Genomic DNA, 51952 nt, shown 5'->3' with positions numbered 1-51952 from the left:
CCCGACTGGATGCTCCAGTGGCGGCTTGAGGCCTATCGGCGCTGGCTGACCATGACCGAGCCGACCTGGGCCCGTGTCGACTATCCCAAGATCGACTTCCAGGATCTCTATTATTACGCGGCGCCGAAGCCGAAGAAGGCGGTCTCCTCGCTCGACGAGATCGATCCGGAGATCCTGAAGACCTACGAGAAGCTCGGCATTCCCTTGCGGGAAGTCGCCATGCTCGAAGGCGTCGAGCCGAAGGTGGGCGAGGAAGATCCGGCGCGCCGCAAGATCGCGGTCGATGCTGTCTTCGATTCGGTCTCGGTTGCGACCACGTTCAAGGCGGAGCTGAAGAAGGCCGGCGTGATCTTCATGCCGATCTCGGAGGCGATCCGCGAGCACCCTGAGCTGGTGCAGAAGTATCTCGGCTCGGTGGTTCCGACTTCGGACAATTTCTACGCGACGCTGAACTCGGCGGTGTTCTCGGACGGCTCGTTCGTCTACGTGCCGCCGGGCGTGCGCTGCCCGATGGAGCTGTCGACCTATTTCCGCATCAACGAGCGCAACACCGGCCAGTTCGAGCGCACGCTGATCATCGCCGACAAGGGCTCCTACGTCTCCTATCTCGAGGGCTGCACAGCGCCGCAGCGCGACGAGAATCAGCTGCACGCGGCCGTGGTCGAGCTCGTCGCGCATGACGATGCCGAGATCAAATATTCGACGGTGCAGAACTGGTATCCCGGCAATTCGGAAGGCAAGGGCGGCATCTACAATTTCGTCACCAAGCGTGGCGACTGCCGCGGCGCCAACTCCAAGATCTCCTGGACCCAGGTCGAGACGGGTTCGGCAATCACCTGGAAATATCCGAGCTGCATCCTGCGTGGCGACAACTCCCGCGGCGAGTTCTACTCGATCGCGATCTCGAACGGCTTCCAGCAGGTCGATAGCGGCACCAAGATGATCCATCTCGGCAAGAACACGTCGAGCCGCATCATCTCCAAGGGCATCGCCGCCGGCAAGTCGCAGAACACCTATCGCGGTCTCGTCACGGCGCACCGGAAAGCCACCGGGGCACGCAACTTCACCGCCTGCGATTCCTTGCTGATCGGCGACAAATGCGGCGCGCACACCGTGCCGTACATCGAGGCGAAGAACTCGTCCGCGACGTTCGAGCATGAGGCGACGACCTCGAAGATCTCCGAGGACGTCCTGTTCTACTGCATCCAGCGTGGCCTCAGCCAGGAAGAGGCTGTCGGCCTCGTCGTCAACGGCTTCGTCAAGGACGTGCTGCAGCAGCTGCCGATGGAATTCGCGGTGGAAGCGCAGAAGCTGATCTCGATCTCGCTCGAAGGAAGCGTCGGATGACCATCTTCGAACCTAACAGGCAGGGAGAAATGTGATGACGGCGCTTCTCGACATCCGCGGGCTCAAGGCCGAGATCGACGGCCGCCAGATTCTCAACGGGCTCGACCTCACCGTGAACAAGGGCGAGATCCACGCCATCATGGGTCCGAACGGTGCTGGCAAGTCGACATTGTCCTATGTGCTATCGGGCAAGCCCGGCTACGAAATCACTGGCGGCGAGGTGTCCTTCAATGGCGAGGATCTCCTCGCCATGGACCCCGACGAGCGGGCCGCCCAAGGGCTCTTCCTGGCGTTTCAATATCCTCTCGAGATCCCCGGCGTTGCCACGCTGACCTTCCTGCGCACCGCATTGAACGCCCAGCGCAAGAAGCGCGGCGAGGACGAGCTGTCCTCTCCCGACGTGCTGAAGCGGGTGAGAGATCTTGCCAAGCAGCTTAGCATCGAGCCGGAGATGCTGAAGCGGCCGCTCAATGTCGGCTTCTCCGGCGGCGAGAAGAAGCGCAACGAGACGCTTCAGATGGCACTTTTGGAGCCAAAGTTGTGCGTGCTGGATGAGACTGATTCCGGCCTGGACATCGATGCGCTACGCGTCGTCGCCGATGGCGTCAATCGCCTGCGCGCGGCCGACCGCAGCATGATCGTGATCACCCACTACCAGAGACTGCTCGACTACATCGTGCCAGACGTCGTTCACGTGCTCTCCGCGGGACGCATTGTCAAAACCGGTGGCAAGGAGCTCGCGCTCGAACTGGAGGCGACGGGCTACGCGCAGTATCAGAGCGAAGCGGCGTGATCCCATGAATGCAGAGCTCCGTCCCGTGAAGACTGCCGCCGAAATCGGCCTTGCCGATCTGTTCGCGGCTGTGCGCAAGGACCTGCCCGGGGGGAGTAGCATCGAGGCGATACGGTCTGATGCCTTCGATCGCTTCGCGGCCCAGGGGTTGCCCAATTCCCGCGTTGAGGCGTGGAGGTGCACTGACCTGCGGCGCCTGGTGCAAGATGCCAAGCCTCTGGCGCGGCGGCCTGATGCGGCCGCCAAAACCGCGGCCGGCGGGGCCGGGGCGGTGTTCGCCGGTCTCCACATTCGGCGGCTCTTGATTGTTGACGGCGCCTTCGTGCCCGAACTCTCCGATCTCGCTGCTCTCGAAGCCGGTGTCGCCATTCGTGCGACGGTCGAGGCTCTGCGGAGGGAGGAAATGGTTCTCCCATTTGGCATGGCTGGGGCCGATCCGGTAGCGGCGCTCAATACCGCGCTCGCCGGCGACGGCGTCGTGATCACGGTTGCCGCCGACGTTGTCGTGGAGCGGCCGATTCATCTCGTCTTCGTGACGACGGGTGCTGCGCCGGCGGCGATGTTTACACGGTCGCGGCTGGAACTCGGTCATGGTGCCTCGCTTACGCTGATCGAGACGCATGAAGGACCGGATCATTCCGACTACCAGGTCAATGCGGCCCTGCAGATGGACGTCGGCGACAAGGCCAGCCTGGATCACATCAAGATCACGAGCGAAGGCGCCGCCGCACTGCATATCGCGACGCTGGAGGCGTCGATCGGTGTGGGCGCGAACTACCGTGAATTCGGGTTCACGACAGGCGGCGCCGTGGTGCGCAACCAGCTCTTCCTGAGACTCGCCGGCGAGGGGACCATCGCCAGTGTGCACCAGGCGAGCCTTCTGTCCGGCCGCCAGCATGCTGACACCACGCTCACCGTCGATCATGCCGCCGCAGGCTCGCAGAGCCGCGAGGTGTTCAAAGCGGTGGTCGACGACGAGGCACGTGCGGTGTTCCAGGGCAGGATCACGGTGCAGCCCGGCGCACAGCAGACCGATGCCAGGATGATGGCGCGGGCGCTGCTCCTGTCCGACGAGGCGGTCGCCAGCTGCAAGCCGGAGCTCGAGATCTTCGCCGATGACGTGCAGTGCGGGCACGGCACTACGACGGGCGCGCTGGACGATCAGCTGAAATTCTACCTGATGGCCCGTGGCATACCGGAGAAGGAAGCCGAAGCGCTGCTGATCCAGGCCTTCGTCGGCGAGGTGATCGACGCCGTCGCGCGCGAGGATCTGCGCGATGCGTTGTCGCGGACGATGCACGATTGGCTCAAGGGACGGGAATAAGGTCATGCATCCGGCGGTGAGCAATGGAAGCTATGACGTCACCCGCATTCGTCGGGATTTCCCAATCCTGTCGATGCAGGTGCACGGCAAGAAGCTGGTCTATCTGGACAATGCGGCCTCGGCCCAGAAGCCGAGGGTGGTGCTCGACCGGCTGACGCAGGCCTATACCAGCGAATACGCCAACGTCCATCGCGGCCTTCATTACCTCGCCAACGCTGCTACCGAGGCCTACGAGGGGGCGCGCGACAAGGTCGCGGCGTTCCTCAACGCGGAGCGGCGTGAGGAGATCGTGTTCACCCGCGGTGCCACGGAGGCGATCAATCTCGTGGCCCAGACGTTCGGCCGCGAGCGCATCGGCGAGGGCGACGAGATCGTGCTTTCGATCATGGAGCACCACGCCAACATAGTGCCATGGCACTTTCTGCGGGAACGACAGGGCGCCGTGATCAGATGGGCGCCGGTCGACGACGAGGGCAGTTTCCTGATCGAAGAATTCGAGAAGCTGCTGAACGCGCGGACCAGGCTTGTCGCAATCACCCAGATGTCTAATGTGCTGGGCAGCGTGGTCCCGGTCAAAGAGGTCGTTCGCCTGGCGCATGCGCGCGGGATTCCCGTCCTGATCGACGGCTCGCAAGCGGCGGTCCACATGGATGTCGATGTCCGCGATATCGACTGCGACTTCTACGTTATCACCGGGCACAAGCTGTATGGGCCGACGGGCATTGGTGCGCTCTACGCCAAATACGAGCATTTGGCGGCCATGCCGCCCTTCAACGGCGGCGGAGAGATGATCCGCGAGGTCTCCTGCGACACCATCACCTATGGTGAGCCACCGCACCGCTTTGAAGCCGGTACGCCGTCGATCGTGCAGGCGATCGGCCTCGGCGCCGCGATCGACTATTTGGAATCGATCGGAAAGGAGCGGATCCGCAGGCACGAAGGCAGCCTGCTCGCCTATGCCCAGGAGCGGCTGCGTGGGATCAATTCGCTGCGGATCATCGGGACGGCCGCTGGCAAAGGACCGGTCGTGTCGTTCGAGATGAAGAACGCTCACCCTCACGACTTTGCAACCGTCATCGACCGCTCCGGCGTTGCGGTGCGGGCAGGAACCCATTGTGCGATGCCGCTGCTTGAGCGCTTCGGCGTGACCGCGACTTGCCGCGCTTCGTTCGCGCTCTACAACACCATGGAAGAGGTCGACGCTCTGGCCGAGGCCTTGGTCAAGGCCCAGGAGCTTTTCTCATGAGCGACCAGATCGCTGCCAAATCACGGCCCGTGGCCCGTATCGTCTGCGATGCCCATCGACGCCGTGCGGTGCGGAACATGGAGCGGCGGTTCACCGGCGAGTTTTCGCCCGGCGAGCCGGTCCGCGCCTCGGCCCTGATCAGGAACGACGGGATGTATCCGCACAAGGACATCGGCGAGCCGCTGGTACATCCCGGCGACGCCGGCGTCGTCCGCGAGAGCTGGCGGTTTCTCGGCGAGGTCTACTACACGGTCGAGTTCGTGGCCCGAGCAGTGTTCGTCATCATGCGTGGCCGCGAGATGGTGCGGATGGGAACGGCGTTCGACGTCGGCTGACGATCCCCGGCCTTCAAACGGCCTCCGCCAGTGCGGCTGTCGCATCTGCCCGTACCCGGGCCACCATCGACCGGAAGCCGTTCGAGCGTTGCGGCGTCAGGTGCTCGCCGAGGCCGAGCCGATCGAACAGGGCGAGGGGATTTTCGACGGTGATCTCCGTCGCGGATCGTCCCGACAGGAGCGCAATCAGGATCGCGACCAGGCCGCGGACGATATGAGCATCGCTGTCCCCGGCAAAGGTCAGGAGCGGCCGTCCGTTCCGATACTCGATGGTGGTCGCCAGCCAGACCTGGCTGACGCAGCCCTGCACCTTGTTCGCGTCCGTGCGCTGCGCCTCGGGAAACGCGGGCAGCTTGCGTCCGAGCTCTATGACATAGCGATAACGGTCGTCCCATTCCTCGAGCAGCGAAAAGTTCTCGATGATGTCGTCGATCGGTGTCGGCTGGGAACTCGGTCCAAGCTGCATAATCGCCTCGATGCGTTGGTGAGATGCATCAAGCAAGCTCCATACCGCGGCGCGATCGATGTTTCCGCGCAGGAAGATTCATATTCGATGCCGTCTGGCGACGGCGCATTGTTTTGTTTCGAACAGCCATCCGTGCTTGCGCATGTCGACATGATGCGATGTCGGGTTTGCAACAATCGAGAGCTTCGAAGCTATCTGTCTCCAATCGCTTCGGTTTTCGTCTTGGGCCGGCGCTGGCACACTCGTTGCAAAAGTCCTTGTGCAAGGCGACCTCGCGGAAAGAGATCGCGAGAGCGGCGCGCCGGTTAAGGCGTCCGATCGTTCACACAGGGATAACCGAGGGATATTCGTATGAGCCTAGCAACCACAGAGAGCGTCGCCGAGATCAAGGCCCGCAACAAGCAACTGATCGACGAAGTCTTGAAGGTCTATCCCGAGAAGACCGCCAAGCGTCGCGCCAAGCATCTCAACGTGCACGAGGCGGGCAAGTCTGATTGCGGCGTCAAGTCGAACCTGAAATCCATTCCCGGTGTGATGACCATTCGCGGCTGCGCCTACGCCGGCTCCAAGGGCGTGGTGTGGGGGCCGATCAAGGACATGATCCACATCAGCCACGGCCCGGTCGGCTGCGGCCAGTATTCCTGGGCCGCGCGGCGCAACTACTACATCGGTACCACCGGCATCGACACCTTCGTCACGATGCAGTTCACCTCCGATTTCCAGGAGAAAGACATCGTGTTTGGCGGCGACAAGAAGCTCGCCAAGATCATCGACGAGATCCAGGAGCTGTTCCCGCTCAATCACGGCATCACCATCCAGTCGGAATGCCCGATCGGCCTGATCGGCGACGACATCGAGGCCGTCTCGAAGGTGAAATCCAAGGAGTATGACGGCAAGACCATCGTCCCGGTGCGCTGCGAAGGTTTCCGCGGCGTCTCGCAGTCGCTCGGCCACCACATCGCCAACGACGCCGTGCGGGACTGGATCTTCGACAAGGTCAACCCGGAGGCCAAGCCGGCGTTCGAGCCGACGCCTTATGACGTCGCGATCATCGGCGACTACAACATCGGCGGCGACGCCTGGTCCTCGCGCATCCTGCTCGAGGAGATGGGCCTGCGGGTGATCGCGCAGTGGTCCGGCGACGGCAGCCTCGCCGAGTTGGAAGCGACGCCCAAGGCGAAGCTCAACGTGCTGCACTGCTACCGCTCGATGAACTACATCTCGCGTCACATGGAAGAGAAGTTCGGTATCCCCTGGTGCGAATACAACTTCTTCGGTCCCTCCAAGATTGCGGAGTCGCTGCGCAAGATTGCGAGCTTCTTCGACGACAAGATCAAGGAAGGCGCCGAGCGCGTCATCGCGAAATATCAGCCGCTGATGGATGCGGTGATCGCCAAGTATCGTCCGCGCCTCGAGGGCAAGACCGTGATGCTGTTCGTCGGCGGCCTGCGTCCCCGCCACGTGATCGGCGCCTACGAGGACCTCGGCATGGAAGTGGTGGGCACCGGCTATGAGTTCGGCCACAACGACGACTATCAGCGGACCGCCCAGCATTACGTCAAGGACGGCACGCTGATCTATGACGACGTCACCGGCTACGAATTCGAGCGTTTCGTCGAGAAGATCCAGCCGGATCTCGTCGGCTCCGGCATCAAGGAAAAGTACGTCTTCCAGAAGATGGGCGTGCCGTTCCGTCAGATGCACTCCTGGGACTACTCCGGTCCCTATCATGGCTACGACGGGTTCGCGATCTTCGCCCGCGACATGGACATGGCGATCAACTCCCCGATCTGGAAGAAGACCAAGGCACCCTGGAAGGATGCCCCGCGGCCGAGCCTGATGGCGGCGGAATAAACAGCAAGGCACGGCTCTTCCCGTTCAGGGAGGAGCCGCGGCAGGCGATCGAACACGATATCCAACGAAGGTGCCACGATGACACAGAATGCCGAACACGTGCTCGATCACTTCGAGCTGTTCCGAGGTCCGGAATACCAGCAGATGCTGGCCAACAAGAAGACGCTGTTCGAAAATCCGCACGACCCGGCGGAAGTCGAACGCATCCGGGAATGGGCCAAGACGCCCGAATATCGCGAGAAGAATTTTGCCCGCGAAGCGCTGACCGTCAACCCGGCCAAGGCCTGCCAACCGCTGGGTGCCGTGTTCGTCGCCGTCGGGTTCGAAGGTACGCTGCCCTTCGTGCACGGCTCGCAGGGCTGCGTCGCCTACTACCGCAGCCATCTGTCGCGTCACTTCAAGGAGCCGAGCTCTTGCGTCTCATCCTCGATGACGGAGGACGCGGCGGTTTTTGGCGGCCTGAACAACATGATCGACGGGCTCGCCAACACTTACAACATGTACCAGCCGAAGATGATTGCGGTCTCTACCACCTGCATGGCTGAGGTGATCGGCGACGACCTCAACGCCTTCATCAAGACGGCGAAGGAGAAGGGATCGGTTCCGGCGGAGTACGACGTTCCCTTCGCCCATACGCCGGCCTTTGTCGGCAGCCACGTGACCGGCTACGACAACGCGCTCAAGGGCATCCTAGAGCACTTCTGGGACGGCAAGGCCGGTACCGCCCCGAAGCTGGAGCGCAAGGAAAACGGCAAGATCAACTTCATCGGCGGCTTCGACGGTTACACCGTCGGCAACATCCGCGAGATGAAGCGAATCTTTGAGCTGATGGGGATCGAATACACGATCCTCGCCGACAACAGCGACGTGTTCGATACCCCCACTGACGGCGAGTTCCGCATGTATGACGGCGGCACCACGCTGGAGGACGCCGCGAACGCGATCCATGCCAAGGCGACCATCTCCATGCAGCAATACTGCACCGAGAAGACGCTGCCCTTCGTCCAGGGGCATGGCCAGGAGGTCGCCGCCTTCAACCATCCGGTCGGCGTCAGCGCCACCGACGACTTCCTGATGACGCTGTCGCGCATCACCGGCAAGCCGATCGCGAAGGCGCTGGAGCAGGAGCGTGGCCGCCTGGTCGACGCCATGGCCGACTCCAGTGCGCATATCCACGGCAAGAAGTTCGCGATCTACGGCGATCCCGATCTCTGCTACGGCCTTGCGGCCTTCCTGCTCGAGCTTGGTGCCGAGCCGACCCATGTGCTCTCCACCAACGGCAACAAGGCCTGGGCGGAGAAGATGGAAGGGCTGTTCGCCAGTTCGCCGTTCGGCAAGAACTGCCATGCCTATCCGGGCAAGGATCTCTGGCACATGCGCTCGCTGCTGTTCACCGAGCCCGTCGATTTCCTGATCGGCAACACCTACGGCAAGTACCTGGAACGTGACACCGGCACGCCGCTGATCCGTATCGGCTTCCCGGTGTTCGACCGCCACCACCACCATCGCTATCCGGTTTGGGGCTATCAGGGTGGCATGAACGTGCTGGTGAAGATCCTCGACAAGATCTTCGACGAGATCGACAAGAACACCAACGTGCCCGCCAAGACAGACTACAGCTTCGACATCATTCGTTGATGCCCGAAACACCCGTCGCCGCCTCGAAACAGGCGGCGGCGGAGGACGAGTCTAGCCAGAGCGATCGAGACTGCGGGGCGAAGTGCTCGCGCAGCGGGTCGGGGAATAGGAGAGACGCATGAGCTCGCTGTCCACCATCCAGGACGTCTTCAACGAGCCGGGCTGCGGCAAGAACGCCAACAAGACGGAAGCCGAGCGCAAGAAGGGCTGCACCAAGCAGCTGCAGCCGGGCGGGGCCGCCGGCGGCTGCGCCTTCGACGGGGCCAAGATCGCGCTCCAGCCCTTCACCGATGTTGCCCATCTGGTCCACGGCCCGATAGCCTGCGAGGGCAACTCCTGGGACAACCGGGGATCTGCCTCTTCAGGCTCCGATCTCTGGCGGCGCAGCTTCACCACCGACATGAACGAAACCGACATCGTATTCGGGGGCGAGAAGCGGCTCTACAAGGCGATCAAGGAAGTCATCGAGAAATACGATCCGCCGGCGATCTTCGTCTACCAGACCTGCGTGCCCGCCATGATCGGCGACGACATCAACGCGGTCTGCAGGGCCGCCGCGACCAAGTTCGGCAAGCCGGTGATCCCCGTTAATTCGCCGGGCTTCGTCGGCCCGAAGAATCTCGGCAACAAGCTCGCCGGCGAGGCATTGCTGGAGCACGTGATCGGCACCGAAGAGCCGGATTACACCACGCCCTACGACATCAACATCATCGGTGAATACAACCTGTCCGGCGAGTTCTGGCAGATCAAGCCGCTGCTCGACGAACTCGGCATCCGCATCCTGTCCTGCATCTCCGGCGACGGCAAATATCGCGAGCTCGCCTACTCGCACCGCGCTAAAGCGGCGATGATGGTGTGCTCCAAGGCGATGATCAACGTCGCCCGCAAGATGGAGGAGCGCTACGGCATACCGTACTTCGAGGGCTCGTTCTACGGCATCCAGGATTCCAGCGATTCCTTGCGCGAGATCGCGCGCATGCTGATCGAGCGCGGCGCACCGGCGGAGCTGATGGACCGCACCGAGGCGGTGATTGCGCGGGAGGAAGCCCAGGCCTGGGCTGCCATCGAGCGCTTCAAGCCACGCTTCAGGGACAAGAAGGTGCTGCTGATCACCGGCGGCGTGAAGTCGTGGTCGGTGGTTGCAGCACTCCAGGAGGCGGGGCTCGAGATCGTCGGCACGTCCGTGAAGAAATCCACTAAGGAGGACAAGGAGCGGATCAAGGAGCTGATGGGCCAGGACGCCCACATGATCGAGGACATGACGCCGCGCGAAATGTACAAGATGCTGAAGGACGCGCGCGCCGACATCATGCTGTCCGGCGGCAAGTCGCAGTTCGTCGCGCTGAAGGCGGCGATGCCGTGGCTCGATATCAACCAGGAGCGCTGCCACGGGTATATGGGCTATATCGGCATGATCAAGCTGATGGAGGAGATCGAGAAGGCGCTCTACAATCCGATGTGGGCGCAGCTCCGCAAGCCTGCGCCCTGGGACGATGCGGGCGTGAATTGGCAGGCCAAGGCGATGGCGCAGATGGACGCGCAGGCCGCCGAGATCGCCGCCGATCCGGTCCGCGTCGAGGAGACCCGGCGGGCCAGGAAGATCTGCTTCTGCAAGACGGTCGACCTCGGCACCATCGAGGACGCCATCGCCGCGCACGGCCTTTCTACCGTTGACGGGGTGAAGGAGCATACCAATGCCTCGGGCGGTTGCGGCGCCTGCAAGGGGCGGATCGAGGACATTCTCGCAGCTCAGCCTGCGCCCGTGCTTCAGGTGGCGGAGTAGGGCGCGGCCGATGGCGATCGTCACCACCTCGAAGAAGGCCTGCTCGGTCAATCCGCTCAAGATGAGCCAGCCGATCGGTGGCTCGTTCGCCTTCATGGGTCTACGCGGCGCAATGCCGCTGCTGCACGGCTCGCAAGGCTGCACTTCGTTCGGCCTGACGTTGTTCGTGCGGCACTTCAAGGAAGCCGTGCCGATGCAGACCACGGCGATGAGCGAGGTCGCGACCGTGCTCGGCGGTTATGAGAATGTCGAGCAGGCGATCCTCAATATCTACAATCGCACCAAGCCAGAGATCATCGGCATCAACTCGACCGGTGTCACCGAGACCAAGGGCGACGACGTCGAGGGCTTCATCCGCTTGATCCGGCAGAAGCATCCGCAACTCGAAAAATTCCCGCTGGTCTACGTGTCGACGCCCGATTTCAAGGACGCCTTCCAAGACGGCTGGGAGAAGACCGTGGCGCGCATCGTCGAGGTGCTGGTCGATCACGTCGAGGCGGGGACCGCCCGTGACCCGGTTCGCGTCAACGTCCTGCCGGGCTGCCACCTCACGCCCGGCGATCTCGACGAGCTGCGTACGATCATCGAGGATTTCGGGCTCAAGCCGTCCTTCCTGCCGGATCTTGCCGGCTCGATCGACGGGCACATCCCGGACGAGTTCACGCCGACCACGATCGGCGGTATCGGCGTCGACGAGATCGCGACCATGGGGCAGGCGGGCTGGACCATCGCGATCGGTGCGCAAATGAAGCGTGCCGCGGAAGCGATGGAGCGGAAGACGGGGGTGCCGTTCCGGCTGTTCGAGCGGCTCTGCGGCCTCATCCCCAACGACGAGTTCATCTCTTTCCTGAGCGAGATCAGCGGTCGGCCGGTCCCGGTGAAGTATCGCCGGCAGCGCGGCCAGCTTGCGGATGCGATGCTTGACACGCATTTCCACATCGGCGGCCGCAAGCTTGCGATCGGTGCGGAACCGGACCTGCTGTTCGATCTGTCGAGCATGCTGCACGAGATGGGGGCCGAGCTCGCGGTCGCCGTGACCACGACGGTCTCGCCCGTGCTGGAACGCGTCAAGACGCGGGAGGTCTTGATCGGCGATCTCGAAGATCTCGAAGAGCTCGCCAAGGCGCGTGACTGCGATCTCCTCATCACCCATTCGCACGGCCGCCAGGCGGCCTCGCGGCTGAAGATCCCGTTCTATCGCGTGGGCTTCCCGATGTTCGATCGGCTCGGCGCCGGGCACCAGATGTCGGTCGGCTACCGCGGCACGCGCGATCTGATCTTTGACCTCGCCAATCTCGTCGTTGGCGACCGCGAAGCCAACCACCAGCCGACGCCCGATACCTGGCGGACCACGGACGTCGGGCTCCAGGTCGTCCCGCCGCAACTGCACTGACGCAACAAGAGGGACCAGATCGATGAAAGTCGCCTTTGCCACCCAGGACCTGAAGCGCGTCGATGCGCATTTCGGCTGGGCCAAAAATATCGCCATCTACGATGTCAATCCGGACGGCCATCACTTCGTCGAGGCCATCCAGTTCGACGGCGACCTCAAGGAGGACGGCAACGAGGACAAGCTGGCGCCGAAGATCGAGGCGATCAAGGATTGCGTGATCCTCTATGTCGCCGCGATCGGCGGCTCGGGCGCGGCGCGGGTCGTCGCCAACAACATCCATCCGATGAAAGTGACGCAACCCGAGGCGATCGACGACCTCTGCGTCAAGCTCGAAGACGTCCTGAAGGGTTCGCCGCCGCCGTGGCTGCGCAAGGTGCTCGCTAAGGGGCAGGAACGCAGCTTTGTTTTCGAAGACTGAAGGAAACCGCCATGACTGAAGCGGCTGAACTGATCCAACCCGACGCCGCGGCCGAGGCGCCGTTCGTCAAGGAACTCGTCAAGATCTGGCGGGCCCAGGACACCCATGGCGCCTGGGAGGGCAAGAAGGACCTCGACCTGCTCGAGCCCTATATCCTCGACAAGGAGAAACGCCGCGCGCTGCCGATCGTCGGTGATCCCGATCCGGACACGATCTGGCGGATGGAGCTGTTCTTCAACGCGGTCGCGCTCTTGATCGAGAAGGAGACCGGCGTGATGATCTCGCCGATGCTGAAGATGCACCATGAGGGCTTTGGCCGCATGGTCCTGATCGGCGGCCGGCTCATCGTCGTCAACAAGCAGCTGCGCGACGTGCATCGCTTCGGCTTTGACAATCTCGGCAAGCTTGCCGCCGAAGGCGACAAATATGTCGCGGGCGGGGTCGAGATGATCCGCAAATTTCCCGATGTGGCGAATTACTGAGGTTTGAGCATGAGCGACCTTGAAACCCTGAAGGCCGAGATCAAGAAGCTGTCGGCCAAGGCGACGCAGGCCAAGATGGACCTCCACGATCTCTCGGAGGAGCTTCCGATCAACTGGACCTCGATCCTGAGCGTGGCGCAGAAGGCCCACGATGCCTTCGCAGAGCTTGAGCGCAAGCGCGAGGATCTCAAGTCGCTGGAAAAGGTCTGAGCCGAGGTCACGATCATGTCCTACGCAACCCGCGATGGCCGCGACTGGAAGCCGGACTATCTGGTGTCGATCGATGCCGGGAAATGCATCGGCTGCGGCCGCTGCTACAAGGTCTGCGGCCGCGAGGTCATGACGCTCAAGGGCATCAACGAGGACGGCGAGATGGTCGACCTCGATCACGACGATGACGAAGTCGAGAAGAAGGTCATGGTGATGAACGACGACGGCGCCTGCATCGGCTGTGGCGCCTGCGCGCGGGTCTGTCCGACCAACTGCCAGACCCACGCTCCCGCGGCCGCCTGAGGCGTGCGGGACCAGCGATGAGCAAGACCCGGTTCGCCAGGTACAATATCGGTCAGGTGATCCGCCACCGGCTCTATGCGATGCGCGGTGTCATTTTCGACGTCGATACGTCGTTCGCCGGCACGGATGGCGAACCGGTGCCTGGCGGGGCTGCGACGGGCCTGGTCTAGCGGCTGTTCGCCGAAGACGATGAAGTCCCCTATGTGGCCTGTATTGCGGACGCGATCTGGAGCCCGATGATTCCGGCGAGCCTGTCAGCCATCCCGGGATCGGCGCCATGTTCGAGCTGGGCGAGGCGGGCAGCTATCGCCGGCACAGGCACGCGATGAACTGACGCGCGACGGACGTCGCGGTCCGGTCTACTCGATGCCCTGTTCGCGCGCCTTCATCATCGCTGCGATCCGAAACCGTTCGTGGATGGCGACCGGATTGGCGAGCATGTCGGCTTCCGCCTGCTGGAACGCGGCGAGCACGATCGTGGCCTCCGTCTGCGTCAGGGGCACGCGGCCGGCCATGTGGGTCGCCTCCGGCGCAGCGGTGCGGATCGCGCGGCGATAGGGGTGATCCTTCACCTCGATCAGTTCGTTCGCTTCGAGCTTGCCGCCCAGCGTGATCGCAAGTCCAACGACTTCGAGCTTGCGGCCGTCCTGCGTGGTCTTGACCAGTATCGCCATCACGGCACCATCGGCATGGTAAAGCCGGGGCGGGGGTGTGCGTCGTAATAGTCGGGGCGCTCCGGCCAGCCGCCTTCGGCGAAGAACTTGAACGCGGTGATCTTCACGGGCGCGCCCTGCGAGCAGGAGACCTCGGCGAACTTGATCTCGCGCGGGCCGGGACCGGCGGAAAAGTCCGCGACCACGGTGCCGTCCACCTTGCAGGCGCGGGCAAAGCCGGGTGTGCCGACACTGCTTGCCGGCACCGGATTAGCCGCGAAGACCGCGCCGGCGGCATCGCCGCTGAAGGCGGGGCTTGCGAATTTGAAGGTTGCCAGCACGCCGCTGCGATCGACCGGGCGATCGGCGGTGATCGGGCGCGCGACCGAATAGACGGTCAACGTGCCGCCATCGAGCAACGCCCTGATCTCGTCTTCCGAGCAGGCGGTGAATTCGGACGCGACGTTCATGTCATTCTCCATGCCAGCGGGCCTGACTGAACAACATCAATTTTCGTGCCACCTCGCGCGTGCGTGCCGAGGGGCACGACGTCGCCGAATCCGGGTCAATCGGCCTGCAATCTGGGCCGGTATGTCGAGCCAGGTCGGGTCGTTGTGGCAACCGCGTCGTTATGTCGGATTCCGTACAGAACAAACGGGACGCAGCGCCTAGCGCGATTCTTGCAGCGTTCGAGATATCCGACCGCGAACGAGGACAGCATGGACCAGAATACCGCCTATGCGATCTGCGCCTTCAACGACATTCCGAGCCAGCGGGCGATCGGCTTTCATCTCATGATCGTCGGCGAGGACGGTAGGCCGCGGCCCTGGCCGATCGTGATCGTACGCTGGGGCAAGCAGGTGTTTGGCTATCTCAACCGGTGCCCGCACAATGGCGTGAACCTGGACTGGGAGCGCAACCAGTTCCTCGACGGGAATGGCACTCTGCTGCTCTGCGGCAAGCATGGCGCGACCTTCGATCTCGGCTCCGGCCATTGCGTGGATGGGCCGTGCAAGGGCGAGAGCCTGACGCCGATCGCGCTCGCCGTGCTTGACGGCGATATCTGTGTCACCGGCGTGACGCTGGTCGAGGACGACGAGACGGCCTGCGAGGAGGAAGTCTGACGCGGATGCGTCAGACCGGACGGTTCTCGTTGCGGTTCTTCACCGGCTCCATCTTCTTAACGCCGTCCTCGAAGGAGATCTCGGTATAGGAGCCGTCGAGATTCTTGGCGGCATCGAGCAGATAGTCGAGCTTGCCGGCTGTATCGAGCTTCTTGATGTCGTTCTTGTCGACGGCGGCGAGGTCCATCATCTCCTTCCACACCGTCGATTCGTCGCACGGCAATATGCGGAATTCGATGTCACCGATCCTGGTGCGGTATTTTGCCAGAAGGTCGATGTTGTTGCAGAACATGAAGTAGCTGCCCTTTGGGCTCAACGCGCCGTCCAGCACCTTGGCGACGTCGGCAAGATAGGCATAGGAATGCAGGTAACCGGCGAGCACCGGAATGGTCGGTTCGCCCTCCTGCGCCACGGTCAGCACCTGCTCGATCGAGTAGTCCGGCGGACGTTTTTCGTCGGCGACCTGGGCCTGGAATTTCAGCGCGATGTCGCCGCGAAAGCCGAAGCGCCCGGGCTTGGTGGTGTCGCCCTTCAGCACCGCGTTCAGGAGCCGGCCCTCCTTGTCCAGGCGACCAAGGGCGGTGTTGTCGATCGACGTCATGGATCTCTCCTGATCTTGTTGGCAGCGCGGCTGTCGGCCGGCACGAAGGTTTCGATGGCCCTTATGCAAGGAGTTTGCCGACCGCACGCGTATGCGCCCAAAGTTCGAATGCAGCGGGAATCCGGATTGCTTTAGTGCGGCCGTTGCGCAGCACCCGGTATCGCGTTGCCATTCGGGTTGTCCCGGCGTCGCCATGGCCGCATGTCGCAAACCCGACAAGCGTCGCAAAGACAACAGGCGCGCCTTTGGCGAAAACGCAGCGGTTTCAGACATATGCGCTCTGGCACGGGACTTGCGATCCCTCACTGCAACAGACCCAGACAGCGAGGGCGAGCGATGATCAACCTGACGGACAGCGCGGTGAATGCGGTGAAGACTGCGATCTCCTCCGCGGCACAGCCGGCGAGCGGCTTGCGCATCATGGTCGAAACCGGCGGCTGCGCCGGCTTCAAATACATGATGGGTCTCGCCGAGGAGGCCAAGCCCGACGACACCGTCATCGAGCGCGGCGGCGTGAAGGTGTTCGTCGACAATGCGAGCCACGAGCATCTCAACGGCACCACGATCGACTTCGTCGTCGCGCTGGAAGGCTCCGGCTTCACCTTCGACAATCCCAACGCGAAGTCGAGCTGCTCCTGCGGCAAGTCGTTCAGCTGAGCTACATCCGTCGATCCGATCCGTCACAGAGAGAATTTGAAATGCTCGTCGAATCCGAACACCTGAAACAGTTGCCAGCCGCCGAACCCTCGGGTCGCGAGCAGATCGTCCGCGCCGTGCTGGACGAGATCCGGCCCAATCTCAAGCGCGACGGCGGCGATTGCGAGCTGCTCGAGATCGACGGCAACAAGATCATGGTCAGGCTCACCGGGGCCTGCGTGTTCTGCAAGCTCGCGAGCGCGACGCTGGAGGGCATCCAGGCTCGCCTGGTCGAACGGCTTGGCGAGTTCGTCCGTCTGATTCCCGTTGCCGGAGCGGCCAAGCCCCGTCACTGAGCAGGGCCCCGACACCGAGAGAGGGATTCCGTGCGGCCGATCTACCTCGACAACAACGCGACGACCCGCACGGACCCATCCGTCGTCGCGGCGATGCTGCCGTTCTTCTCCGAGCAGTTCGGCAATGCGTCCTCGGTGCATGTTTTCGGCAGTGACGTCGCCCAGGGGGTGAGGGAGGCGCGGCGCAGCGTACAGCGCCTGATCGGCGCAGCGTTCGATCACGAGATCGTCTTCACCTCCGGCGGCACAGAATCCGACAACGCCGCGATCCTGTCGGCGCTTGCCGTTCAGGAGGGGCGCGACGAGATCGTTACCACTTCGGTGGAGCATCCTGCGGTGCTGTCGCTGGTCGAGGATCTCGACCGCCGCGGCATCAAGAGCCATCTCATCCCAGTGGATACACATGGCCGCCTGGACATTGAGGCCTTTCGGCGTGCGCTCGGCCCACGCACCGCGATCGCATCCGTGATGTGGGCCAACAACGAGACCGGAACGGTCTTCCCGGTCGAGTTCCTGGCCAAGATGGCCCGTTCGGCCGGCGCACTGTTTCACACCGATGCGGTGCAGGCCGTCGGACGGATTCCGATCGATCTCAAGGCAACCGAGATCGACATGCTCTCGCTGTCGAGCCACAAACTGCACGGTCCCAAGGGGATCGGCGCGCTTTATGTGCGCAAGGGCACGAAATTCAAGCCGCTCATCCTGGGCGGCCCGCAGGAACGTCGCCGCCGCGCCGGCACCGAGAACGTTCCCGGCATCGTCGGTCTCGGCAAGGCGGCCGAGCTCGCCGCGACGCAACTGGAGCAGGAGCGAACGGGGGTCGCTACGCTACGCGATCGGATGGAGCAGGGGATCCTGCAGCTCGGCCACTGCATGGTGCTCGGCGACGTCAAGAGCCGGCTGCCGAATACGTCGAACATCGCGTTCGAGCATCTCGAGGGCGAGGCGATCATCCACCATCTGAACCGTGCCGGCATTGCTGCTTCGCTGGGATCGGCCTGCGCTTCAGGATCGATGGAACCGTCGCATGTGCTGCGTGCCATGAACGTACCGACGCAGGCGCTGCGCGGCGCCATCCGCTTCTCGCTGTCCCGCGAAACCACGGAAGACGAGATCGACCGTGTCCTGCACGTGCTGCCGGACATCCTATTGAAACTGAGAGCATGGTCTCCTTCGTGGCAAGAGCGCGCGAGCGACACCTCTCTTACCGGGGAGCTCAGCTCATGAAAGTCATGATTCGTCGTTCGCCGGAGACCGGCCTGTCGATCTATGTGCCGAAGAAGGATCTCGAGGAGCCGATCGTTGCATCCGAGCACGAGACCCTGTGGGGCGGCTGGATCAAGATCGCCAATGGCTGGGTACTCGACTTGCCCCATATGGCCGCCGATACCAACCTGCCGATTACCATCAACGCCAAGAAGCGTGGCGGAGAGGGAGACGAGTGATGAATGCGCCGGTCCCGCAGATCGATTTCGCCAACCCCGCAGATGCTGAAGCCATCCTTGCCGGCGTTGTCGCGCGGCTGCGCGGCGGCGACGTCATTCCCTACCTCGGACCAGGCGTCGTCGAACTCGCCACGCCTTCCGTGCCTATGAACCCCGAGGCGCTGGCGGCTTATTTCGGCACCAAGGTCGCGCTGCCGCGCCGCACCCGCGGCAATGCCTGGGCTTCTGCGCAGCACATCGAGAGCACCAGGCACCGCGCCACCGTGACGGCGCTGATGGCAGATGCGTTTGCCATTCCGGTCGCGCCCACGGCGCTGCATCGCCATCTCGCCACCATGTCGCTGCCGCTGATCGTCGACAGCTGGTACGACGGCGCGATGCGGAGCGCGCTCGCCGGGCGCGGCGACTGGGGCGAGATCCAGGGTATCACCCGCGCCGGCATCGGCGAGGACCGCTGGTACCGGTTCTACGATGCCGCAGGTCAGGAGGTCGACCGCGCAAAGGCCGGGACCTGGACAACGATCCTCTACAAGCCTCACGGAAGCGTGGCGCCGGCCAAGAATTTCCTGATTTCGGACGCCGACTATGTCGAAGTGCTGACTGAGATTGACATCCAGACGCCGATCCCGGACGAGGTCAAGGCGCGGCGCACCGGCCGCAGCTTTCTGTTCCTCGGCTGCCGTTTCAACGACCAGCTCCTGCGCACCTACGCGCGACAGGTCTCGAAGCGCTCGACCGACACCCACTATGCCGTCGTCGAACCCGACGCGCTGTCGAAGAACGAGCTGCGCTTCCTGGTGAGCCAGGGCCTGACCCCGCTTGCAATCCCGCTTGCGCGCGCGGTCGAGATCGTACTGGCGGGCTGACCCTCCATCGCGTTGCCGATCTGGCGATCTTCGCGCGAACTATCTTCGGGCGAAGATCCCGCGCGCATCGATGCATCTCGTCGACGATGTCGCGTCTGTCATCTTTCCAACATGCGTTGACAACCCGACATTCCATCGCGAGCGCGCTAACTCCTTGAAGCAAGCGAAGAAAGTCGCAGGCGCGACGATGGCATGCAGGTTGCTAATACCTTTCTAGAACGACTCTGAGGACGCTTCTCGAAATCCGAGCCCCGCAAATCTGTTCGGCCTGCAAGGAGAACTGAGCACATGGACGTTTCAGCGCAAGACGACGCGAGCGGCAACGGCAGTGTCGCCGATGTCGGCGAGATCATGCAGGCCATCGCCGAGCACAAAGGCTGCGGCACCACGGGCGGCAGCGGCAAGGCAAGCTGCGGATCGCAGGCTGGGCAGGGCGATCTGCCGACCGAAATCTGGGAGAAGGTGAAGAACCACCCCTGCTACAGCGAAGAAGCGCACCATCACTACGCGCGCATGCATGTCGCAGTCGCGCCGGCCTGCAACATCCAGTGCAATTACTGCAACCGCAAATATGACTGTGCCAATGAATCGCGTCCCGGCGTTGTCAGCGAGAAGCTGACGCCCGAGCAGGCCGCCAAGAAGGTTCTGGCGGTCGCCTCCACTATCCCGCAGATGACCGTGCTCGGCATCGCCGGTCCCGGCGATCCGCTGGCCAACCCGGAAAAGACCTTCAAGACGTTCGATCTGATCAGCCGGACCGCGCCTGACATCAAGCTTTGCCTCTCGACCAATGGCCTCGCGCTGCCCGACCATATCGACGCCATCGCGCGCTTCAACGTCGATCACGTCACCATCACCATCAACATGGTCGATCCCGAGATCGGCGCGAAGATCTACCCCTGGATCTTCTACAAGCACAAGCGGTACACAGGTTATGAGGCCGCCAAGATCCTTACCGATCGGCAGCTCCAGGGCCTGGAGATGCTTACCGAGCGCGGCATCCTCTGCAAGATCAACTCGGTGATGATCCCGGGGATCAACGACCAGCACCTGGTCGAGGTCAACAAGGCCGTCAAGTCGCGCGGCGCCTTCTTGCACAACATCATGCCGCTGATCTCCTCGCCCGAGCACGGCACTGTGTTCGGCCTGAACGGGCAGCGTGGTCCGAGCGCGCAGGAGCTGAAGGCGCTGCAGGATTCCTGCGAGGGCGAGATGAACATGATGCGGCACTGCCGGCAGTGCCGGGCCGACGCTGTCGGTCTGCTCGGGGAAGATCGCAGCGCCGAGTTCACCACCGAGAAGATCATGGCCATGGAGGTCAAATACGACGCCGAGACCCGCAAGGCGTATCAGGAAAAGGTCGAGGAGGAGCGCGTTGCCAAGGTTGCGGCCAAGCAGGAGGAGCTCGCCGAGCTCGCCGGCGCCTCCAGCGACATCAAGGTGCTGGCGGCTGTGGCGACCAAGGGCTCCGGCCTGATCAACGAGCATTTCGGTCATGCCAAGGAGTTCCAGGTCTACGAGCTCTCGACCTCGGGCGCGAAATTCGTCGGCCATCGCCGCGTCGATCTCTACTGCCAGGGCGGCTACGGCGAGGAAGACAGCCTGGAGACCATCATCCGCGCCATCAACGATTGCCATGCAGTCTTTGTCGCCAAGATCGGCGGCTGCCCGAAGGGCGACCTGATCAAGGCCGGCATCGAGCCGGTCGATCAGTATGCTCATGAGTTCATCGAGAAGTCGGCGATCGCCTGGTTCAAGGCCTATCTCGACAAGGTCAACAGCGGCGAGATCATCCATGTGGAGCGCGGCGATGCCGTCATCCGCCAGGGCGCGCTGATTTCGGCGGCTTGAGGAGGGACCGATGCCGTTCAAGATCATTGCCTCACAGTGCACGAGCTGTTCGGCCTGCGAGCCAGAATGCCCGAACGTCGCCATCCGGGAGAAGGGCGGGACGTTCGTGATCGATCCGAAGAAGTGCACCGAATGCATCGGCCATTTCGATGAGCCGCAATGCGTGGCGGTGTGCCCGGTCGACAATACCTGCGTCATCGATACGTCACTGCCGCGCTACCAGGCGCCAGCCTGAGAGGAGAAGACATGAATTTCACGATCACGCCAGCCGCGCAGAAATTCATGCGCACGATGCTCCGCGTCGACGGTGCCGCGGGTAGCGGCTTCCGCCTCGCGGTCAGTCCGGGCGGCTGCTCCGGCCTTACCGCCGACATCAGCGTGCGCGCCGAGCCCCGGGCCGGCGATGCCGTGGTCGAGCGCGACGGCGTCAAGCTGTTCCTGCCGGCCGAAAGCCGGCTGCTGCTTGACGGAGTGACCATCGATTTCGCGGATACGCCGACCCAGACCGGGCTCGTGTTCCACGATCCGAAGCAGGTCTCCTGCGGACATCACTGAACAGGCGACAATGATGCCCGACACGTTCGTCAGCCCGCAGGTCGAGATCAATGAGGCGCTCGTCACCAGCGCCTTGCTCGGGCGCGGGCTGCCGAGCGAGGCGGAACATCATCTGTGGGAGGCGGGGCTCTCCTATCACCTGGACGACGTCGCGGAACGTCATCTGCGCGAAGCCGACGCGCTCGCGCCCGGACATGCTGCCGTGCTGATCGGCCTCTATCGGTTCTACTTCTACAAGGGCCGTCTCACCGAGGCGCTCGACGTCGCTCGGCGCTGCCTGCTCAGGGCGGCACAGGAGAACAATCTTGCCGCAGACTGGCGCCTTGTGCAGGCCGGCGACGCCGAGTTCGGCCGCTACGAGAACATCCTTGCGCGCTTCTTCCTGTTCTCGCTGAAAGGCTACGCCTATTTGCAGATGCGTCTTGGCGAGACCGAAGAGGGACGGCTGGCAGTCCAGAAGCTCCTGCAGCTCGATCCCACTGACAAGATCGGCGCCAGAGTCCTCCTGGGCGTGCTCGACCGGATGGGGCAGGACGATGACTGACGACATCGACGAAGCCCTCGACTGGCAAGGTCATCAGGTCAACTGTGCGGCCTGCACGCATCTCACGCTCAATGGCGCCGGCGGCTGCCGGAGCAGACATGCTTGTGTCAACGATCGTTATGCGCGCCGCATCGACCGCTTCTTCAATTGGAATCCTGGCCTCGCCGACGGCTACCTCGGCCACCCGCATTTCGAGGTACGCGCGATCGCCGCAAAATTCGCTAACCTGTTCCTGCTTCCGCCGTTGCTCGGCGATGCCGACGAGACCGTGCGCTGGAACGCGGTTCGTCGCCTGCCCAAGCGTTACGCGCTGCAACTTCGCAAGGATCCGCATCGCGAGGTGAGGATGCGGGTTGCGACGCTGATCGAGGGCGACGAGCTGCTGCCGATGGCTGGCGACGAGGATTACTACGTGCGCCTCGTCGTCGCGCGCAGGCTGCCGCCGCTGCTGCTCGGCCGGATGATGAATGACGAGGAGGCGGAGGTCCGCCGCGTCGTGGCCCGGCGTGTTGCGGACGAATGGCTGTTCGGCATGATCAATGATCGCGATGCGGCCGTGCGGCTCGAGGTCGCGCAGCGCCTGTCGCCCGAGCTTTTGGCGCTCATGCGCTGCGATCCGGACTGGCGCATCCGCTACGAGGTCGCGAGCCGTGCCGCGGCCGGCGAGCTCACGGGGCTCGTCGAAGATCAGGACAGCCTCGTGCGCGAGGTCGCGCGATCGCGCATCGCCGTGCGGCTCGAACGAGGAACGGGGACATCGGCATGAGCAACATCGTCCGTGACAGCGACGTCGTCGAGCTGACGGCCCCGCCCTTCTTCAGTTTCGGCGAGAAGGTGCGGGCCAAGCGCACCATCCGCAATGACGGTACCTATGCCGGCAAGGAGATCGGCGACATCCTCGCCAAGAAGGGCGAGATCGGCTACGTGGTCTCGATCGGCACCTTCCTCCAGCAATTCTACATCTATGGCGTCGAATTCCTCGAAAGCGGCAACCGCGTCGGGATGAAGCGCAAGGAGCTCGACCCCATCACCCCGCGCGATGCGGTCGAGGACATTCCGCTGCCGGAGGCTGCATCATGATGATCGAACCCAGATTGCCGAAGTACCAATGGGGCCAGCGCGTGAAGGCGGCGGTGGACCTGCACAACGATGGCTCGTTTCCGGATGCGCCGGCGGAGGGTCTGCTCGTCGGTGTCGGCCACACCGGAGAAATCGTCCAGGTCGGCCGGCATACCGACGCCAATCTGCCGATCTATCTCGTCGAGTTCGGCGAGCGGCTGGTGGTCGGCTGCCTCGAAGAAGAAATCAGTCCGCTGTAGGGATGCCACGATGAATGCCGCGGTCCTCAGACGAATCGATGCCGGTGTACCGGCCCATCCGAATGAGCTCGATTGCAGGCGAATCGAGCGCGCGTTGAGGTCGCGGCAACGGTATCGCTACGTTTCGCCGAACGTCGCCAGTGTCGCCGGCGGCTATCTGATCCAGAGCCCCTGCTGTTCGCGAAACATCGACGCCGGGGGCGGCGTGATCGAAATCGCGCTGCTGCACTACGATGGTGCGAGCGCGACTTGGCATCTGCTCCGCAAGGATCATGAACGGGGCGTCTGGATGCTGCACTCGACACATCAGCGGCTGACCTCGGTGACGGATGTGCTGAACGCCGATCCCGAACGCGTGTTCTGGCAGTAGGGGGAACGGGATGGCCTTGGCAGCGCACGAACTGGCCGAGATCGAGCAGGCGCTCACCGCACCGGATGCGGCGCCACGGGTCTTCGCGACCCTACGTCAGCGGTTTCCGCATCTCGCCTGGATCCGCTGCGACGCCTCCGACGTGACGGAGACGCCGTTCCGCAGCCTTGGGGCGTTCGACCTGCATCTGCTCGATAGCGCCGATCACTGCGCGCAGATTACCGACGATCCGGCGCGCGCGACCGGCATCGTGCTGGCAAAGCGGGCGGTCCGGTCATGACGGAACCGGCTCTCGTCTACGACGACGTTGCAGAGGCCGCCGAGGCGCCGGTCGAAGCCGGCCATGACTTCATTCCACTGTCAGACCCCGACATCACGCTAGCCGAGATCGGGGCGGTGGATGCCGTCCTGCGCTCACCGCGGCTCTCCAATGGGCCGCTTTCCGAAGCGTTCGAGGAGGCCTTCGCTGCCTATGTCGGCCGCGCCTATGCGGTCGCGGTGCCGAGCGGCACGATTGGCCTGCTGCTCGCCCTGAAAGCCTACGGCATAGGCGCCGGCGACGAGGTCATCGCCTCGGCCTACGCGTTTCGAGAGACCGCGCATGCGATCGGCCTCGCCGGCGCACGGCCGGTGTTTGCCGATATCGACTATTGGTCCGGCAACCTGGCGCCAGCGAAGGTGGAGGAGCGCATCACGCGGGCGACGCGGGCGATTCTCGCCGGCAACACCAACGGCCATCCCGCGCCCTGGTCGGAGTTGCGCGCCATCGCGGACCGGCACGGTATCCTCCTGCTGGAGGATTCCACCGAGGCGATCGGCTCGCGCTACAAGGGCTCCCTGGTCGGCAGCTTCGGCGACGTCGCCGTGTTCGATTTCGCGCAGCCGTCGCTGCTGACCTGTGGCGAAGGCGGCATGGTCGTTACCGACGACATCGACCTTGCCGTGACGCTGCGGCGTCACCGCTCGCACCGGCTGAGCGAACGCTCCTCGGTCGTGGTCGGCTCGGCAGCGCCCTATCAGGCCGGGATCAGCGATCTCGCCGCCGCGCTCGGGCTCGCGCAGCTGAGGCGCATCGACGAGATCATCGAACGCCGCCGGCTCGTCGAGCAGCTCTATGCGACGCATGTGCAGTCCTTCGAGGGCATCAAGCCGCCCTATATCGCGCCCGATGTGACCGAGGTGAACTGGTTCCTCTATCTCGTGCATCTCGGCACCCGCTTCACCCGCTTGAGCCGGAATGCCATCGCCGAGGATCTCCGGGTCGAGCAGGTCGAGGCCGTGGCCTACAGCCAGCCGCTGCACTTGCAGCGGCACTATTTCGATTTCGGATACCGTCGCGGCGATCTCCTGGTGACCGAGAAGATCGCCGATCGCGCCATCGCGCTCCCTTTTCATACCCATCTCACCGACGGCCAGATCGAATTCATCGTCGAGACCATGAAGGACGCCTCGATCAATGTGGGCGCAGGCGCGGCGATCTACTGAACCACGGGTACGCATAACAGAGAGGATGAAGATCATGACCACACTGACCGTCATGCCCGAAGGCAAGACCATCGAAGTTACGGAAGGTACGACGCTGCTCGCCGCGCTGCTGGGCGCCGAGATCGCGATTCTCCACAAGTGCGAAGGCCAGGCCAAATGCGGCTCATGCCATATCTTCGTGCAGGAGGGCCGCAAAGGGCTGTCGAAGATCGCTAAGCTCGAGAACGAGAAGCTCGATTCGATCGTTGGCGTCGGCTCGAAATCGCGGCTTGCCTGTCAGGCCACCGTGCTAGGCACCGAAGACGTCAAGATCGAGCTGCTCGGCTTTTCGTCGGGTCTGTGAGCGCGGGAGCGAGACAATGGACACGCAGAACGTCATTCTTCACGCGCGCTTTGCGCCGAACGGCACCGTGGTCGAGATCAGCGAGCGGCCGGAGGGCCTTACGCCGCAGGCCTGGTTCAATTTCCTCAGCGACAAGGCCGGCGACGTCTACCAGGCGCTCGCGGGCGGGCGGGGCGTGTTCCGGCTGACGCGCGAGGAACTGAAGGCGCTGAAGCAGGCGGCCGCGCCGGCGGCAGCCTGACTCGCGGGAGGCGCGCCATGGGCCTGGAAGGGATCGACGTCTTCGTCATCTGCGCGAGCGACGAGATCGAGCGCGGCGGCGCGAAAGCGTTCAGCCTGTCGCGCCTTGATACGTCCGGTGAGAGCCGGCCGTTCCCGATCGTCGTGATTCGGAGCCACGACAACACCTATGTCGGCTACGTCAACGCCTGCCCGCATGACGGGGTCTGGCTCAATATCGGCAATGGCGACTTCTTCACGCAGGATCGCGCGTTCCTGAAATGCGGTCGTCACGGCGCCGCGTTCGAGATCGACAGCGGGCTATGCGTCGCCGGGCCCTGCAGCGGCAAGAATCTCCAGCCGATCGCGCTGGCGATGATCGACGGCGAGGTCTGCCTGTGCGGCGAGCGGCTGGTCGAGGACGACCGCCCGTTCAACGCTTTCGACGATCATGACGAGACCATGGAAATCATGATCCATCCGGATTAGCGGGGGACTGGCTGTGACCGTCGCGCAACTGCTCGATCGACTGAAAGGATTGCCGGAAGATGCTGTCGTGCTGATGGACAGCGGCGACGGGCTTTCGCGTGTATCCACGCTGGAATTTGTCGCCGATCAAGGCCCAGGGGCGCCGGCGGAGGTTATCCTGTCGCCGAGCATGGACGAGTAGGCGCGCGCAGCGGAAGGCATCGGCATGAGCGATACGGTGGTGACTGTTTCAATATTCGAGCGGATCGGGGGTCCTGTTGTCATCGACCGCTTGGTGGAAAGCTTCTATCGCCGGATGGACGAGGCTCCCGAAGCCACCCGTATTCGCGCCATGCATGCAGATGACCTTGCATCGACCAAGCAGGTGTTGAAGCGCTACCTCACCGAATGGACCGGCGGCCCCAAGCTCTATTCGCCGGAGAAGGGCCATCCGCGGCTGCGCCAGCGGCACATCGGCTTCCCGATCGGCAGCGCCGAGCGCGACGCGTGGCTGCTCTGCATGCGCGGTGCGCTGGCGGAGACGGTTGCCGACGAGGCGGCGCGCGGGGAACTCGATGCCGCACTCACCAAGCTCGCCGACTGGATGCGCAACCAGGCGGGAAATCCGCACGACGCGCGTGGCGGGCACGCCTGAAAGGGGCGCGGCATCAGTCGGACAGCGGCAGTCCAAAGAACTCTTCCTCGGTGCCGCCCCACGCCTTGTGCAGAGCGAGTCCGCTCTGCCACTTACCCATCTCGGCTTCGTTCGCCGCCCGGTGCGTGATCTTTCCCTGGGGCCGCTCGGCCAGCAAGAATCCCTTGCCGTTGCGGATGAAGCGATTGAGGTCCTTGGTGTCGGTTGGCCGCACGACGCAGCGCGGCGCGTCGTCGATCAGGATGGTTGTCGGCAGCATCTCGCGGGGCTCCCTCAATCCACCGGCGGTCCGAGATCGTCGGACTTCTTCTTTTTCTTCTTCTCGGTTTTCGCCTGGGCGTAGGCGCCGGCATTCTTCAACAGGATCGGCTGCTGTCCTTCGACATATTGCGAGATCCAGAATATGGTTCGTTCCAGCGCCTTCTCCGCCGCCTCCGCGCAAAAACTGCCACGCTCGTCGCATCCAAAACCGTGTGTCGCGCCTGGATAGGTGAAGGCGCTGACGTCGGGACGCCAGGCGCGGAATTGCGTGATGGCCTCCAGCGGCAGCTCCGGGTCGCTCTCGCCGAAATGCAGGAGCGTCGGGACCTTGCGCTTCTCGCGATAGTCCGTGACGGTCTCGGCCCCGTCATAGCCGATCACGCAGGCGATGCCGTTGACCTTGTTGGCCGCGGCATAGGCGAGATCGCCGCCCCAGCAATAGCCGACGACCGCGACCTTGCCGGCTTCCTTCGCCGCGTTCACGGTCGTCTGGATATCCGAGATGGCCTGCTCCTTGCCGACCTGCGCGCTGATCGCGGCGCCCTCGGCCTTGCCGTCTTCGTCGTGCGCGAGCCTGACGCCCGGCTTGACCCGGTCGAACAGGGATGGCGCGATCGCGACATAGCCCCTGGCCGCAAATGCGTCGGCGACCTTGCGGATCTCGGGCGTGACGCCGAAGACATCCTGAAGGACCACGACGGCACCCCTGGGTGTCTCCGCAGGCTCGGCACGATAGGCGGTGAAACTCGCTCCGTCGCTGGCGGTCAGTTCGATCATTGCATCCTCTCCTCTCCGGTGGTCTCTGGTCGCTTCTAGAGCAGGCCGAGCTCGAGCTTGACGTCGTCGGTCATCCGCGATGAGTCCCAGGGCGGATCGAACACCAGCCGCACCGCGACCTTTTCGACGCCGCCGACCTCGATGACCGCTTTCTCCACCCAAGACAGCATCTCGCCGGCGACCGGACAGCCCGGCGCGGTCAGCGTCATGTCGATCTCGACCAGGCCGCCATCCTTCGGCTCTATCCGGTAGATCAGGCCGAGGTCGTAGATGTTCACGGGAATTTCGGGATCGTGAACGGAGCGCAGCGCGGCGATGATGCCGGCGATCAGCGTCTCGTTGCTGGCAAGCTCCGTGATCGTCATCGCCACCTCACTGGAGCCCCTCGGCGAGCGCCGCAACGACCGGCCAGCCGACCGCGCCCGTGGGGTCGAGCCGACGCAGCGCCGCGAGCAGTTCGTGGGCCTGTTTCTGTTCGTCCTTGCGCAGGTAGATGAAGGCGAGGGCCTTCAGCGTGTAGAGCGCGAAACGGCCGGCGCCATCAGGTGGTTCCGCCTGCGGCTGCCAGCTTCGCCAATCGGGGCTCCAGCCAGCCTGATGCGCGGCCTCGCGCAGGCCGCGCTCGGCGATGCTCCGGGCCTCATCGAGACGGCCGCGATAGGTGTGGGTCTTGTAAAGACAGAAATAGACCGCGAGCTCCGTCGGCGCCGCGTCCAGGGCCTGGCGGAAGATGCGATCGGCCTCGAGCGGGTCGCGTCGATAGCTGACCACGCCCTGCTGCAGCAGCGAGTCGATTTCGGGCGCGAGCTCACCGAAATTGATGCCGTCGGAATCGACGAGAACGGCCGTCATGCGCCGCTCGCCGGCGTCGGGATACGACGTCGAACGTCGAGGCCGCTGGAATCTGTGTGGGACAATTTGAGTTCCTCGTTCAGCGGAATAAGAGCGTGCCCCTACGAAGCAAAAGCCGGGCCGGACGAGGAGCGCTGTGAAAGCGCCTCGATTCGAGGGGTCGTGAGACATCATCGTCGCGTCCGGGGAGTGACCATCCGCGTTCGTCACGTCATCGACATGCACATGCGCGGCATTGTCGGAAGTTGGACATGACGTCGGCTCCAAGCAGGCAAGTCCCTATGAAAGCACGGGTTCCGAAACTGGTTTGGCGCTTGCATGGAGTCGGCGCAGAGCAGGAGTGTGCGACATGGCGATGGCGGGACCGGACATCGAACAATTGATCAGGGAAGCGTTTCCGGACGCCCATGTGATCGTGACCGACCTCGCCGGCGACGGCGATCACTACGGCGCCCGCGTGGTCTCGCGGGCGTTTGCCGGCAAGAGCCGGATTCAGCAGCACCAGATGGTCTACGCGGCCTTGAAGGGACGAATGGGCGAGGCGCTGCATGCGCTCGCGCTAGAAACGGCGATGCCGACATGAATATGGAAGGATAGAAGCATGAGTCAACCGATCGAACAACGTATCAAGGATATCATCGCGGGCAGCGACGTCGTACTGTTCATGAAGGGTGTTCCGGCCGCGCCGCAATGCGGCTTCTCCGGCTCCGTCGTGCAGATCCTGAACGGCCTTGGCGTTCCCTTCACCGGCGTCAACGTGCTCGCAGACCCCGATATCCGCGAGGGCATCAAATCGTTCTCGAACTGGCCGACCATTCCCCAGCTCTACGTCAAGGGCGAGTTTCTCGGCGGCTGCGACATCGTGCGCGAGATGTTCAAGCTGGGTGAACTGGCGGCGGTGCTGAACGACAAGGGCGTTGCGGTGACGGCGTCATGAGCGACGGCATGACTGAGGTGTTCGAGCTGCCGCAGCTCTACCGCCATCACGTCTTCGCCTGCCACACCCAGAGGCCACCGGGTCATCCGCGTGGAAGCTGCGGCGCGTCCGGCGGCGGTCCGTTGTGGGAACGGCTCGGCAAGGCGATCGAGACGAAAGGGCTTACCGACATCGGTTTCACCGCATCCGGCTGCCTCGGTTTCTGCGGAGCGGGTCCGTTGATGGTCGTCTATCCCGATGGTGTCTGGTACCGGCCGACCACGCCGGAAGACATCGACGAGATCGTCGAGGAGCACCTGAAGCAGGGTCGCCGCGTCGATCGCCTGGTCATGGTGCTCGCGCGGAGCTGAGCTTCACGGCTCCGCGCAACGCGGCATCGCCTGCGGCCGCGTGCAGCCCTGGAGGTCGCCTCGCTCGCCGCCGAGCAGTGACGGAACCGGCTCGCGGTCGAAGCCGGCGCATCTGGCGCCATCGACTTCGATCAGCGGACGCCGGATCAGCAAGGGATCGTCGAGCATCAACGCGATCGCGTCTGTCGCATCGATCTCCACCGGCCTTAATTCGCCGGATTTTATCCGCGGCGCGGCCGGGTTGAACCAGGACGCGGTGGGGGTCGCACCGAAGAAGGCTAGCAGACGCTCTGCAGTCCATGGCTCCGTCAGAAGGCTCTTCGCGATCACCTGATGACCGGCCGCTTCCAACGCGCGGATCTGCCGGGCATTGGTCCCGCAGCCGGGCTTCTGGTAGAACAGCACTGTCGCCACGCCGGGGTTCCTATTTCATCATGCTGAGCTGGACCAGCGGCGCGGCGCCGCCGCGACCGAGGATCGTGTCTACCTTCTTGCGAACGCCCTCCAGCGTCAGCGGCTTCACCACCGCGCCGTGGGCGCCGGCCTTCATGGCCTCGACCGCGGTGGTCTCGTCGGACTTGTCGGTGACGACGAGAATGCGCGCGCCCGGAAATCTGGCGCCAAGCTCGCCGATCAGGGCAGGGCCGCGCGCTTTCAGGAAGGAGACCCCGAGCAGCACGACGTCCGGCTTCAGCCAGTCAACGCCCTTTGCATAGGCTTCTTCCGGTGTGGCGAGTTCGTGCGTCTCGATCTCGTCGTGCAGCATGAACTGGAGCGCTGCACGGGTGATCTCGTCCTCGTCGACCACGAACACGCGGCGCTGGTCGACCGCCTTGGCTGTCTCGACACCGATCTGCATCTGTCCTTCTCCTCAAATCGCTTCGAAACAGGAGTTAGCAATTTCCGTTCCGCATCCGCGCAGCCGCAATCGCGGTGCATTTGCACCGCCATCGTTGCGACCCTTGTCCGGTTCCTGACAGTGGCCCTACCTCTGTAGGGTTCGGCACAGCTTCTGTCGGCCGCTTGCGCTGAAATATTTCGCGAGTGCGATCAGCGCCTTAGAGCGCGCGCAGCGAATGGCACGCCAGTTGCTATTTGGATGCAGCAACAACGAGTGAGGGCTGAGAGCACGCCGACGCCGCTGGCGAGCGATGTTCTCCTTCCCGAACCCCGCGGGCCCACGCTTCTGAGAGAGAAGCAATCTCGCGCGAGAAGCGCGGAGTCATTGGCAATCGGTTGATGGAGAGCAACATGTCTTCACTGAGGCAAATCGCGTTTTACGGCAAGGGTGGTATCGGTAAATCGACGACGTCGCAGAACACGCTCGCGGCGCTCGCCGAGATGGGTCACAAGATCCTGATCGTCGGTTGCGATCCCAAGGCGGACTCGACCCGCCTGATCCTGCACGCCAAGGCGCAGGACACCATTTTGAGCCTGGCGGCCAACGCCGGCAGCGTCGAGGACCTCGAGATCGAGGACGTCATGAAAGTCGGCTACCAGAACATCCGCTGCGTCGAGTCCGGTGGTCCGGAGCCGGGCGTCGGCTGCGCGGGCCGCGGCGTCATCACCTCCATCAACTTCCTGGAAGAGAACGGCGCCTATGAGGACATCGACTACGTGTCCTACGACGTGCTCGGCGACGTCGTCTGCGGCGGCTTCGCGATGCCGATCCGCGAGAACAAGGCGCAGGAAATCTACATCGTGATGTCCGGCGAGATGATGGCGATGTATGCCGCCAACAACATCTCCAAGGGCATTTTGAAATACGCCAATTCCGGCGGCGTGCGCCTCGGCGGCCTGGTCTGCAACGAACGCCAGACCGACAAGGAGCTTGAGCTGGCGGAAGCGCTGGCCAAGAAGCTCGGCACTCAGCTCATCTATTTCGTGCCACGCGACAATATCGTTCAGCACGCTGAGCTGCGTCGCATGACCGTTCTGGAATATGCGCCGGACTCCAAGCAGGCGGATCATTATCGCAACCTCGCGACCAAGATCCACAACAACGGCGGCAAGGGCATCATCCCGACCCCGATCAGCATGGACGAGCTCGAGGACATGCTGATGGAGCACGGCATCATGAAGGCGGTCGACGAAAGCCAGATCGGCAAGACTGCCGCCGAACTCGCGACGGCCTGACGATCCTGCCGGCCTCCCCGCATCGGGGAGGCCGGCACATGTCGACGATCCCTGCGGCATAACCGGCGGAGCTTTCCGTGATTGCGACGCAAGCGACTACGATCGGGGCGACGGCGCGTCTCCCGGCAGGGCCCGACGTCGATGGGCCGCATGCAGGAATAGAGTTCTACCGCCTGCTGACCGGCTGTGAGCCGGCGGAAGCCGACATCAGCGCCGACGACGATTTCGATCGTCATGTGCTGGCTTCGATCCTGGCCGCTGCAGTGATGGACGGCGGTTCGATCGCAGAGCGCGCCGGCCTTTCGGAACAGGAATTCAACAATCTGCTCGCCTTCTATTTTCCGTCGGCTACGGTCCGCGCCTTCGCGTGGGTGCCGAAAGCGACTTCCGGGATCGATGACGAGACCGTTATGGTGCGCGATCTCCTCCTCGCGCAGCGCTCGACGGTCGGCGAGGTCGGTCGTTGGCTGGCGGCGATGGTGGCGCGGCGCGCGATGGAGCCGAACCATCTCTGGGAAGATCTCGGCTTGCGCGAGCGGGCGGAACTGTCGCGCCTGCTGATGCGTCATTTCGCGCCACTGGCGGCCCGCAACACCAGGAATATGCGCTGGAAGCGCTTCTTCTACCGCATGCTCTGCGAGGATGACGGCTTCGTGATGTGCACGACGCCGGTCTGCACGCAATGCAACGACTTTGACCTCTGCTTCGGCGAGGAAGGCGGCGAGAGCCGCATGGCCGAACGCCGTCGGGAATTTTTGCGCGGCGGCGGCGATCATGCCGATGCCGGTGGCAAGTCAGTGTGAGATGATCATGGACGTTTCCGCTCAAATGTCCCTTCTCGACGCGGCGAATCTGTCGCTGCCGAGCTGCGATGAGATCGGCGAGGACAGAGCCGTCGCGTCGCGCCGCCTGCGCGATGCGGGCCTGAGGCCAACGCGTCAGCGCGTGTTGCTGGGAGAGTTGCTGTTCGGCCAGGGTGACCGGCATGTCACCGCCGAGATGCTCTTTGCCGAGGCGACGGCAGCCAATATCCAGCTCTCATTGGCGACGGTCTACAACACGCTGAACCAGTTCACCCAGGCCGGACTCTTGCGCCGCATTGGCCCGGATGGCTCGCGGTCATTCTTCGACACCAACGCGACGGTCCATCCGCATTTCTATCTTCACGGCGAGGATAAGTTGATCGACGTGCCGGAGACGCTCGTCCTCGCGCAGGTGCCCGAGCCTTTGCCGGGCCACGAGATCTCGCGGCTCGACATCATCATCCATATCCGCCGCAAGCCTGCCGACATCTGACACGCCTGTCTGATGCTGTCGTATTTGCGACAAAGCGGACAGCGCCAATAAGTCCATCAATTTCAGATGCTTGGCGATCGTTCTGACGATGGCACGGGGGTTGCTGAACTCCCGATCGGAATGAATGATTGGAGTACGCGGATGGCGCTTTCCGGCCCAACGACCAGATCGGACGGGGTTCAGCCTCGACCCATCGTTCTCAACGACACCACCTTGCGCGATGGCGAACAGGCGCCCGGCGTCGCTTTTACCACCGCGGAAAAAGTCTCGATTGCCCGCGCGCTGGCCTCGGCTGGCGTCACCGAGATCGAAGCCGGCACGCCTGCAATGGGCCATGACGAGGTGAGCGCGATCCGGGCTGTCGTCGAGGCCGACCTGCCGGCAACCGCGATCGGCTGGTGCCGGATGCGGACCGCGGACGTCGATGCGGCGATCGCGGCCGGTGTCTCCATGGTGAACGTCTCGATTCCGGCCTCCGACGTGCAGATAGCCGCCAAGCTCGGCGGCGGCCGGCCGGCCGCGCTGGAGCAAGTGAGGCGGGTGGTCGGCTACGCCCGCGACAAGGGCCTCGAGGTTGCGGTCGGCGGCGAGGATTCGTCGCGCGCCGATGTCGGCTTCCTGGTCGAGCTGATCGCGATCGCAAAGGCCGCTGGCGCGCGCCGCTTCCGCATTGCCGATACGCTGAGTGTGCTGGATCCGGACGCCGCCTTTGCGCTGATCGCCGCGCTTCGCGCCACGACCGACCTCGAGCTTGAATTCCACGGTCACGACGATCTGGGCCTTGCGACCGCCAATACGCTCGCCGCAATCAAGGCCGGCGCGACCCATGCGTCCGTTACCGTGATCGGTCTCGGTGAGCGGGCCGGCAATGCCCCGCTGGAGGAGGTCGCGGTCGCGCTGAAACAGCTCTACGGCTGTGATACCGGCGTGGTGCTGTCCGAACTGGAGAAGGTGGCATCCGTGGTCGCCTCTGCGGCGGCACGCGCCATTCCGCTCAACAAGGCGATCGTCGGCGAGCACGTCTTCACCCACGAATCAGGCATCCATGTCGACGGCCTGTTGAAGGACCAGCGTACCTACCAGGCGCTGGATCCGCGGCTGCTCGGCCGTTCCAACCGCATCGTGATCGGTAAGCATTCGGGGCTTGCCGCGATCACCGCGCTGCTGGGTGAACTCAAGCTGTCCGTCAGCACGGAAGAAGCAAAGTCCGTTCTCGCCTGCGTCCGCCAGCATGCCGTCGAGCACAAGGGAGCCGTCGGCCGGGAGACGGTAGCGGCGATCTGGCGCGAGGTGCGCAAGCGCTCGCTTCCCAATTGTGCGTGAGGGTGTCATGGCCTGTGTCGTCGATATTCCGCTCGCCGAACCGTCTCCTTCCGGACCGGTCAAGGCGTCTCTGTCCAAATTGATCCGTGAGGACATCGGCTGCGTGCGCCAGCGCGATCCCGCCGCGCGCGGACAGCTCGAAACGCTGCTGACCTATCCCGGCATCCACGCCCTGATCTGGTATCGGATCGCCAACCGGCTGTGGCTCTCCGGCTGGCGCTTTCCGGCGCGACTGCTGTCCTGGTTTGGCCGCTTTGTCAGCAACGTCGACATCCATCCCGGCGCGCGCATCGGCCGGCGTTTCTTCATCGACCATGGCGCCTGCGTCGTCATCGGCGAGACCGCCGAGGTCGGCGACGACGTCACGCTCTATCACGGCGTCACGCTCGGCGGCACGTCGTGGTCTCCTGGCAAGCGCCATCCGACGCTGGAAGACCGTGTCGTGGTGGGGGCGGGGGCCAAGATCCTCGGGCCGATCACGGTCGGCGCCGGATCGCGCGTCGGAGCCAATTCGGTGGTGATCGACAGCACGCCGCCCGACGTCACCGTTGTTGGCATCCCGGCGCGCGTGGTGCGGCCACAGCTCAGTCATCGTCGCGTGGTCGGCAAGATCGACCTTGATCATCATCTGATGCCCGATCCCGTCGGCGACGCCATCGAAGTGCTGCTCGACCGGGTCGAGTTCCTGGAGGCGCGGCTCACCCACATGCAGAAGCGCCTGCGTGACGCCGGCGTGCCGACGACGCCGCCCCATGAGACGTCGCACAACTTGACGGAGGTCGACAATGGCTGACGGAATCCTCGCGCAACTAAACAAGGCCTCCGCAGCCGAGGAGTTCTTCACGCTGCTCGGCGTCGATTACGACCCGAGGATCATCAATGTGGCGCGACTGCATATCCTCAGGCGCATGGGCCAATACCTCGCCGGGGAAGATTTTAGCGGAGTGGCGGACGAGACCGTGGCAACACGGTGCAAGACCGTTCTGGAGCGCGCCTATGCCGACTTCGTCGCGTCCTCGCCGATCGATCAGCGCGTCTTCAAGGTCCTGAAGGACGCCGTCGCGCCACAGCCGAACAAGGGGCCGACATTGGTGCAGATCGGCACGCTGAAATGAACCCGCGTTCTGTCGCATTTGCGACGCGTGTCGCAGCAGCGTTGTCGGCTCCACTGCCCAAGGCGGATGCAAGCGATACCGTCGCTCTTCTAAGTCTCTGCATCGACATCTGATTTTCATCGTTCGCGCAGTTGGTACGACACTTGCAGTTCTTGCTCTGAACCGAGTTCTGGAGACGAGTCCTGGAGAAGCAAATGCACATCGTCGTCTGCATCAAGCAGGTCCCCGACTCCGCGCAGATTCGCGTCCATCCGGTGACCAACACCATCATGCGTCAGGGGGTGCCGACCATCATCAACCCCTATGACCTCTTCGCGCTCGAAGCAGCGCTCGAGCTGCGCGACCAGTTCGGCGGCGAGGTCACCGTGCTGACGATGGGGCCGCCCTCGGCTGAGGATTCCTTGCGCAAGGCGCTGACCTTCGGCGCCGACCGCGCCGTGCTGCTGACCGACCGCTTCTTTGCCGGCGCCGATACGCTGGCCACCACCTACGCGCTGGCCACCGCGATCCGCAAGATCTCGACCGAGTTCGGCGCCCCCGATCTCGTCTTCACGGGAAAGCAGACCATCGACGGCGACACCGCGCAGGTCGGTCCCGGCATCGCCAAGCGGCTCGGCCTGTTGCAGCTCACCTATGTCGCGAAGATCAGCGCGCTCGATCTGACGGCCCGGACCATCGACGCCGAGCGGCGCTCCGAGGGAGGCGTACAGCTCCTGCGCACCAAGCTGCCGTGCCTCGTCACCATGCTTGAGGCGACCAACCAGATTCGCCGCGGCGCCATGGCCGATGCTCTGCGCGCCGCGCGTGCGCCGATCGTGAAATGGAGCGCGCAGGAGGCTGGCGTTGAGGACATCTCGAAATGCGGCCTGCGCGGCTCGCCGACGATCGTCAAGCGCGTGTTCGCGCCCGCCGCCCGCAGCGAGAAGGCGACACTGATTGAGGTCGGCGAGCAGCCGGCGGAAGCACTGATCGACGCCATCTTCAAGCGTCAGCCGGCGCTGGAGACAGAGCTCGCGGCGCTGGCGCGAGGCTTTTGAGGCGAGGGGAGCAAGCACCATGAGCACTGCACCGAAAACCGCCGCACCCGCTGCCGGCCGCGCCGCGACCAAGAAGGAGCTGCCCGAGCATTTCAAGGCCTACAAGCATGTCTGGGTCTTCATCGAGCAGGAGCGCGGCCAGGTTCACCCCGTGTCCTGGGAGTTGATGGGTGCCGGCCGCAAGCTCGCCGACAAGCTCAAGGTTGATCTCGCCGCGGTCGTGATCGGGCCGGAAGGCGAGACGACGCAGAGCGCTGCCGCGGAGTCCTTCTGTTACGGCGCCGACCTCGTCTACATGGTGGCCGACAATTTGCTCGCCGACTATCGCAACGAGTCCTACACCAAGGCGCTGACCGACGTCGTCAACACCTACAAGCCGGAGATCCTCCTGCTCGGCGCCACCACGCTCGGCCGCGACCTCGCGGGTTCGGTGGCGACGACCCTGCTCACCGGCCTCACTGCCGATTGCACCGAGCTCGATGTCGATGCCGACGGATCGCTCGCCGCGACACGCCCCACCTTTGGCGGCTCGCTGCTCTGCACGATCTACACGCTGAACTACCGGCCGCAGATGGCGACGGTACGCCCGCGTGTGATGCCGATGCCGGAGCGCACAGTGCGTCCGGTCGGCCGCATCGTCAGCCATCCGCTGGGACTCGACGAAGACGATATCGTGACGAAGGTGCTGTCATTCCTTCCCGACCGCGACTCGGCAAAGTCCAATCTCGCTTATGCCGACGTCGTCGTCGCCGGCGGCCTGGGGCTTGGCTCGCCGGAAAATTTCCAGCTGGTGCGCCAACTCGCCACCGTCCTCGGCGCCGAATATGGCTGCTCGCGGCCGCTGGTGCAGAAGGGCTGGGTCACATCCGACCGGCAGATCGGCCAAACCGGCAAGACCATCCGTCCAAAGCTCTACATCGCCGCGGGCATTTCCGGCGCGATCCAGCATCGCGTCGGCGTCGAGGGTGCGGATTTGATCGTTGCCATCAATACCGACAAGAACGCGCCGATCTTCGATTTCGCCCATATGGGCATCGTCACCGACGCCATCCGGCTGCTTCCGGCCCTGACCGCGGCGTTCCGCGCCCGGTTGTCACCCCATTCGCGCGATCGGATCGCAAGCTAGAGGAGGGAGAAGCGCCATGATCGAGGAGAAGTTCGATGTCATCGTCGTCGGCGCCGGCATGGCCGGCAACGCGGCGGCGCTCACGCTGGCCCAGCGGGGGCTGAAAGTACTCCAGCTCGAGCGAGGCGAATATTCCGGCTCGAAGAACGTGCAGGGCGCGATCCTCTATGCCGACATGCTGGAGAAGCTGATCCCCGATTTCCGCGAGGATGCACCGCTGGAGCGGCATCTGGTCGAGCAGCGCTTCTGGATGATGGATGGCCGCTCGCACACTGGCCTGCATTACCGCTCCGACGATTTTAACGAAGAGAAGCCGAACCGCTATACCATCATCCGCGCGCAGTTCGACAAATGGTTCTCGCAGAAGGTCCGTGAGGCCGGCGCCACAGTGCTGTGCGAAACGACGGTGACCGAGCTCGCGCAAGACGCTTATGGCAAGGTGATCGGTGTCCGCACCGACCGCGTGGACGGCGAGATCCATGCCGACGTTGTCGTACTGGCCGAGGGAGTCAACGGCCTGCTCGGGACCCGCGCGCATCTGCGCGAGCGGCCCAAGCCCGACAAGGTCGCGCTCGCCGTGAAGGAGATGCACTTTTTGCCGCGCGAGACCATCGAGGCCCGCTTCAACCTCAAGGGCGACGAGGGCGTGGTGATCGAGGCCGCCGGCACCATCTCCCGCGGGATGACCGGCATGGGCTTCATCTACGCCAACAAGGAGTGCATCTCGCTCGGCATCGGCTGCCTGGTCTCCGATTTCCAGCGCACCGGCGAGACGCCGTACGGCCTGCTTGATCGCTTCAAGCGGCACCCGTCGGTCGCCCCGCTGATCGAGGGCTCCGAGGTGAAGGAATATGCCGCTCATCTCATCCCCGAGGGAGGCTTCAAGGCGATTCCGCAGCTCTACGGCGAGGGTTGGGTCGTGGTCGGCGACGCCGCCCAGCTCAACAACGCCATCCATCGCGAGGGGTCGAATCTTGCGATGACCTCGGGCCGGATAGCGGCGGAGGCGATCTTCCAGGTCAAGTCGCGCAAGGATCCGATGACGGCGGAGAACCTGTCGCTCTACAAGACCATGCTGGACCAGTCCTTCGTCATCAAGGACCTGAAGAAGTACAAGGACATGCCTGCGCTGATGCACACCCAGTCGCAAAACTTCTTCCTGACCTATCCGGAGCTTGTCTCCAAGGCGATGCAGAATTTCCTGCGCGTCGACGGTACTCCGAAGGTGGACAAGGAAAAGACGACGTTCAAATCGTTCATCAAGGCACGGTCGTGGAGCGGACTATTCGGCGACGCCTTCCGCCTCGCGCGCGCCTGGCGATGAGACACAAGGACATAGAGCACCAACGACGGAGACCGAAGCCATGTCGATCGAGCCATCCGTACGTGTCGAGGACAAGCTGTTCTACAACCGTTATCTGGTCGACACCGGCCGGGCCCACATCAAGGTGCGGCCCCACACGACGCCGTCGCCAGAACTCCTGACGATGCTGAAGGCCTGCCCGGCACGCTGCTACGAGCTCAACGACAAGGGCCAGGTCGAGATCAGCGTCGACGGCTGCATCGAGTGCGGCACCTGCCGCGTGATCTGCGAGGGGAGCGGCGACATCGAGTGGAGCTATCCGCGCGGTGGCTACGGCGTGCTGTTCAAGTTCGGCTAACCCGTCATGAAGCTCAGCGCCCGCAACATTCTCCCGGGGCGGATCGTCGCCGTCACCAAGGGAACGACGACGGCCCATGTGAAGATTGAGCTCGCACCGGGCCTGGTCGTATTTTCCGCGATCACCAACGAGGCCGTGGACGACCTCGCCCTGAAAGTGGGCGATGCCGTCTCGGCCGTGATCAAGTCATCCGACGTGATGATCGGCAAATAGGGCCGCAGGAGCATCGGAGGGCAGCCGCGCTGCGCGGGCTCGCTTGATGCGCGATGACATGTCCTGCCACCAGCCCTCGATCGCACCTCGTTCGCACAACAGGCTGGTGCCGATACCGCCGGTGAAAGTGTTCCAGGCGTCCAGGCATTTTTCGGGCACGGCCGTGAGTACGGGGATACCGGCGGCGATGGCGTCGGCTAATTCGCTGCGCAGGCCTTCGCCGGCCGCTTCCTGCTTGGAGAACTTGTTGGTCACGACGAGGTCGACATCCGCCGCGATCGCGCGTGTGACGGCGACCGCCGCTTCGGCCAATCCCGCAGCGTCGAGCTTGCAGGCCGTCGCGCCCGAGCCGAGCGGCTGGCAGATCGAGATCTCGCGGCCGGTCATGAGGTCGATGGCCTGCATGCCGACCTGACAGCCGGCGCCGTCCTTGATGTTGCGCTGGACGACCCCGCCGATCCGCTCGCCCGACCGCGCCAGAGTCTCGGCGAAGTCGGCGAGCAAGGTATCGACGTCGTCCTGCGAGCGGTAAAGTATGGCGGCGATACGGTTCGGGTCGATGTCGTGGAAGTCGATCGGCATGGAAGTCATCCTCGTCCGGTTTCCTACGCTCTTCCGTCGTGGCGAGCAATCTCCATGCCGATCGCGGCTCCCGGCCAGCGGTATCGGATGGAGGGTATGCAGCGGGCCGGAGCCAACGACGCGGCCTTGCTCCATCAGCACCAGATGATCGGCAAAGCGCTCGATCTCGCTCATGTCATGGCTGATATAGAATACCGGCAGCGACAGCCGTTCGTGCACGCACTCGAGGAACGGCAAGATCTCGTTTCTGGTGGCGTGGTCGAGTGCGGCCAGTGGCTCGTCCATCAGCAGAAGCTTCGGCTGCGACAGTAGCGCGCGGCCGATCGCAACGCGCTGCCGCTCGCCGCCGGAGAGGCGGTGCGGCGAGCGATCGAGCAGGGCGGCAAGGCCGAGCAGGTCCACGACCTCGTCGAAGGTAATCTGCATGCCTGCGGCCTTCGGTGCGCCGAACAGCAGATTGCGGCGTACGGAAAGATGGGGAAACAGGCTCGCTTCCTGGAACACATAGCCGATCGGTCGTCGATGCACCGGGCGAAACGACTTGCGGTCCTGCCAGATATCACCGTCGACCGCGCAAAAGCCGTCGGCCATGCGCTGCAGGCCGGCGATGCAGCGCGCCATACTGGTCTTGCCGCAGCCGGAAGGGCCGAAGATTGCGGTAACGCCGGTAGCGGGCACGCTGAGTTCGGCATCGAGCATGAAATTGCCTAGCCTGCCGCGGAAGGCCGCGTTGATGCGGCCGGGTTCGGCCGTCCTCATGCCGCAGCCCTCGCAGCGCGCTTGTCGACCAGCGTCATGATCAGGATCACGGCGAAGGCGAAGATCACCATGAAGCCTGCAAGAATGCTCGCCTCGCGCCAGCGCGAGGTCTCGACATAGTCGAAGATCGCGACCGACAGCACCTTGGTGCGGCCGGGAATGTTACCGCCGATCATCAGCACCAGGCCGAACTCGCCGACGGTGTGCGCGAAGCCGAGCACGGCGCCGGTGAGGAAGCCGGGCCTCGCCAGCGGCACTGCGACGGTCCAGAATGTTCGCCAAGGCGAAGCGCGCAAAGTGGCGGCGACCTCGAGCGGACGCTCCCCCTTGGCGGAGAAGGCGTTCCGGATCGGCTGCACCACAAAAGGCATCGAATACACCACCGAGCCGATGACCAGGCCCTCGAAGGTGAAGGCGAGCGTGCGTCCGCCCCAGAAGCTTGCGATCCATCCGCCCGGTCCGTCGGGGCCGAGCATGACCAGGAGATAGAAGCCGAGCACGGTCGGCGGCAGTACGAGCGGCAGTGCGATGATGCTCGCGGCTATCTCGGTCCACCAGCCCTTGGCGTGCGCCAGCCACCAGGCGAGCGGCGTTGCCAGCATCAGCAGGATCGCGGTCGAGATCGTGGCGAGCTCGACCGTTAGCAAGACCGACTGGCGGATCTCCGGCGACCAGATCTCCATGCGCGTCAGCTCTGTCCGTCCAGCACGTAGCCGTATTTCTCGATGATGACGCGCGCCTCGGGATCCCTGAGGAAGGCGATGAACGCGCCGGCGGCGTCGTTTCCGGCACCCGTCTTGAGCAGCACCGCGTCCTGGCGGATCGGATTATAGAGCGCCGGCGGCACCACCCAACGCGAACCTGCCTCGCTGCTGGTCAGTTGCGACAGTGCGACGAAGCCGACCTCGGCATTCCCTGTCTCGACGAACTGATAGGCCTGGGTGATGGTCGCACTCTCCACCAGCTTCGGCTTCAACGTTTCGTACAGATTCAGCGACTTCATGGTTTCCACCGCGGCGAGCCCGTAGGGCGCGGCGGCCGGATTGCAGATCGAGAGCTTTGCGAAGGACGCGGCCTTCAGCGTCTCCTCGCCCGTTACGATTCCGGGCGATTTGCTCCACAGCACGAGCTTGCCGATCGCGTAGGTGAAGCGGCTGTCTGCGACCGCAAGGCCGTCCTCGACGAGCTTCTTCGGTCGTGAATCGTCGGCGGACAGGAAGACCTGGAACGGCGCGCCCTGCGTGATCTGGGTGTAGAACTGTCCGCTCGCGCCGAAGCTCAGCACCGCCTCGTGTCCGGTCCTCTGCTTGAACAGGGCGGCGATCTCCTTGGCGGCATCGGTGAAGTTGGCGGCCACGGCGACGTTGGTCTGGGCGGCCTGCGCCCCGGTGGATGCGAGCAGCAAGCCTGCGGCGACGGCGATCGTGCGAAACAGTTTCATGATGAACTCCAGCGGACGGTAACCGCCTCCGCGCGAGCCCGATTGCTGCGAGGCGATGACCATGATGAGGCTCAGCAATTGGCGTGCCGGATGCGCCGAGCGGAGTCTGGTGCGCGCCTTGCAGAAATGAACGTCGAAAGCGGGACGTCCTGCCCCTTGCGGCGGCCGGACCGGCGATCCGTGTCGGGTTTGCGACAGAGTCGTCGGCAAGCCGACAGCAATGAAGGGAAGCACGGCATGACAACGGTTGCGTCGCGCGCCGAGCTCGAGCGTCTGTTGGAGGACGACGTGCCCTACGGCGATCTCACCACCGAGGCGCTCGGGGTCGGCGCGACCAGGGGCGTCATGCAATTTGCCGCGCGCTTACCAATGGTGCTGGCGCTCGCCGAGGATGCCGCCGCGATCATCGCGCTCGCCGGCTGCGAGGTGGAGCTGTTCGCCGAATCCGGCGCGGCGCTGGAGCAGGGCGCCCCGATTCTCGAGGCGCGCGGTCCGGCCGCCGGCCTGCTGCGGAGCTGGAAGGTGGCGCAGACCCTGATCGAGATCTGGTCGGGCGTGGCCAGCGAGACCCGCGCCATCGTCGACGCTGCGAGGGCGATCGCGCCGCAGATTCCGGTTGCCTGCACGCGCAAGAACGTGCCGGGCACCAAGCGCTTTGCGGTCGCGGCGGTGAAGGCCGGCGGCGCCGTGATGCATCGGCTCGGCCTCTCGGAGACGGTGCTGGTGTTCCCCGAGCACCGCGCCTTTCTCGGTGATCTGCCGCTGTTTCAAGCGGTCGAGCGATTGCGCCGGGCGGCGCCGGAGAGGAAGCTTGTGATCGAGGTGAAGACCGCCGAGGCCGCGCTTGCCGCGGCGGTCGCCGGTTTCGACGTCATTCAGGCCGATAAGTTTTCACCAGCTGATATCGCCGCGCTGGTCAAGCGCATTGCATCCATGGCCTATACGCGGGCCCGTCCGATCATTGCTGCCGCCGGTGGCGTCAATGCGGCGAATGCTGCCGACTATGCGGAGGCGGGCGCCGATGTCCTTGTCACGTCGTCGCCCTACATGGCGAAGCCGAGGGACGTGCAGGTGCGGATCGCGGCAGACGATGAAAGCAGGCGCAGCGCGCGTGAGGTCAGCGGTTCGAGGCCTGGATCGTCAACTGGCGCGATCCGCGACGATGCCTCACCAATCGGCTCGTGCTGGGCTGCTCGTGTCCGAAAAGGCTCGCACGACACCTGATGCGTGACAGCAATAGAGGCCGCTCACGCTCCGCCCGAACCTGCTGACGATCAATCCCGACCGGGTGTTGAGCACCAATCGCCAAAGGCTCGGTGGGTGACACGGCAGCGAGATGCTGTTTGCGCCAAGCGATCACGCTCTGTTGAGGCACTCGTTGACGCTGCGCTGACCTTGATCTTCAAGTCCGGTGCCTGATCGGACTTGATCAATCTCGCGCTCGTTGACAGGCGAACGCCGTTCCGCCCCGGCCGCAGCATGGCGGTGAGGTCGTAGAGGCGGGCAGCCGCAGCGAGCAAATGATTCCGCTCTCCGAGGGCACCATAAGCCCTCGATATGCGTGGCGACCGCTTCCCACAGTCCGAGCCATAAATTGTAGGAAAATCTTGTGGTCGCATATCAGGCGAGGGCTTGTAGGTGGCGATGTAGGGGTGGGCGATGTCGTCCCGAGTCGGTCGACGCCGACTTTACCTGGATCGGCCTGGATACATCGAGCGGCAGTGCTCGCCGGCTGGAGACGTTGCGCACTGCGAGACCAGAGCGGATACTCGCGACACCGACGATCCGGGATACGCGTGCAATCAGATTTTCGAGGTCGGAGACGTCGGAGACAATGGCACGCAATAGATAATCCTGATCTCCGACCATGAGATAGCAGTCCATGATTTCGGCAATATGACCGACTTCGGTAGCAAAGCCGTCGCGGACACTCTGCACGTGTTTTTCCAACGTCACCTGGATGAATGCCATGACGCGCAGGCCGACCATCTGCGGATCGACCACGGCGACGCGACGATTGATCACACCGAGCCGCTCCAGATTCTTCACCCGGGCAAGACAAGGGGACGGGGAGAGGTGGACGCGCGAGGCCAGCTCGACATTGGTGAGACTGGCGTCATTCTGAAGTTCTTGCAGGATCCGCAGATCGATTTTGTCCAGCGTGTCAAAGCTCATCGAGACCTCCTTAGCTTCCCCAACTACCCGCCGGGCGAGTTTTTCTGGGAAGAGCCGCAGCTTCGGGTATTCGAGGAGGCTAAAGCGGCTCTAGAGGTCTGTATTTCGCTAAATTGTCATCTTGTATCGAAAAACAGACAACCTTGAAATTTATGTCATAAGCCGCCCTTCGATCTGACCAATATCGATCCAGTCGGCTGATCAGGAATGGATCAAATTGCTCAATCGGGGTGCTAAGTTCTTGCGCGGTTGGAAGGACCGGGAACGCGGTGCAGCAGAAAAGTCGGCACGGAGCGTTTCGCGCAATCTTTTCTGCCGTCGATCGGGTCGAGCTTCTCACAATACGGTAGCTCATTCAACGCGGATCTCGTTAGCTTATCGGGCATGATGGATGCAGACATTCTCAAGATCAGGCGTGAACCGGATCTCGTCGTCCTCACGATGAACCGGCCTCCCGCAAACGCCCTAAATTATGCGCTGATTGCGCGCTTGCTCGAAGAGATTAGGCGCCTGGAATCCGAGCCGGAACCGCCCGGTATCGTTCTGACCGGCGAGGGAGATCGCTTCTTCAGTGCTGGCGGTGATATTCGCGAAGTCACCGGGCTGCAAGTCGCCGCGGCGCGCATTCGCTTTTTCCATGCAGTGTTGTGCGCGTTCGAGCGTTATCCCGGTCCCGTTGTCTGTGCTGTGCGCGGTTACGCGGTCGGCGGCGCCCTCGAATTTCTTCTGCATTCCGATCACGTGATTGCCGACCACAAGGCCCAGATCGGCTTTCCCGAGATCAATCACGGTCTTCTGCCGGTGGCCAAAGGCATGCGCCAGGCCGCTCTGCGGCTGGGAATGCGGGCGGCGCAGGCCTTGCTCTATTCAGGAGGCCTCGTGGATGCGGGAAAAGCGATGCAGATCGGTGCCTTCGACGAAGTGGTCAACACCGACGCCGTACTTGATCGCGCGATCGATGTCTGTCGGGACTTCCGAAGCAAGGACCAAAAACTCTTTGCGGCCATCAAGCGATCATTGAATTTGACGGGCCAGCTGAGCGATAATCAGCTTGAACAGATGACGGTCGATGACCTCGGCCAATATCTCGACAACGACGACTCCGCAGATGCCCGCGCGCGGTTTCTCGCCAGGAAATGAAAGCAAGATGACGGACGATACATCCACGGACGCCCTGAAGCTCGAGTTCATGACGTTCGAGGAAGTGGCGGCTGCGTTGAAGGACGGCTTCGACACCGTGCTCGTGCCGTGCGGTGCGATCGAGCAGCATGGGCCCCATCTGCCCCTGTGCGTGGATGCCGATCATGCCGAGCATCTAGCAGTGTTGATCGCTCGCGACCTTGGCAAGACGCTCATTGCGCCGACCATCAAGGTTGGTTGCTCGTCGCATCATCTAGCACTGTCAGGGACAATCTCCCTGCGCAACGAGACGTTCGAGGCGGTCTGCCAGGATTACTGCACCAGCCTCGCCCGGCACGGCTTCAGGCGCATTCTGCTGTTCTCGGGCCATATCGGCAATTTTCCTGTTCTGGCGGACATGCTGCCGCGCTTGCGCCGGGCAACCGACGCCCAGGCCCGAATCGCCGCCTATACGGACTCTCAAGCCTGGATCCAATGCTGGCGTCATGCCGTCCAGACTGCCGGAGGCGATCCGGAGAATGTCGGTGGTCACGCGGATATCGCCGAAACGTCTCTGATGCTCAAGCTACGGCCTGAGAGTGTCCGCATAGATCGCTTCGTGCGCGGCCATCTCGGCGCGCTGACACCCGATCAACTGGATCTGATGTGGAAGAACGGCATCGTGTCCGTGTCCAGAAACGGCGTCATCGGCGATCCGCATGGATCGACGGCCGCGATCGGAGACCAATGTTTGCATGAAGTTGGCGGCCTTCTGGCGAATTTCTTCCGCACTATGGACTGAGACTTCCGCGTCGCTCTTGCCGACATCTCATCAAGACCCTGCAACTACGTTGCGGGGTCTTTTCCGTTTTGAATCCGCAATGACCGCGCATCCTTTCGTGCAGCAGGAAATACGGGAATCCATATCTCTCGGCGTCACCTTCGGGAGAAAATATCGTTCGACCTATGACAGTCTCCTTGCATCAGAGGCGATGCGAAGGGAAACGATGCATGTCACTCAAGTTTGGATTGTGGTCGGAGCAGGAAACGCAGGTCGGACACAGCTATGCTCGCAGACTGCACGAACTTGTCGACGAGGCCAGGCTCGCCGAGAAGATGGGCTTCGACTTCGTCGCGCTGTCGGAGCAGCATGTTGCGCTCGGCGGCATATCGAGTTCGGCTCCCGAAGTCGTCTTCGGTTATCTTGCGGCTGTCACCCAGCGGATTCGGCTCCGCACTGCAGTGACCCTGATGCCTCAGCGCATCAACCATGCCCTCCGTTCGGCCGAGCGGCTCGCCGTCAGCGATATTCTTTCTCACGGACGGATGGAAATGTATTGCGGCCGCGCGAACACGACGATCGCCATGCGCGCTTTCAACGTCGACCCCAAGGAAACCTTGCCGCAGATGGAAGAAGGCATGGCCCTGCTGCGTAAGTCGATGCGCGAGGACATCTTCACGTTCGATGGTCAGTACTATCAGGTGCCGCCTCGCATGCTGGTGCCGAAGCCGGTACAAAAGCCATATCCCGTAATTGGCATTGCGGCGACGAGCGAGCGCAGCCACGCGTGGGCGGGCGCGGAAGGTTTGGCTCTCATGAGCGCCACGATTTACCAGGGTTTCGAGAATCAGCAGAAGCTGATCGATGCCTATCAGAAGGCCTGGAAGCGCGACGAGACCGGTCCTCTCGATCGTCCGCGCGTGGGCGTGCCGCTGTTCTTCGGTATCGGGAAGACCGATCAGGCCGCCAAGGACGACTACGCCGAAGCGCTGATGCACTACGCGCGCATCTCGACCGACGCCTATCCGCGTCTCGCCAAGCTCGCCGACGACTACTCCTATATGAGCGAGAGCGTGCCTGCGATGGAGCGTGCAGGCCGCGATTGGGATTATCTGCTCAATCATTCGGGCACCACCGTGTGCGGCAGTCCCGATACCGTCATCCGCCAGATCGAGAAATTCCAGGCGATGGGCATCCAGGAGGTGCTTCTGCATCTCGACTCCGTGACTCACGAGAAGATCATGGAGGGAATCGAAATGGTAGGCCGCTACGTCATTCCGCACTTCAACGACCGCAACAACGTCGTTCGCCCGACCGACGAGATCCTCGACAGGATCAGGGCGATGCGTCCGCGAAACGATTCCCCGGCGGCCAAGTCGGCCTGAGGAGACCGCCATGACGTCCTATAACTACAGGTATCTGCTCATCGACAAGCGTCCCAGCGGCGTCGCCGTCGTGACGATGAACCGCCCCGAGCTCCTCAATGCCGTGAACTGGGAGATGCACCACGAGCTCGAGCGCGTCTTCGTCGACCTCGATTCCGACAAGGATGTCCGCGCCATCGTGCTGACCGGCGCGGGCCGCGGTTTCTGCTCGGGCGGCGACCAGAAGTCGCTCGACAAAGTCGCGATCCCGTCGCCGACGCGGGCCGGACGTCACCTGATCCGTAACATCCTGGAGGTCGAGGCCCCCGTCATCGCCGCCGTCAACGGCGCCGCGGTCGGGCTGGGAGCGACTCTCGCCCTGATGTGCGACGTGATCTTCGCCCATTCAAGCGCGCGCTTCGCCGATACCCACGTCACTGCGGGCGTCGTCGCGGGCGACGGCGGCGCTGTCATCTGGCCTCTCCTGATCGGGCCGGCGCGCGCCAAGCACTATCTGATGACTGGCGATTTCATCTCCGCCGAAAAGGCGGCGGCGATGGGGATGATCAACGAGGTGGTGACCGAACGCGACGTCCGCGACCACGCGATCGAATATGCCGAAATGCTGGCGAGCGGTCCGCGCGAAGCGATTGCCTGGACCAAATACTCGGTCAACAAGATCATCAAGGAGTATACCCACCTGCTGCTCGACACGTCGATTGCGCTGGAAACGCTGACCTTTGCGAGCCCCGAGCGCCGCGAGGCCGTCGCTGCCTTCGCCGAGAAGCGCAAGCGTTTCGCGGAGAAGTGACGATGACAGAGCCAACGCGCACGTCTGGCGCCCAATATGCCGACGTGACGATCCCGAGCCTGCTGAGGGCCAGAAGTGTCGAGCGAGCCGTGGAGGTCGCCTTCTGTCAGAAGCGAAACGGCAAATGGCTTCGCACCACCTGGCGTGACTACGCTTCGCTCGTCTGCCGCATCTCCGCTGCAATGAAGGCGGTTGGGCTCAATCGCGGAGACCGCGTCGCGATCATGGGGGACGTGTCGCAGGAGTGGCTCTTGGCCGACATGGCCACGATCTGCTCGGGCGCCGTGACGGTCGGCATATACTTCACCTCTTCGCCGGAGGAAGTCGACTACTACCTGCGGGATTCGGGGGCGCGCATTGCCTTTGTCGGCAGCGAGCGGCAGCTTCGCGTCTTTCTCTCCGGCAGCCAGGCGACCGAACTCGAGAAGATCATCATTATGGATCCCGGCTGGAGCGGGGCTTCGCCGGCAAATAACGTCACGACGCTGGCCGAATTTATCCGCGGGGTCACGGTCGATGCCGGCGCGGCGCTGGCCGAGGAAGCTGCGACCGCGAAAGCCTCCGACATCGCAACGATCGGCTACACCTCGGGAACGACCGGTTATCCCAAGGGAGCCATTCTGAGCCATACGGCCCTGCTTGCGGGGGCGCATACGAACATCACGTTCTGTCCACCGCTCGCAACCGAGCCGCAACGGGTTGTCGTGCATCTGCCGATGTCCCACACCGTCGCCCGCGCGCAAGCCACGACAACGCCGCTCATCACGCGCATCGTACCCTATTTCGGCGAGACCACGGCCGAATTCGCCGCGACGATTCGCGAAGTGAAGCCGACCTTCTACATGGCGCCGCCGCGGTTCTATCAGCGCAATGCGGCGCAGATCCTCAGCAAGGTCCAGTCCGGATCGGCTCGGCTCCGCCAGGACTACAAGCACGCGATGCGGATCGCGAAGACGGTGCTCGCGCATCGCCAGGCGGGCCGCGAAGCGAATCCCTTTCTCGACGGTCTGTTCGAAGTGTGCTGCGAGAAGGTGTTTCGTCCTCTGCTCGCCGAAGTTGGCTTTGATCAGCTCACCTATCCTTACACTGCCTCGGCGCCGATGCCGTCGGAGGTCATGACCCTCTGGCAGCTCTGGGGACTGAACCTCAAGGAGTGCTACGGCCAGACCGAAATGGTGGGCGGGAATCTCGGCCAAATGGCGGATTGGTCGAAGGCCGGCACTGTCGGCATTCCGGTTCAGGACCCGGCATGGGAAACCCGGGTTCTCGAAGACGGCGAAATGATCGTGCGCGGTCCGGGCCTCTTCAGTGGCTACTGGAACAAGCCCGCGGAAACGCAATCCGCGCTGAGGGATGGATGGCTCTACACGGGGGACGTAGTCCAGGTTCAGCCCGATGGGGCCTTCAAGCTCGTCGATCGCAAGAAGGAAATCATCAACACCTCGGGCGGCAAATCGGTCAGTCCGACCCAGATCGAGAACGAACTGCGCCAGAGCCCGTATATCTCTGAAGCCGCTGTGATCGGCGAGGGTAAGAAGTACCTCACGGCCCTGATCGAAGTTGATGCCACAACCGGCCTGGACTGGGCGCGGTCGCGCGATGATCAGGTGAAGGAATACAAGGACCTCGCTAAATCGGAGATCGTGATCCGCCTGATCGAGGGCGAAGTCGCAAAGGCCAACATGCGGCTCGCGCGCGTCGAGCAGATCAAGTCGTTCCGCATCCTCCCGGAAGAACTCTCGCCCGACAGCGGCGTCATGACGCCCACGCGCAAGAAGCGCCGCAAGCCGCTGATGGAGCGGTACAAGTCACTGATCAACACCCTCTATGACGATTCCGAAGAGCAGCTCATCAAGGATCAATTGTCGCCGGCATCTAAGTCGCACGGGGTCAGTCCATGAAAATCAAGCACGCGTACCTGACGGCGTCGAATCCCGAGGCCCTGGCGCAATTCTATCGCGAGATCGGAATGCCGGTTCGTTTCGCCGATGGCGAACGATGGATACAGTTCGCAACGGATGGCGCCGCTTTCTGCATCGCGGGTCTGGACGAATCGGCCGTGGAGCCGTCCTCGAATGCCGTTGTCGTCTTCGAAGTCGAGAAGCTTGAAGGCACGCTGGCCAAAGCCGTCGACGCGGGCGGGACGAACATCTCGGGCATCCGCGACATGGGCAGCCACGGCCGTGCGGCCCAGATTCGCGATCCCCAGAACAACCTGATCCAGTTCTTCGAGCGGTCCAAAGCATGAGCGAGGTCGCTGTTGCCGCTCGCCTGGAGCCGCGTGCCAAAGCCGAAAGAGACGCCATGACTGCCGAAGCCTATTTCGACTCGAACAATCTCGTCGACAGCGCATCGTTCAAGCGGGCGCTGAGAAGCGTGGCTGGCGCGGTGTCGATCGTGACGTCGGGATCTTATCCGTCGCGCCACGGTCTGACCGTTACCGCCGCCTGTTCGCTGTCCATCGAGCCTTCGACGGTCCTCGTCTGCATCAACAAATCGGCAGGGGCGCACGACACGATTGTCAGGACGCGCTCGTTCGGCTGGAACCTGTTGTCCTCCTGTCATGTGCCGCTCGCCCAGAAGTTCGCCGGACTTGACGGCAGCAAAGGCGACATCCGCTTCGTTGATGAGGAATGGTACTCGCTTAGAACTGGCGCGCCCATTCTGATCGGTGCGCTTTGCAGCTTCGACTGCAGCGTCATCGGGGTGCATCCGACCGGCACGCACACGGTCTTTGTCGGGGCGGTGCTGGCC

The 51952-nt window shown here is 63.5% G+C and carries 71 protein-coding genes and 1 pseudogene; 57 read left to right on the top strand and 15 right to left on the bottom strand.

Features of this window, described 5'->3' with window-relative positions; translation table 11 throughout:
• The 5 genes from sufB to A5906_RS15135 all read left to right on the top strand — a co-directional run.
• A partial coding sequence (sufB, locus tag A5906_RS15155) for a Fe-S cluster assembly protein SufB (RefSeq protein ID WP_080136157.1) occupies positions 1-1347 on the top strand: 1347 nt, incomplete at its 5' end.
• 34 nt (positions 1348-1381) lie between these two features.
• Complete coding sequence (sufC, locus tag A5906_RS15150; RefSeq protein WP_080136088.1) at positions 1382-2140, top strand: Fe-S cluster assembly ATPase SufC; 759 nt, start codon at positions 1382-1384, stop codon at positions 2138-2140.
• 4 nt (positions 2141-2144) lie between these two features.
• The gene (sufD, locus tag A5906_RS15145; protein ID WP_080136086.1) at positions 2145-3464 is read left to right on the top strand and encodes a Fe-S cluster assembly protein SufD; all 1320 of its coding nucleotides are present in this window, start codon (positions 2145-2147) and stop codon (positions 3462-3464) included.
• A 4-nt stretch (positions 3465-3468) separates the two neighbouring features.
• A complete protein-coding gene (locus A5906_RS15140; protein WP_080136084.1) occupies positions 3469-4710 on the top strand; it encodes a cysteine desulfurase in 1242 nt (413 codons plus the stop codon).
• Positions 4707-5045: a nitrogen fixation protein NifZ gene (locus tag A5906_RS15135; protein ID WP_080136083.1), complete on the top strand. Its 339-nt coding sequence runs from the start codon at positions 4707-4709 to the stop codon at positions 5043-5045. The genes A5906_RS15140 and A5906_RS15135 overlap by 4 nt, the downstream gene beginning before the upstream one ends.
• Positions 5046-5058: 13 nt before the next feature.
• Here A5906_RS15135 and A5906_RS15130 read toward each other — a convergent pair whose 3' ends face one another.
• Positions 5059-5511, bottom strand: a complete 453-nt coding sequence (locus A5906_RS15130) for a SufE family protein (RefSeq protein ID WP_080136082.1) — start codon at positions 5509-5511, stop codon at positions 5059-5061.
• A gap of 351 nt (positions 5512-5862) precedes the next feature.
• On the opposite strand from A5906_RS15130, the gene nifD reads away from it, so the two are divergent.
• From nifD to A5906_RS15085, 9 genes are all read left to right on the top strand, one after another.
• Complete coding sequence (nifD, locus tag A5906_RS15125; RefSeq protein WP_025037826.1) at positions 5863-7365, top strand: nitrogenase molybdenum-iron protein alpha chain; 1503 nt, start codon at positions 5863-5865, stop codon at positions 7363-7365.
• 78 nt (positions 7366-7443) lie between these two features.
• Positions 7444-9003: a nitrogenase molybdenum-iron protein subunit beta gene (gene nifK, locus A5906_RS15120; protein WP_080136081.1), complete on the top strand. Its 1560-nt coding sequence runs from the start codon at positions 7444-7446 to the stop codon at positions 9001-9003.
• Positions 9004-9121: 118 nt separating this feature from the next.
• Positions 9122-10786 carry a nitrogenase iron-molybdenum cofactor biosynthesis protein NifE gene (nifE, locus tag A5906_RS15115; RefSeq protein WP_080136080.1) on the top strand — a complete coding sequence of 555 codons (1665 nt, stop codon included), beginning with the start codon at positions 9122-9124 and terminating at the stop codon, positions 10784-10786.
• A 10-nt stretch (positions 10787-10796) separates the two neighbouring features.
• The gene (gene nifN, locus A5906_RS15110; RefSeq protein WP_080136079.1) at positions 10797-12179 is read left to right on the top strand and encodes a nitrogenase iron-molybdenum cofactor biosynthesis protein NifN; all 1383 of its coding nucleotides are present in this window, start codon (positions 10797-10799) and stop codon (positions 12177-12179) included.
• Between the two features lie 22 nt (positions 12180-12201).
• Positions 12202-12597: a nitrogen fixation protein NifX gene (gene nifX / locus A5906_RS15105; protein ID WP_080136078.1), complete on the top strand. Its 396-nt coding sequence runs from the start codon at positions 12202-12204 to the stop codon at positions 12595-12597.
• Between the two features lie 11 nt (positions 12598-12608).
• A complete protein-coding gene (locus A5906_RS15100) occupies positions 12609-13079 on the top strand; it encodes a NifX-associated nitrogen fixation protein (protein ID WP_080136077.1) in 471 nt (156 codons plus the stop codon).
• A gap of 9 nt (positions 13080-13088) precedes the next feature.
• A complete protein-coding gene (locus A5906_RS15095; protein WP_080136076.1) occupies positions 13089-13289 on the top strand; it encodes a CCE_0567 family metalloprotein in 201 nt (66 codons plus the stop codon).
• 15 nt (positions 13290-13304) lie between these two features.
• Positions 13305-13592 carry a ferredoxin III, nif-specific gene (fdxB, locus tag A5906_RS15090; protein WP_080136075.1) on the top strand — a complete coding sequence of 96 codons (288 nt, stop codon included), beginning with the start codon at positions 13305-13307 and terminating at the stop codon, positions 13590-13592.
• A gap of 17 nt (positions 13593-13609) precedes the next feature.
• A complete protein-coding gene (locus A5906_RS15085) occupies positions 13610-13762 on the top strand; it encodes a hemimethylated DNA-binding YccV-like domain-containing protein (protein WP_080136074.1) in 153 nt (50 codons plus the stop codon).
• A gap of 189 nt (positions 13763-13951) precedes the next feature.
• Here A5906_RS15085 and A5906_RS15080 read toward each other — a convergent pair whose 3' ends face one another.
• Positions 13952-14269: a hypothetical protein gene (locus tag A5906_RS15080; RefSeq protein WP_136615242.1), complete on the bottom strand. Its 318-nt coding sequence runs from the start codon at positions 14267-14269 to the stop codon at positions 13952-13954.
• On the bottom strand, positions 14266-14715 hold the full coding sequence (locus tag A5906_RS15075) for a hypothetical protein (protein ID WP_080136155.1): 450 nt from the start codon (positions 14713-14715) through the stop codon (positions 14266-14268). Before A5906_RS15075 ends, A5906_RS15080 begins: the two co-directional genes overlap by 4 nt.
• A 249-nt stretch (positions 14716-14964) precedes the next feature.
• Here A5906_RS15075 and A5906_RS15070 point away from each other — a divergent pair, with 249 nt between their 5' ends.
• Positions 14965-15369, top strand: a complete 405-nt coding sequence (locus tag A5906_RS15070; RefSeq protein ID WP_080136154.1) for a Rieske (2Fe-2S) protein — start codon at positions 14965-14967, stop codon at positions 15367-15369.
• 10 nt (positions 15370-15379) lie between these two features.
• Here A5906_RS15070 and A5906_RS15065 read toward each other — a convergent pair whose 3' ends face one another.
• Positions 15380-15970, bottom strand: a complete 591-nt coding sequence (locus A5906_RS15065; RefSeq protein ID WP_080136070.1) for a hypothetical protein — start codon at positions 15968-15970, stop codon at positions 15380-15382.
• 336 nt (positions 15971-16306) lie between these two features.
• Here A5906_RS15065 and A5906_RS15060 point away from each other — a divergent pair, with 336 nt between their 5' ends.
• From A5906_RS15060 to A5906_RS14970, 20 genes are all read left to right on the top strand, one after another.
• Positions 16307-16627: an iron-sulfur cluster assembly accessory protein gene (locus A5906_RS15060; RefSeq protein WP_080136068.1), complete on the top strand. Its 321-nt coding sequence runs from the start codon at positions 16307-16309 to the stop codon at positions 16625-16627.
• Between the two features lie 41 nt (positions 16628-16668).
• Positions 16669-16962: a NifU family protein gene (locus A5906_RS15055; protein WP_080136066.1), complete on the top strand. Its 294-nt coding sequence runs from the start codon at positions 16669-16671 to the stop codon at positions 16960-16962.
• Positions 16963-16992: 30 nt separating this feature from the next.
• Positions 16993-18189, top strand: a complete 1197-nt coding sequence (nifS, locus tag A5906_RS15050; protein WP_080136064.1) for a cysteine desulfurase NifS — start codon at positions 16993-16995, stop codon at positions 18187-18189.
• Positions 18186-18407, top strand: coding sequence for a putative nitrogen fixation protein NifT (gene nifT, locus A5906_RS15045; protein WP_080136062.1), 222 nt, complete (start codon positions 18186-18188; stop codon positions 18405-18407). Before nifS ends, nifT begins: the two co-directional genes overlap by 4 nt.
• Complete coding sequence (locus A5906_RS15040; protein ID WP_080136060.1) at positions 18407-19273, top strand: SIR2 family NAD-dependent protein deacylase; 867 nt, start codon at positions 18407-18409, stop codon at positions 19271-19273. The genes nifT and A5906_RS15040 overlap by 1 nt, the downstream gene beginning before the upstream one ends.
• Positions 19274-19624: 351 nt before the next feature.
• Positions 19625-21124 carry a nitrogenase cofactor biosynthesis protein NifB gene (gene nifB / locus A5906_RS15035; protein ID WP_136615248.1) on the top strand — a complete coding sequence of 500 codons (1500 nt, stop codon included), beginning with the start codon at positions 19625-19627 and terminating at the stop codon, positions 21122-21124.
• A gap of 10 nt (positions 21125-21134) precedes the next feature.
• Positions 21135-21359 carry a 4Fe-4S binding protein gene (locus tag A5906_RS15030; RefSeq protein WP_080136056.1) on the top strand — a complete coding sequence of 75 codons (225 nt, stop codon included), beginning with the start codon at positions 21135-21137 and terminating at the stop codon, positions 21357-21359.
• An 11-nt stretch (positions 21360-21370) separates the two neighbouring features.
• Positions 21371-21679 carry a HesB/IscA family protein gene (locus A5906_RS15025; protein ID WP_080136054.1) on the top strand — a complete coding sequence of 103 codons (309 nt, stop codon included), beginning with the start codon at positions 21371-21373 and terminating at the stop codon, positions 21677-21679.
• Positions 21680-21689: 10 nt separating this feature from the next.
• The gene (locus A5906_RS15020) at positions 21690-22223 is read left to right on the top strand and encodes a hypothetical protein (RefSeq protein ID WP_080136052.1); all 534 of its coding nucleotides are present in this window, start codon (positions 21690-21692) and stop codon (positions 22221-22223) included.
• The gene (locus tag A5906_RS15015; protein ID WP_080136050.1) at positions 22216-22989 is read left to right on the top strand and encodes a 4Fe4S-binding leucine-rich repeat protein; all 774 of its coding nucleotides are present in this window, start codon (positions 22216-22218) and stop codon (positions 22987-22989) included. The genes A5906_RS15020 and A5906_RS15015 overlap by 8 nt, the downstream gene beginning before the upstream one ends.
• Positions 22986-23303 carry a nitrogen fixation protein NifZ gene (locus A5906_RS15010; RefSeq protein ID WP_080136048.1) on the top strand — a complete coding sequence of 106 codons (318 nt, stop codon included), beginning with the start codon at positions 22986-22988 and terminating at the stop codon, positions 23301-23303. Before A5906_RS15015 ends, A5906_RS15010 begins: the two co-directional genes overlap by 4 nt.
• On the top strand, positions 23303-23542 hold the full coding sequence (locus A5906_RS15005; RefSeq protein ID WP_080136153.1) for a nitrogen fixation protein NifZ: 240 nt from the start codon (positions 23303-23305) through the stop codon (positions 23540-23542). Before A5906_RS15010 ends, A5906_RS15005 begins: the two co-directional genes overlap by 1 nt.
• A gap of 10 nt (positions 23543-23552) precedes the next feature.
• Positions 23553-23912, top strand: a complete 360-nt coding sequence (locus A5906_RS15000) for a DUF3024 domain-containing protein (RefSeq protein WP_080136046.1) — start codon at positions 23553-23555, stop codon at positions 23910-23912.
• A 10-nt stretch (positions 23913-23922) separates the two neighbouring features.
• A complete protein-coding gene (locus A5906_RS14995; protein WP_080136044.1) occupies positions 23923-24192 on the top strand; it encodes a DUF6129 family protein in 270 nt (89 codons plus the stop codon).
• Positions 24189-25397 (top strand): DegT/DnrJ/EryC1/StrS family aminotransferase, encoded by a 1209-nt coding sequence (locus tag A5906_RS14990; RefSeq protein ID WP_080136042.1) that lies wholly within the window; start codon positions 24189-24191, stop codon positions 25395-25397. Before A5906_RS14995 ends, A5906_RS14990 begins: the two co-directional genes overlap by 4 nt.
• A gap of 34 nt (positions 25398-25431) precedes the next feature.
• Entirely contained in the window at positions 25432-25740 is a 309-nt protein-coding gene (locus A5906_RS14985; protein WP_080136152.1) for a 2Fe-2S iron-sulfur cluster-binding protein, read from the top strand.
• A gap of 16 nt (positions 25741-25756) precedes the next feature.
• Positions 25757-25981, top strand: a complete 225-nt coding sequence (locus tag A5906_RS14980) for a hypothetical protein (protein WP_080136040.1) — start codon at positions 25757-25759, stop codon at positions 25979-25981.
• A gap of 17 nt (positions 25982-25998) precedes the next feature.
• A complete protein-coding gene (locus A5906_RS14975; RefSeq protein WP_080136038.1) occupies positions 25999-26448 on the top strand; it encodes a Rieske (2Fe-2S) protein in 450 nt (149 codons plus the stop codon).
• A 13-nt stretch (positions 26449-26461) separates the two neighbouring features.
• Positions 26462-26629 (top strand): hypothetical protein, encoded by a 168-nt coding sequence (locus A5906_RS43040; protein WP_167523652.1) that lies wholly within the window; start codon positions 26462-26464, stop codon positions 26627-26629.
• Positions 26630-26653: 24 nt separating this feature from the next.
• Positions 26654-27082 (top strand): group II truncated hemoglobin, encoded by a 429-nt coding sequence (locus A5906_RS14970; RefSeq protein ID WP_080136036.1) that lies wholly within the window; start codon positions 26654-26656, stop codon positions 27080-27082.
• 13 nt (positions 27083-27095) lie between these two features.
• Here A5906_RS14970 and A5906_RS14965 read toward each other — a convergent pair whose 3' ends face one another.
• From A5906_RS14965 to A5906_RS14950, 4 genes are read right to left on the bottom strand one after another with little or no spacing between them, the layout of a single operon-like run.
• Positions 27096-27341: a hypothetical protein gene (locus A5906_RS14965; RefSeq protein WP_080136033.1), complete on the bottom strand. Its 246-nt coding sequence runs from the start codon at positions 27339-27341 to the stop codon at positions 27096-27098.
• Positions 27342-27355: 14 nt separating this feature from the next.
• On the bottom strand, positions 27356-28120 hold the full coding sequence (locus A5906_RS14960) for a dienelactone hydrolase family protein (RefSeq protein ID WP_080136031.1): 765 nt from the start codon (positions 28118-28120) through the stop codon (positions 27356-27358).
• 35 nt (positions 28121-28155) lie between these two features.
• Entirely contained in the window at positions 28156-28485 is a 330-nt protein-coding gene (locus tag A5906_RS14955; RefSeq protein WP_080136151.1) for an iron-sulfur cluster assembly protein, read from the bottom strand.
• A gap of 7 nt (positions 28486-28492) precedes the next feature.
• Entirely contained in the window at positions 28493-28972 is a 480-nt protein-coding gene (locus A5906_RS14950; RefSeq protein WP_080136029.1) for a hypothetical protein, read from the bottom strand.
• Positions 28973-29321: 349 nt separating this feature from the next.
• Here A5906_RS14950 and A5906_RS14945 point away from each other — a divergent pair, with 349 nt between their 5' ends.
• From A5906_RS14945 to A5906_RS14935, 3 genes are read left to right on the top strand one after another with little or no spacing between them, the layout of a single operon-like run.
• On the top strand, positions 29322-29555 hold the full coding sequence (locus A5906_RS14945) for a BolA family protein (RefSeq protein WP_080136027.1): 234 nt from the start codon (positions 29322-29324) through the stop codon (positions 29553-29555).
• An 18-nt stretch (positions 29556-29573) separates the two neighbouring features.
• Entirely contained in the window at positions 29574-29909 is a 336-nt protein-coding gene (grxD, locus tag A5906_RS14940) for a Grx4 family monothiol glutaredoxin (protein ID WP_080136025.1), read from the top strand.
• Entirely contained in the window at positions 29906-30259 is a 354-nt protein-coding gene (locus tag A5906_RS14935; RefSeq protein WP_080136023.1) for a (2Fe-2S) ferredoxin domain-containing protein, read from the top strand. Before grxD ends, A5906_RS14935 begins: the two co-directional genes overlap by 4 nt.
• 3 nt (positions 30260-30262) lie before the next feature.
• Here the strand turns inward: A5906_RS14935 and A5906_RS14930 are convergent, their stop codons facing one another.
• The gene (locus tag A5906_RS14930) at positions 30263-30673 is read right to left on the bottom strand and encodes an ArsC/Spx/MgsR family protein (RefSeq protein WP_080136021.1); all 411 of its coding nucleotides are present in this window, start codon (positions 30671-30673) and stop codon (positions 30263-30265) included.
• A gap of 10 nt (positions 30674-30683) precedes the next feature.
• Positions 30684-31118: a response regulator gene (locus A5906_RS14925; protein ID WP_080136018.1), complete on the bottom strand. Its 435-nt coding sequence runs from the start codon at positions 31116-31118 to the stop codon at positions 30684-30686.
• Between the two features lie 392 nt (positions 31119-31510).
• Between A5906_RS14925 and nifH the strand changes: the two genes are divergently transcribed.
• The 11 genes from nifH (at position 31511) to A5906_RS14870 (ending at position 40166) form a co-directional block, all read left to right on the top strand.
• Positions 31511-32395 carry a nitrogenase iron protein gene (gene nifH, locus A5906_RS14920; protein ID WP_080136150.1) on the top strand — a complete coding sequence of 295 codons (885 nt, stop codon included), beginning with the start codon at positions 31511-31513 and terminating at the stop codon, positions 32393-32395.
• Between the two features lie 77 nt (positions 32396-32472).
• Positions 32473-33198 (top strand): nitrogen fixation protein NifQ, encoded by a 726-nt coding sequence (locus A5906_RS14915; protein ID WP_080136016.1) that lies wholly within the window; start codon positions 32473-32475, stop codon positions 33196-33198.
• Positions 33176-33691 (top strand): Fur family transcriptional regulator Irr, encoded by a 516-nt coding sequence (gene irr, locus A5906_RS14910; protein ID WP_430642384.1) that lies wholly within the window; start codon positions 33176-33178, stop codon positions 33689-33691. Before A5906_RS14915 ends, irr begins: the two co-directional genes overlap by 23 nt.
• 141 nt (positions 33692-33832) lie before the next feature.
• Complete coding sequence (nifV, locus tag A5906_RS14905) at positions 33833-35014, top strand: homocitrate synthase (RefSeq protein ID WP_080136014.1); 1182 nt, start codon at positions 33833-33835, stop codon at positions 35012-35014.
• A gap of 7 nt (positions 35015-35021) precedes the next feature.
• The gene (cysE, locus tag A5906_RS14900; RefSeq protein ID WP_080136012.1) at positions 35022-35807 is read left to right on the top strand and encodes a serine O-acetyltransferase; all 786 of its coding nucleotides are present in this window, start codon (positions 35022-35024) and stop codon (positions 35805-35807) included.
• The gene (gene nifW, locus A5906_RS14895) at positions 35800-36129 is read left to right on the top strand and encodes a nitrogenase stabilizing/protective protein NifW (RefSeq protein WP_080136010.1); all 330 of its coding nucleotides are present in this window, start codon (positions 35800-35802) and stop codon (positions 36127-36129) included. Before cysE ends, nifW begins: the two co-directional genes overlap by 8 nt.
• Positions 36130-36323: 194 nt before the next feature.
• Positions 36324-37166 carry an electron transfer flavoprotein subunit beta/FixA family protein gene (locus tag A5906_RS14890; protein ID WP_080136008.1) on the top strand — a complete coding sequence of 281 codons (843 nt, stop codon included), beginning with the start codon at positions 36324-36326 and terminating at the stop codon, positions 37164-37166.
• Between the two features lie 19 nt (positions 37167-37185).
• Positions 37186-38292 (top strand): electron transfer flavoprotein subunit alpha/FixB family protein, encoded by a 1107-nt coding sequence (locus tag A5906_RS14885; protein WP_080136006.1) that lies wholly within the window; start codon positions 37186-37188, stop codon positions 38290-38292.
• 16 nt (positions 38293-38308) lie between these two features.
• Entirely contained in the window at positions 38309-39616 is a 1308-nt protein-coding gene (locus A5906_RS14880; RefSeq protein ID WP_080136004.1) for an FAD-dependent oxidoreductase, read from the top strand.
• A 40-nt stretch (positions 39617-39656) separates the two neighbouring features.
• Entirely contained in the window at positions 39657-39953 is a 297-nt protein-coding gene (locus tag A5906_RS14875) for a ferredoxin family protein (RefSeq protein ID WP_080136002.1), read from the top strand.
• 6 nt (positions 39954-39959) lie between these two features.
• Entirely contained in the window at positions 39960-40166 is a 207-nt protein-coding gene (locus A5906_RS14870; RefSeq protein WP_080136000.1) for a TOBE domain-containing protein, read from the top strand.
• Here A5906_RS14870 and A5906_RS43035 read toward each other — a convergent pair.
• The 4 genes and pseudogenes from A5906_RS43035 to modA all read right to left on the bottom strand — a co-directional run bounded on the left by A5906_RS43035 (position 40140) and on the right by modA (position 42948).
• A complete protein-coding gene (locus A5906_RS43035) occupies positions 40140-40748 on the bottom strand; it encodes a DUF2478 domain-containing protein (protein ID WP_167523668.1) in 609 nt (202 codons plus the stop codon). The two genes, A5906_RS14870 and A5906_RS43035, sit on opposite strands and share 27 nt — an antisense overlap.
• A gap of 60 nt (positions 40749-40808) precedes the next feature.
• Positions 40809-41507: pseudogene (modC, locus tag A5906_RS43030) on the bottom strand (molybdenum ABC transporter ATP-binding protein); the annotation flags it as partial.
• Positions 41504-42190, bottom strand: coding sequence for a molybdate ABC transporter permease subunit (gene modB / locus A5906_RS14860; RefSeq protein ID WP_080135998.1), 687 nt, complete (start codon positions 42188-42190; stop codon positions 41504-41506). The gene modB and the pseudogene modC, both read right to left, overlap by 4 nt.
• Before the next feature lie 5 nt (positions 42191-42195).
• The gene (modA, locus tag A5906_RS14855) at positions 42196-42948 is read right to left on the bottom strand and encodes a molybdate ABC transporter substrate-binding protein (RefSeq protein ID WP_080136148.1); all 753 of its coding nucleotides are present in this window, start codon (positions 42946-42948) and stop codon (positions 42196-42198) included.
• 237 nt (positions 42949-43185) lie between these two features.
• On the opposite strand from modA, the gene modD reads away from it, so the two are divergent.
• Entirely contained in the window at positions 43186-44172 is a 987-nt protein-coding gene (gene modD / locus A5906_RS14850; RefSeq protein ID WP_080135996.1) for a ModD protein, read from the top strand.
• A gap of 396 nt (positions 44173-44568) precedes the next feature.
• On the opposite strand, the gene A5906_RS14845 is transcribed toward modD, so the two are convergent.
• The gene (locus A5906_RS14845; protein ID WP_080135993.1) at positions 44569-45123 is read right to left on the bottom strand and encodes an Lrp/AsnC family transcriptional regulator; all 555 of its coding nucleotides are present in this window, start codon (positions 45121-45123) and stop codon (positions 44569-44571) included.
• A gap of 384 nt (positions 45124-45507) precedes the next feature.
• On the opposite strand from A5906_RS14845, the gene A5906_RS14840 reads away from it, so the two are divergent.
• The 7 genes from A5906_RS14840 to A5906_RS14810 all read left to right on the top strand — a co-directional run.
• On the top strand, positions 45508-46263 hold the full coding sequence (locus A5906_RS14840; protein WP_080135990.1) for an enoyl-CoA hydratase/isomerase family protein: 756 nt from the start codon (positions 45508-45510) through the stop codon (positions 46261-46263).
• Positions 46193-47044, top strand: a complete 852-nt coding sequence (locus A5906_RS14835; protein WP_245326739.1) for a creatininase family protein — start codon at positions 46193-46195, stop codon at positions 47042-47044. Before A5906_RS14840 ends, A5906_RS14835 begins: the two co-directional genes overlap by 71 nt.
• 209 nt (positions 47045-47253) lie before the next feature.
• On the top strand, positions 47254-48408 hold the full coding sequence (locus A5906_RS14830) for an LLM class flavin-dependent oxidoreductase (RefSeq protein ID WP_080135987.1): 1155 nt from the start codon (positions 47254-47256) through the stop codon (positions 48406-48408).
• 10 nt (positions 48409-48418) lie between these two features.
• Complete coding sequence (locus tag A5906_RS14825) at positions 48419-49198, top strand: enoyl-CoA hydratase/isomerase family protein (RefSeq protein ID WP_080135985.1); 780 nt, start codon at positions 48419-48421, stop codon at positions 49196-49198.
• Between the two features lie 2 nt (positions 49199-49200).
• Positions 49201-51099 (top strand): AMP-dependent synthetase/ligase, encoded by a 1899-nt coding sequence (locus tag A5906_RS14820; protein WP_080135982.1) that lies wholly within the window; start codon positions 49201-49203, stop codon positions 51097-51099.
• Entirely contained in the window at positions 51096-51446 is a 351-nt protein-coding gene (locus tag A5906_RS14815; protein ID WP_080135979.1) for a VOC family protein, read from the top strand. The genes A5906_RS14820 and A5906_RS14815 overlap by 4 nt, the downstream gene beginning before the upstream one ends.
• 56 nt (positions 51447-51502) lie before the next feature.
• Positions 51503-51952: flavin reductase family protein (locus A5906_RS14810; protein ID WP_080136146.1), on the top strand; the 450-nt coding region annotated here is incomplete at its 3' end.

The organism is Bradyrhizobium sacchari, from assembly GCF_002068095.1.
Lineage (GTDB): Bacteria > Pseudomonadota > Alphaproteobacteria > Rhizobiales > Xanthobacteraceae > Bradyrhizobium > Bradyrhizobium sacchari.
This window is presented reverse-complemented; position numbering and strand designations above follow the sequence as displayed.

Coding starts and splice junctions, on each gene's coding strand:
- A5906_RS15020 (WP_080136052.1), top strand. CDS start 21,690: ATGATGCCCGACACGTTCGTCAGCCCGCAGGTCGAGATCAATGAGGCG.
- A5906_RS14935 (WP_080136023.1), top strand. CDS start 29,906: ATGAGCGACGGCATGACTGAGGTGTTCGAGCTGCCGCAGCTCTACCGC.
- A5906_RS14990 (WP_080136042.1), top strand. CDS start 24,189: ATGACGGAACCGGCTCTCGTCTACGACGACGTTGCAGAGGCCGCCGAG.
- A5906_RS14960 (WP_080136031.1), bottom strand. CDS start 28,120: ATGATCGAACTGACCGCCAGCGACGGAGCGAGTTTCACCGCCTATCGT.
- A5906_RS15010 (WP_080136048.1), top strand. CDS start 22,986: ATGAGCAACATCGTCCGTGACAGCGACGTCGTCGAGCTGACGGCCCCG.
- A5906_RS14985 (WP_080136152.1), top strand. CDS start 25,432: ATGACCACACTGACCGTCATGCCCGAAGGCAAGACCATCGAAGTTACG.
- A5906_RS15015 (WP_080136050.1), top strand. CDS start 22,216: ATGACTGACGACATCGACGAAGCCCTCGACTGGCAAGGTCATCAGGTC.
- modA (WP_080136148.1), bottom strand. CDS start 42,948: ATGAAACTGTTTCGCACGATCGCCGTCGCCGCAGGCTTGCTGCTCGCA.
- A5906_RS15060 (WP_080136068.1), top strand. CDS start 16,307: ATGATCAACCTGACGGACAGCGCGGTGAATGCGGTGAAGACTGCGATC.
- A5906_RS15000 (WP_080136046.1), top strand. CDS start 23,553: ATGAATGCCGCGGTCCTCAGACGAATCGATGCCGGTGTACCGGCCCAT.
- A5906_RS14845 (WP_080135993.1), bottom strand. CDS start 45,123: ATGAGCTTTGACACGCTGGACAAAATCGATCTGCGGATCCTGCAAGAA.
- A5906_RS14875 (WP_080136002.1), top strand. CDS start 39,657: ATGTCGATCGAGCCATCCGTACGTGTCGAGGACAAGCTGTTCTACAAC.
- nifV (WP_080136014.1), top strand. CDS start 33,833: ATGGCGCTTTCCGGCCCAACGACCAGATCGGACGGGGTTCAGCCTCGA.
- irr (WP_430642384.1), top strand. CDS start 33,176: ATGCCGGTGGCAAGTCAGTGTGAGATGATCATGGACGTTTCCGCTCAA.
- A5906_RS14955 (WP_080136151.1), bottom strand. CDS start 28,485: ATGACGATCACGGAGCTTGCCAGCAACGAGACGCTGATCGCCGGCATC.
- A5906_RS14835 (WP_245326739.1), top strand. CDS start 46,193: ATGACCTCGGCCAATATCTCGACAACGACGACTCCGCAGATGCCCGCG.
- nifB (WP_136615248.1), top strand. CDS start 19,625: ATGCAGGCCATCGCCGAGCACAAAGGCTGCGGCACCACGGGCGGCAGC.
- A5906_RS15140 (WP_080136084.1), top strand. CDS start 3,469: ATGCATCCGGCGGTGAGCAATGGAAGCTATGACGTCACCCGCATTCGT.
- A5906_RS14870 (WP_080136000.1), top strand. CDS start 39,960: ATGAAGCTCAGCGCCCGCAACATTCTCCCGGGGCGGATCGTCGCCGTC.
- grxD (WP_080136025.1), top strand. CDS start 29,574: ATGAGTCAACCGATCGAACAACGTATCAAGGATATCATCGCGGGCAGC.
- A5906_RS14950 (WP_080136029.1), bottom strand. CDS start 28,972: ATGACGGCCGTTCTCGTCGATTCCGACGGCATCAATTTCGGTGAGCTC.
- A5906_RS15135 (WP_080136083.1), top strand. CDS start 4,707: ATGAGCGACCAGATCGCTGCCAAATCACGGCCCGTGGCCCGTATCGTC.
- A5906_RS14975 (WP_080136038.1), top strand. CDS start 25,999: ATGGGCCTGGAAGGGATCGACGTCTTCGTCATCTGCGCGAGCGACGAG.
- A5906_RS14890 (WP_080136008.1), top strand. CDS start 36,324: ATGCACATCGTCGTCTGCATCAAGCAGGTCCCCGACTCCGCGCAGATT.
- A5906_RS15085 (WP_080136074.1), top strand. CDS start 13,610: ATGAGCAAGACCCGGTTCGCCAGGTACAATATCGGTCAGGTGATCCGC.
- A5906_RS14825 (WP_080135985.1), top strand. CDS start 48,419: ATGACGTCCTATAACTACAGGTATCTGCTCATCGACAAGCGTCCCAGC.
- A5906_RS14815 (WP_080135979.1), top strand. CDS start 51,096: ATGAAAATCAAGCACGCGTACCTGACGGCGTCGAATCCCGAGGCCCTG.
- nifD (WP_025037826.1), top strand. CDS start 5,863: ATGAGCCTAGCAACCACAGAGAGCGTCGCCGAGATCAAGGCCCGCAAC.
- A5906_RS15100 (WP_080136077.1), top strand. CDS start 12,609: ATGACTGAAGCGGCTGAACTGATCCAACCCGACGCCGCGGCCGAGGCG.
- cysE (WP_080136012.1), top strand. CDS start 35,022: ATGGCCTGTGTCGTCGATATTCCGCTCGCCGAACCGTCTCCTTCCGGA.
- A5906_RS15130 (WP_080136082.1), bottom strand. CDS start 5,511: ATGCAGCTTGGACCGAGTTCCCAGCCGACACCGATCGACGACATCATC.
- A5906_RS15075 (WP_080136155.1), bottom strand. CDS start 14,715: ATGAACGTCGCGTCCGAATTCACCGCCTGCTCGGAAGACGAGATCAGG.
- sufD (WP_080136086.1), top strand. CDS start 2,145: ATGAATGCAGAGCTCCGTCCCGTGAAGACTGCCGCCGAAATCGGCCTT.
- nifK (WP_080136081.1), top strand. CDS start 7,444: ATGACACAGAATGCCGAACACGTGCTCGATCACTTCGAGCTGTTCCGA.
- modD (WP_080135996.1), top strand. CDS start 43,186: ATGACAACGGTTGCGTCGCGCGCCGAGCTCGAGCGTCTGTTGGAGGAC.
- A5906_RS15005 (WP_080136153.1), top strand. CDS start 23,303: ATGATCGAACCCAGATTGCCGAAGTACCAATGGGGCCAGCGCGTGAAG.
- nifX (WP_080136078.1), top strand. CDS start 12,202: ATGAAAGTCGCCTTTGCCACCCAGGACCTGAAGCGCGTCGATGCGCAT.
- modB (WP_080135998.1), bottom strand. CDS start 42,190: ATGGAGATCTGGTCGCCGGAGATCCGCCAGTCGGTCTTGCTAACGGTC.
- nifT (WP_080136062.1), top strand. CDS start 18,186: ATGAAAGTCATGATTCGTCGTTCGCCGGAGACCGGCCTGTCGATCTAT.
- A5906_RS14995 (WP_080136044.1), top strand. CDS start 23,923: ATGGCCTTGGCAGCGCACGAACTGGCCGAGATCGAGCAGGCGCTCACC.
- nifW (WP_080136010.1), top strand. CDS start 35,800: ATGGCTGACGGAATCCTCGCGCAACTAAACAAGGCCTCCGCAGCCGAG.
- nifE (WP_080136080.1), top strand. CDS start 9,122: ATGAGCTCGCTGTCCACCATCCAGGACGTCTTCAACGAGCCGGGCTGC.
- sufC (WP_080136088.1), top strand. CDS start 1,382: ATGACGGCGCTTCTCGACATCCGCGGGCTCAAGGCCGAGATCGACGGC.
- A5906_RS14965 (WP_080136033.1), bottom strand. CDS start 27,341: ATGCTGCCGACAACCATCCTGATCGACGACGCGCCGCGCTGCGTCGTG.
- A5906_RS15030 (WP_080136056.1), top strand. CDS start 21,135: ATGCCGTTCAAGATCATTGCCTCACAGTGCACGAGCTGTTCGGCCTGC.
- A5906_RS15095 (WP_080136076.1), top strand. CDS start 13,089: ATGAGCGACCTTGAAACCCTGAAGGCCGAGATCAAGAAGCTGTCGGCC.
- nifN (WP_080136079.1), top strand. CDS start 10,797: ATGGCGATCGTCACCACCTCGAAGAAGGCCTGCTCGGTCAATCCGCTC.
- A5906_RS14820 (WP_080135982.1), top strand. CDS start 49,201: ATGACAGAGCCAACGCGCACGTCTGGCGCCCAATATGCCGACGTGACG.
- A5906_RS15055 (WP_080136066.1), top strand. CDS start 16,669: ATGCTCGTCGAATCCGAACACCTGAAACAGTTGCCAGCCGCCGAACCC.
- nifH (WP_080136150.1), top strand. CDS start 31,511: ATGTCTTCACTGAGGCAAATCGCGTTTTACGGCAAGGGTGGTATCGGT.
- A5906_RS15065 (WP_080136070.1), bottom strand. CDS start 15,970: ATGACGTCGATCGACAACACCGCCCTTGGTCGCCTGGACAAGGAGGGC.
- A5906_RS14840 (WP_080135990.1), top strand. CDS start 45,508: ATGATGGATGCAGACATTCTCAAGATCAGGCGTGAACCGGATCTCGTC.
- A5906_RS14880 (WP_080136004.1), top strand. CDS start 38,309: ATGATCGAGGAGAAGTTCGATGTCATCGTCGTCGGCGCCGGCATGGCC.
- A5906_RS15025 (WP_080136054.1), top strand. CDS start 21,371: ATGAATTTCACGATCACGCCAGCCGCGCAGAAATTCATGCGCACGATG.
- A5906_RS15070 (WP_080136154.1), top strand. CDS start 14,965: ATGGACCAGAATACCGCCTATGCGATCTGCGCCTTCAACGACATTCCG.
- A5906_RS14945 (WP_080136027.1), top strand. CDS start 29,322: ATGGCGATGGCGGGACCGGACATCGAACAATTGATCAGGGAAGCGTTT.
- A5906_RS15040 (WP_080136060.1), top strand. CDS start 18,407: ATGAATGCGCCGGTCCCGCAGATCGATTTCGCCAACCCCGCAGATGCT.
- A5906_RS14970 (WP_080136036.1), top strand. CDS start 26,654: ATGAGCGATACGGTGGTGACTGTTTCAATATTCGAGCGGATCGGGGGT.
- fdxB (WP_080136075.1), top strand. CDS start 13,305: ATGTCCTACGCAACCCGCGATGGCCGCGACTGGAAGCCGGACTATCTG.
- A5906_RS14925 (WP_080136018.1), bottom strand. CDS start 31,118: ATGCAGATCGGTGTCGAGACAGCCAAGGCGGTCGACCAGCGCCGCGTG.
- A5906_RS43035 (WP_167523668.1), bottom strand. CDS start 40,748: ATGCCGATCGACTTCCACGACATCGACCCGAACCGTATCGCCGCCATA.
- A5906_RS14980 (WP_080136040.1), top strand. CDS start 25,757: ATGGACACGCAGAACGTCATTCTTCACGCGCGCTTTGCGCCGAACGGC.
- A5906_RS14885 (WP_080136006.1), top strand. CDS start 37,186: ATGAGCACTGCACCGAAAACCGCCGCACCCGCTGCCGGCCGCGCCGCG.
- A5906_RS14830 (WP_080135987.1), top strand. CDS start 47,254: ATGTCACTCAAGTTTGGATTGTGGTCGGAGCAGGAAACGCAGGTCGGA.